This window comes from Paraburkholderia sp. HC6.4b (genome assembly GCF_014200875.1).
Classification (GTDB): Bacteria; Pseudomonadota; Gammaproteobacteria; order Burkholderiales; family Burkholderiaceae; genus Paraburkholderia; species Paraburkholderia tuberum.
The window spans coordinates 114,912-171,236 of record NZ_JACHDC010000008.1; the positions used below are offsets into that span (position 1 = coordinate 114,912).

Consider the following 56,325-nt stretch of genomic DNA (forward strand, 5'->3'; position numbering starts at 1 on the left):
CGCAGTCACTTGAGGTGACTGCGCCTTTTTAATGCCGGCCCGCATCGCTGCGGGCTTCGACATTCAGAGATTTACAGCGGCGATAACGCCGTCGGGCGTGGACTGCGATTGGACGACTTCGTCATCGGCTTCGGCACGGCCGGCGACAGCTCGCTATCGAGAAGCCGCGACAGCGGCTCGGCGCCATCGAACGCTTCCGGTGCGCGCGACTCGGCAGTCTCGAACGCGGCCGAGGTCGCCGGACGCTCCAGGCCGTCCTTGATCCACTGCTCGCCGAGCACGCTGTTCGGCGTCTGGTTGAAGTGCTCGACCAGATGGTCGATGAACGTGCGCACCTTGGCCGGCAGGTGACGGCGGCTTGGGTACGCAATATTGATCTCGACCTGCGGCAAACGGTAATCGCCGAGCAAACGCACGAGCCGGCCGCGCGTCATGTCGCGACCGATCAGATAGCTCGGCAGAATCGCGGTGCCCATGCCGAGCAGCGCAAACTGTCTCAGCATCTCCGTGTTGTTCGCGACGATCACGTTCGACGGCCGCACGCGCACTTCGCCTTCCGGCCCCGTAAACACGCGTTCATCGCCCCAGTATTCGGATGGCAGGCTCAGGCACGGGTGCTCGAGCAGATGTTCGGGACGCGTCGGCATGCCATGCTTTTCCAGATAAGCCGGCGTCGCGCAGACGGTCATGCAGCCCGTGGTCAGACGCCGCGTAACGATACTCGCGCTGCGCATTTGCCGCGCGATCACGACGCCGACGTCGAAGCCCTCCTCGACGAGGTCCACCTGACGATCGACCAGCGTGACGTCGGGAATGACTTTTGGATAGCGCTCCGCGTACGTTTGCAGCACGGGCGCGAGGTTATGCAGCCCGAACACGACGGGCGCGACGATGCGTAGCGTGCCGACGGGTTCGTGATTGCGAGCGACCACCATCTGTTCGACGTCTTCCAGTTCGTCGAGAATCTGACGGGCGCGCTCGAGGTAGACCTGACCGGATTCGGTCAGCGACAAGCTGCGGGTCGTGCGATTGAGCAGCCGCGTACCAAGACGGCCCTCGAGGTCGGCAACGTGACGGGTGGCGACCGCGTTGGAAATATCCATGGCGCTCGCGGCGCGGGCAAAACTGCCGAGATCCGCCACCTTGACGAAAACTCGCATCGACTGCAAATGATCCATATGACAACTCCCTGCCTTGTTACTGCTTCCTGACAATTGGTGAAAACCAGTGAAGCGAACTTGGAATTCTCCTACGACTCGCAAAATCGTGCAGAAGTTGCCCGCAAAATAGGAAATATTGTCAATTTTGGTACGACTGTGTCGATAAAACCGGGGTCTGACCAGCGATTATTCCCAAATCAAAAACAATCTGCTGCGCTGCATCTTGCTCTGTCTTTTTTGTTCGAACAGACGCAACGGTCGTTCGGCCGTTGCGGAACTCGAAAAAACGGAAGTAAACCGGGCGCCCAACGAAAAAACCGCCCGAGGGCGGCTTTTTATGCTGAGTGAGCACTCACATAATCACGCTGTAAGTTTTTCCTCGAGCGCGCGCTTCGCCTCAGTCAGTGCCGGCGGCAGACCGTGTTGCAGCGTGTCAAACAGCTTCGCGTGCAACACGAGCTCGTCGCGCCATGCAGCGTCATCGACGGAAATCACCTGCTCGAACTGCTCGCGGCTGAAGTTCAGCCCGCTCCAGTCGATGTCCTCATAGTGCGGCGAAATGCCGAACGCATGCTCTTCGCCCTGCGCGGTGCCTTCGATGCGGCCGACCATCCAGCTCAGCACGCGCATGTTCTCGCCGAAGCCAGGCCACACGAACTTGCCGTCCGCGCCCTTGCGGAACCAGTTCACGCAGAAGATTTTCGGCAGCTTCGCGCTCAACTGCTGCAGACGCTCGCCGGTCTTCAGCCAATGAGTGAAATAGTCGCTCATGTTGTAGCCGCAGAACGGCAGCATCGCGAACGGATCGCGGCGCACCACGCCCTGTTGTCCAGCCGCCGCGGCGGTGGTTTCAGAGCCCATCGTCGCCGCCATGTAGACGCCCTCGACCCAGTTGCGCGCTTCAGTGACGAGCGGCACGGTGGTCGAGCGGCGGCCACCGAAGATGAATGCGTCGATTGCGACACCGGCCGGGTTTTCCCAGTCCGCGTCGATCGACGGGCACTGCGAAGCCGGCGCCGTGAAGCGCGCGTTCGGATGCGCCGCCTTGCGGCCGGTTTCCTTTGCCTCGGCCGGCGTCCAGTCCTTGCCCTGCCAGTCGATCAGATGCGCCGGCGGCTCGTCGGTCATGCCCTCCCACCAGACGTCGCCGTCGTCGGTCAGCGCGACGTTCGTGAAGATCACGTTTTCCTTCAACGTGGCGAGCGCATTGTAGTTGGTCTTTTCGCTCGTGCCCGGCGCAACGCCGAAGTAGCCGGCTTCCGGATTGATCGCGTACAGGCGGCCGTCCTTGCCCGGCTTGATCCACGCGATGTCGTCGCCGATCGTCGAGATTTTCCAGCCGTTCAGGCCCGCCGGCGGGATCAGCATCGCAAAGTTGGTCTTGCCGCACGCCGACGGAAACGCCGCCGCCACGTGATGCTTGCGCCCGTCCGGCGAGGTGACGCCGAGAATCAGCATGTGTTCGGCGAGCCAGCCCTCGTCGCGGCCCATCGTCGATGCGATGCGCAGCGCGAAGCACTTCTTGCCGAGCAGCGCATTGCCGCCATAGCCCGAGCCAAAGCTCCAGATTTCGCGCGATTCGGGGAAATGCACGATGTACTTGGTCTTGTTGCAAGGCCACGACACGTCCTGCTCGCCCGCCGCGAGCGGCGCGCCGACCGAATGCACGCATGGCACGAACTCGCCGTCCTCGCCGAGCACGTCATACACCTTGCGGCCCATGCGCGTCATGATGCGCATATTGGTCGCGACGTACGGGCTGTCGCTCAACTCGACGCCGATATGCGCGATCGGCGAGCCGAGCGGGCCCATCGAGAACGGCACCACGTACATCGTGCGGCCGCGCATCGCGCCATCGAACAGGCCGTCGAGCGTCGAGCGCATTTCGGCCGGGGCGATCCAGTTGTTGGTGGGGCCGGCGTCCTCGGCGCGCTGCGAGCAGATGAAGGTGCGATCCTCGACGCGCGCGACGTCGGACGGATCGGACCAGGCGAGATAGGAATTGGGACGCTTGGCGGGGTTGAGTTTCTTCAGCGTTCCGGCTTCGACCATCTGCGCGCACAGGCGGTCATATTCTTCCTGCGAGCCGTCGCACCAGACCACTTTTTCAGGCTTGGTCAGCGCGGCGATGCGCTGGACCCAGTCGATCAGCTTGCGGTGTTTGATCCATGTGGGCGCCTCGATAGTGGGCTGGCCTTCGAACGAGGGATGATTCATCGACTTGTCTCCGTTTGAAGCAATAGAAAAACGGTACAAGCCCGGGGACGCTGCATGCGAGAGGCATTGAATTCATCGCGCCGACGTGTCAATTTTCCACTGGCGGCGCATGATCGCGCAGATCGTCCTGGGCCACACAGCTTGCCAGGCGGAGGCGCGCTTCCTACAAGGCTTCTGCAACCTTGTGTAAAGCGGCTTGCCTCAACACGCAACAAACTGCTAAAAACGTTCTCAATTCGCCCTCACGTAGCGTTGCCGTTCGTTTGTGTGCGACAGCTTCTACGGTAGGACATCTAGCCAGACCAACGTGTGAGCTAAGTCACATGATGGGACAGTCAGCATAACATTCGGTTCGCACCAACGAGGTGCGCCGCAAATTACATACCATGAAGATTGCCATCCTCGACGATTACCAGGACGCCGTTCGCAAGCTCGACTGCTTTCAATTGCTGGCCGACCAGGAAGTCAAAGTATTCAACAATACCGTGCGCGGTCTCGGACAACTTGCGAGCCGTCTTGCGGAAGTCGACGCCCTCGTTCTGATTCGCGAGCGTACCCGCATCACGTCGCAACTACTCGACAAGCTGCCGCGTTTGCGCATGATCAGTCAGACTGGCAAAGTGTCGAGCCACATCGATCTAGCGGCCTGTACCGAGCGCGGCATTGCCGTGCTCGAGGGCAGCGGTTCGCCGGTCGCGCCGGCCGAACTGACGTGGGCACTCATCATGGCCGCCCAACGGCGTATTCCGCAATACGTGGCAAACCTTAAACAGGGCGCCTGGCAGCAGTCGGGGCTGAAGACGTCGGCGCTGCCGCCGAACTTCGGTTTGGGGCAAGTGCTGCGCGGACAGACGCTAGGGATCTGGGGCTACGGCAAGATCGGCCGACTGCTCGCTGGCTACGGCAAGGCGTTCGGCATGAACGTGCTGATCTGGGGCCGCGAGCACTCGCGCGAAGCCGCTCGCGCCGATGGCTACAGCGTCGCGGCGAGTCGTGAGGAACTGTTCGAGACCAGCGATGTGCTGTCCCTGCATCTGCGTCTGCACGACGACACGCGTGGCATCGTCAAGCAGGACGATTTGATGCGCATGAAACCGACCGCGCTGCTCGTGAACACGAGCCGCGCCGAGCTGCTCGAAGAGAGTGCGCTCGTGAACGCGCTGTCGCACAACCGTCCGGGGATGGTCGCGATCGACGTCTACGAAAGCGAGCCGATCCTGCAAGGCTATAGCCTGCTGCGCATGGAGAACGTGATCTGCACGCCGCACATCGGCTACGTGGAGCGCGAGAGCTACGAGCTGTATTTTTCGGCGGCGTTCAACAACATCCTCGCGTTCGATGCCGGCGATACCGCCAGTGTCGCGAATCCGGAGGCGTTGCAGGGCGGGCGTCGGCGGTGATTGGTGGGCGAGGCGGCCGGCGGATCAGCTGTGTGCCCGCCCCGCCCTGTCGCGTCGCTCATCGCGCTTCGTGCGCTCCCGCCTCCATCAATGCAGGGATGCGTTCAAGGAAGACCTCACCGTCGGCACGGCCAAGGTTATAGGCGTGCACCATCTGCGACGGACTCGTGTAATCCCAACTCGAAATCGGCACCTTGCGCGACGGTTGCACGTAAAGCCGCTGCTGCACGCCGTGTGGCACGACGAACATCTGCGGCCGCGGATAAAGACGCGTGACCATCACGAGCACGTTGCCGGGCGCGTCGGCATCTAACGCGCCGACCGGCACGTTGTCGACCATGCCGCCGTCCAGCACCGGCCGGCCGTTGCGCCGCAGAACCGGCGTGAACGGCGGTGTACTCGACGATTGCAGGATCAGGTCGGCCAACTCGTCGACGCTCGCGCAATCCTGCGCGCGCACGAATTCCGGATGAAAGCCAAGCGTCCGACCGAGCGTCGGATGCAGCGTCTTGCGCACGTATTTTTCGATGTTGTACGCGACCAGCCCTGCCGCGACCGCACTTCTCGCGCCGAGCCAGCGCGGCAGATGCGACACGCCGATGCGGATTTCCGGCGCCTGCGCGAGCCTGGAAAACTTGTCGCCATAGATATCGAGCAGCGCCTGACGGTAGATCCGGTAATGCGGGAACACCGACTCGCCGCGCAGCAGATTGCCCCAGTAGGCGTTGCGCGTGTTATGGCGCAGTGCGTCTTCGTAATAGCGCATAACCCAGTCGGCGTCGCCGCGCGTGTAAATCATGCACGCGGTTGCGGCGCCGGCCGAAATGCCGGTGATCACGCGCGGACGGATGTCGAGCTGCGGCTGCACGACGTCCCAGAAACCCGCCTGCCACCAGCAGCGGTTGCCGCCGCCGGCGAATACGACCTGATCGAACATGCTGCTTTTCCTTGCTTTCCTTTGCTCTTGCTGCGCGCAGATTGTGTTGGCGGCCCCCTCGGGTCCGACGCGCATTCACTAGAGCAGCGCGTAAGTCGTAGTGGCTTGAACCGCCATGTTGCCGCCTTCGTCGAACAGTTCGACTTCGCCAAACACGAGATTGCGGCCCATGCGCAGCACGCGCGCCTTGATCAGCACATCGCCCTTGCGGACCGCGCGCATGAAGTTGATGTTCAGCGACACCGTGCTCATCGGCTTGAAGCCGCCGAGCGCGGCGGTGATGGCGACGACCATCGCCGTATCCGCGGCCGCCATGAATACCTGGCCGCTGATCATGCCGCCCGAGTGTCGCCACTCGCCAGAGAACGGCAGACGCAGCGTGGCACTTTCCTCGTCGACCTTGATCGGCGTCAACGTGAGCGCCCGGACCCATGGGGCGAGAACTCGGTCGAGCAGCTCGGTAATCTCTTTGTCATCCATGGGAATCCCCGGGCGAAAGCCGCGATGCTGCGTGCGGGAGGTGTCCGCGACATGATACCGGCAGCGCCGGACGCGTCGATGTTTTCGGGATGGCGGCTTTGTCGAGGGAACGCCCAAGTTCGGGCGATGCGATCTTTTTAATAACACTGCGAAAAGGGCTTGGCAATCTCAAAAAGATCCTGCATAATTTCGTTCTTGTTGGGGCGTTAGCTCAGTTGGTAGAGCAGCGGACTCTTAATCCGTAGGTCGAGTGTTCGAGTCACTCACGCCCCACCACCAGATTCAAGCAAAAAGCCCGGTCACTGCGACCGGGCTTTTTGCGTTCTGGCGCCTGTGCAGGCAAATGGGACAACGCGGCTGCGGCACACCCATTCGCAAACTACTGCGAGATTGCGCAAGCTGCGCAGCCCTATCACCATACGCCCAACATCCGCTCCCCCGTAATGGCCATGCCATTACCCAATTAGCATAATTTCGCTTCTAACCCTAAAGATTCCCAAGCTAGCAGCCGACATTCCACATGCCCTTCCTTTCCTCATAAGCATGCAAGGACGGGTATCAGCGAAGAAATTAATTCAAATGATTGGCCAGCGTGCAGCAGGGGGACCGTAGTGATCTGCTGCAGAAACACAGGGGAAATTATGAAATTGAACAAACTTGCACTTACAGCAGTTCTTCTGGCTACGGCCGGCACCACCAGCTTGCTGACCGGGTGTGCGGCGACCCAGGTTGCGATCAGCAAGCACGACCTCGATGTCCAGACAAAGATGTCGGACACGATCTTCCTGGACCCGGTCGCCGATTCGAAAAAGACTGTTTTCGTGCAGATCCGCAATACCTCCGACAAGCCTGATTTCGACATCGCGGCTGACGTGAAAGCGGCCGTCTCGGGCAAGGGATACCGCATCGTCGGAGACCCCGACCATGCGCAATATATTCTTCAGGCAAACATCCTGCAGGTAGGCAAGGTCGCTCCGTCGGCGGCCCAGGAAGCATTCGGCGGATATGGCGCCCCTCTTGGCGGTGCCTTTCTTGGCGCGGCCGCCGCGGCATCGTTTGGTAGCACGCATGCCGCGCCGATCGCTGGCGCGGCCCTCGCGGGCGGTCTGATCGAACTGGTCGCCAACGCTACAGTTAAAGACGTGTACTGCACCGCCATTACCGACGTGCAAATCAAGGAGCGCCAGCACAGTGGCGTAGCGAGCCACGAAAACTCCACACACAACCTGCACCAAGGCAACAGTGGCGGCACAACCGTGACCTACAGCGAAGATACGAACTATCGTACGTATCAGACCCGCATCTTGAGCGTCGCCAACAAGGTGAATCTCGAGTTCGCTGAAGCAGCGCCGCCGCTGCGCAGTGGGCTGGTGCGCGTTATCGCTGGCTCGTTCTAATCCAGGCATCGACAACCGGCGCGAGGTAGCACGTCGCGGAAATCAGAAAGGGTTGCACGCGAAAGCGTCGCAACCCTTCTTCATTTCCGGCGCAGAAAAATCAGGAGCGACCGGTCACCCAACTCCCATCTGCGCGACCCTATTCCTGCCACGGGCCTTTGCCGTATACAACGCCTCATCGGCAGCCCGAACGACGACGCTGACATCCGTCACCCGATCCGAGCGCGACGTGGTCGCGCCGATGCTGACCGTCACGCGACCGAACTCGCCGCCCTGGTGCGCGATGCCCAACTCGCCGATCGCCACGCGGATGTTCTCGCCGACCACCCCGGCGCCGGCGGCGTCGGTATCCGGCAGCACCACGACGAACTCCTCGCCGCCGTATCGACCGACGCAATCGCCCGGCCGCTGGATCACCCTGCGGATGCAGCGCGCGACCGCGGTCAGCGCGACGTCGCCGGCCTGATGACCATACGTATCGTTATAGGCTTTGAAGTGATCGATATCGACGAACAGCAGCGATAACACGCTGCCCGTGCGGCGCGCGCGCAGCCATTCGCGCTCGAGCGTTTCGCACAGCGCGCGGCGATTGGGCAGGCCGGTGAGTCCGTCCGTGCCGGCAAGCCGTTCGAGCTCGTGCTCCACCCGCTGTCGACGCTGCAACTCGGCGCCGAGCCACGCCGCCAACACGATCACGCCGATCCCGAAGATCAGCATCAGCGAACCGATCGTCAGCGCGCGCCCCCACCAGCCCGCGTAGATATCGTCGGTCGCCTCGGCGACCAGCACGATCAGCGGCAATTGCGGAATCCGTCTGAACGAGTAAAGCCGCTCGGCGCCATCGAGCGGCGAAGACGCGATTAAGCTGCCCTCGTCTTTCGCGAGCAGGTGCTGGAAGAACGCCGTCTTGCTGATGTCGCTGCCCGTCACGTGTCGATCGTCGGGCCGTCGCACGATGATCGTGCCGTCCGTTCTGACGATCGACACCGAGCCATGCTGCCCGATCCGCAGATCCGCGAACAGGCTCGTGAAATACTCCTGATCGATACCGAGCGCGACGATTCCCGCAAACGATCCGTCAGGCCGGGACAGTCGCCGGCTCAGCGCGATGCTGCGCGAACCGGGTCTGAGTCTCGAGTTGTACGGCGCGCTGACATCGAGCCCGAGATCCGGATCTTCACGATGAATCCTGAAGTACGGACGGTCCGAGAGGTTTCCCCCGCGCGGCACGTCGCTATCCGAATCGATCACGACGTTGCCCAGCGCGTCGATCACCACCATCGCGCCGACGTATTGCCCGGTCGCCGCGCGATCGAACAGGATCTCGCGCCGCAAACGCGGCGAATCGAGCACGCCCGGACGCCCGAGGCCATCGGCGACGGCCTGCAGCGACAGCGCGTACAGCTCGAAATTGCGCGCGATATCGCGCTCGGTGATCGTCGCGACATCGCGCGTCGAATCGAGTGCGCGCGCAATCGCATCCTCGCGGCTCTGATACAGCGCGTAGCCACACAGCGCGAGCATTGCGAGCACCACGCCGCATCCCGCGTAGATGACACCATCGCGTGGCATCCGCCATCTGCGCGCCCGTGCGATCAGGACGCGAAACCGGGCCTTTCTTTTGTGGATCATGTGCTCTGCGTTTCCAACGGCGGGACTCAGTTTGTCGAAGTGCTCACTACGCTTCCGGTTTGTTGAAACAGAGCACCAGCAGATAGCGAATCCATACGCAAGTGGAATCACGCATTTTCGAGGCTTCGGACTGTTTATCGGGCCGAATAATCGCCCGCTACATAGGGGCATATCATAAGTTTCGATAAATAGAATTTACCTGATAATTCAAAAATTGTTTTTCCTCGGTAACGTTTGCGCGTATTTCTTTTTTAAATTCAAACGCGTGTTTGTTATCGAATCATCGCGTCATCGCCTAATGTTTTTGTGAACCGTTGAAGCCGCAGCGGTTTTAGCTTCTTATCGATTGGGCAATTTCCTTCAATACATGCCCTCGCCGCCTCGTTACCGTTGAGCGTCGCAATCCATTCGCACACTCACGTTTCGAGGCATCCGATGACCGCATTACTCTCGATGGCCGCGTTCGCGCTCGCCAGTTCCATTTCTCCCGGCCCGGTCAACGTCGTCGCGCTGAGCGCCGGCGCGCAGCACGGGCTCGCCGCGAGTCTGCGGCACGTCACTGGCGCGACGGTCGGTTTCACGTTGCTGCTTCTGTTGATCGGCCTCGGCCTGCACGAATTGCTCGCGCGCTTTCCCAATCTGATCGAGATCGTCAAATGGGCGGGCGTGGGCTTTCTGCTCTACATGGCCTACAAGCTCACCATCGATGACGGCCAGCTCGGCGCGGACAAGCCGGCGCGCGGGCCGTCGTTCGCGCACGGCGCGGCCATGCAATGGCTCAATCCAAAGGCGTGGCTCGCGTCGCTGGCCGGCATGAGCGCGTATGCGGCAGGCGGCGACGGCGGGCTCGTCTGGCAATTCACGGCGCTGTACTTCGTGATCTGCTATCTATCGATCGCGAGCTGGGCGTATGCCGGCACGTTTTTGCGCAGGCATCTGCGTGAAGCGAAGCGGGTCCGGGTGTTCAATCGCGTGATGGCGGCGCTGCTCGCGCTCAGTGCGATGTATCTGCTCGTCGAGTGACGCGAGCCGCGCCTGCTTCCCGAGGCGGCTTGATGCCGCGTCACGCTCCACTGCGATATTGGCCCGGCGTCGCCGCCACCAGCCGCTTGAAGGTGCGCTGCAAATGCGCCTGATCGGCGAAGCCGGCATCGAGCGCGACATCGGCGATCAGTGCCCCGCGCCGCAGTTGCCCGCGACTGTACTGGATGCGTCGGTTGATCAGATACGCGTGGGGCGTCATGCCGTAGCGCAGCTTGAACGCGCGTATCAGGTGCGACGCGGACAGCCCGGTGGCTTCGCACACATCGTCGAGTTTCAGCGCGCGCGTGCAGTTTTCGGCGATGTACTCCGCCGCACGCGCGAGTTGGCCGCTCACGGCACGCTCGGGCAGGCTCGCCGGATTGAGCGTTTGCTGCACGCTGGAGAAGAAGGTGATGGTCGCGCTTTCCTTGCGCAGGGTGTCGTTGTCGTCGTCGTTACCGGCGAGAATCGCGCACAGCCGGTTCAGGCCGTCGAACAGCGCGGCATCGAGCGTCATGATCTGCGAAAACGCGCGGAACGCATGGTTCTCGTTGAAGCCCAGCTCGTGCTGCAGTTTCGTGAACCACGCAACGTCGACGTGCAGCATCCGATACGACCACCGCTCGCCGGCAACCGGGTTGCACGCGTGCACATCGTCGGGGTTCATCATCACGACGGCGCCCGCGCCGACCCATTCCCGCGCGTGGCGGTTCAGGTACACGCTGCGGCCTCCCGTCACCGCGCCGATCGAAAACGTTTCGTGCGAATGTTTGGCGTAGCAGACCTTGCGGCCATCGTCGATGGAACGCGCCTCGATGAACGGCAGCGCCGCGCTGCGCCAGAAGCGCGGCGCGTCTGCGCCTTTTGCGCGTGCGGTGTTCGCAGCGCTTGCCGCTTCGATCGTCTCGCTCATGCGCGCTCTCCGGTTGATCCGCCGACTTCGCCGTTGTCTCCGACTTCGCGAAGCCTACGTATCGTAGCCGTCAAACGCATGGCCAACAAGCGAACGCGCGGCGCCGCTCGCAAACGGCGCCGCCGGCCGAACGCGACGCGATTACTTCGCGCTGACGTCGATATTGCCGAGATATTTCGCGGCCAGCGTCTTCACCGTGCCGTCGGCTTGCACCTTCGCGATCGCGGCGTTCAACTGATCGCGCAGCGCGGTATCACCCTTGCGAATGCCGTATGCGATGCCGCTGCCGAGAATCTTGTCGTCACGCACAGGCTGACCGACGAACGCGTAGCCCTTACCTTCGGGCTTCGACAGAAAGCCCGTTTGTCCGGCCGGCGCGAGCACCAGCGTGCCGTCGAGACGGCCAGCCGTCAGATCGGCATAGACCTGGTTCTGGTCCTGATACGGCAGCACGATCACGCCGGCCGGTTCCCAATGCACCTTAGCGAAGGTCTCCTGAATCGAGCCTTGCAGTACGCCGATGCGCTTGCCCTTCAGCGACTCAGGCGTCGGCTGCAAACCGCTGTCGCTGCGCGCGATCAGCTGCGACGGCACGCGATAGACGACGGTCGTGAAATCGATCGCCTGGCGGCGCTGCTCGGTCGCGTTCATCGCTGAATTGATCGCGTCGAACTTGCGGCCTTGCAGCGCCGGAATCAGGCCGTCGAACGAGGTTTCGACCCACTTGCACGTCATGTGCGCGGCCGCGCAGACCGCGTTGCCCACGTCGATATCGAGCCCTTGCAGTTCGCCGTTCGGTCCTTTCGACTCGAACGGCGGGTACTGCGCTTCGAGGCCGAAACGCAGCGTCGCGGTATCGGCGGCGCTTGCGGCCGACGATGCTGCGAGCGACGCGCCGGCACAGGCCAGCGCCAACAAGCACTTGAGCAACTTCATGACATCTCCCTTCATTCTTCGAATACTTTGACGACTTCGATACTTCGAGTGTGCTCTCGCGCGCTCAGATTTCACACAAACGCCGCGCGCCTTCGAGCAGCGTCGCGTCGTCCTTCGAGAAACTCAGGCGAATCAGCCCCGAATCCGTGCCGTCGGTGTAGAACGCCGACAACGGAATCGTCGCGACACGCGCATCGCGGATCAGGCGCAGCACGAAATCGCTGTCGCTTTCATCGGAGAAGCCGCGGAACCGGGCGAGCATAAAGAAACTGCCTTCGCTCGGCAACAGCTCGAAGCGCGATTCGCGCAGCGCATGCGCGAGCAGATCGCGTTTCTTCTGATAGAAGTCGGACAGGCCGAGGTAGCTGTCGCGATTGGCGAGCGCGTCGACGAACGCGTGTTGCATCGGCGTATCGGCGGAGAACACCATGAACTGATGGACCTTGCGGATCTCGTCCATCAGCGCGGCGGGCGCGAGGCAGTAGCCGACGCGCCAGCCGGTCACGTGGTACGACTTGCCGAACGACGACACGATCACGCTGCGCTCGGCGAGTTCCTGATGGCGCGCCATGCTCTGATGCTTCGCGCCGTCGAACACGACGTGTTCGTAGACCTCGTCGGACAGAATCACGATGTCGGTGTTGCGCGTGAGCGCCTTCAGCCGCTCGATATCGGCGTCGCTAAAAATCGTCGCGGTCGGATTGTGCGGTGTGTTGACGATGATCATGCGCGTCTTCGGCGTGATCGCGGCGGCGACTTCATCCCAGTTCACGCGGAAGTGATCGAGCGACAGCTTGATCGCGACCGGCTTCGCGCCCTGCAGGCGCACGATCGGGCCGTAGCTGTCGAACGACGGCTCGAAGTAGATCACTTCGTCGCCCGGATGCACGAGCGCACTGATCGTCGAATAAAGACCTTCGCTCGCGCTCGCGAGCACGGTCACCTCGCTGGCGGGGTCGTAGCGCACGCCGTACAGCGTTTCGACCTTGTCGGCGAGCGCTTCGCGCAGCGCGCCGATGCCGGCCATCGGCGCGTACTGGTTGTGGCCGGCGCGCATCGCCCGCGCGACGCCGTCGACGAGCTTCGGGTCCGGCGCGAAATTCGGCGCGCCCTGCGACAGGTTCAACGCATCGTGTTGCGCGGCCAGTTGGCCGATCACGGTAAAAATGGTGGTGCCGACGTCCGGCAGTTTCGAGCGGGCTTGCATGGCGCTCTGCATAAGACTTTCTCCCTATCTACACCCGCCGGCGGCCGCGCGAATGGCGGCGGCGGGGCATTCCTTCCGGTGGGGTGATTAGGCATCAGCCAAAGAACGCTCACAATCGAAACTTTGTCATGCGCGGCATGCGTTTTATTCATGGCTCGCGCGAAGCCGCTCGACGCAGGCCTAAGCCGGCAGGTTCATGGTTTGCGGGGACGCGGTGTGGATTTCGGGGAATGCGGGTAACTGCGTAGGTATGAAGGAATGTGATGCTGAGCGGCCCGGTTGCGAAAACGGCCGCTGACGCGGCCGTTTTTCGAGTTATTGGACTTTCAATGAAAGCCGGAGCTTCGGGTGAATCAGGCTTCGTCCATCAAACGAACCTTGACCTTGCGCCCCTTCAGCTTGCCCGCGCTGAGCCGGCGCACCGCCTCGCGCGCGATGCTGCGCTCCACCGCGACATAGGTCGACATGTCGGTCACGTTGATCTTGCCGATCTGCGAGCCCGCGAAGCCGGCGTCGCCGGTCAGCGCGCCGAGCACGTCGCCGGGACGGATCTTGTCCTTGCGGCCGCCGAGGATCTGCAGCGTTTCCATCGGCGGCAGCAGCGGTTCGTTGTTGCCCGCCTTCAGCTCGGCCAGCTTGTGCCATTCGACGTCGCGCTTGTGCGCCTGCTCGATCCCACCGACGCGCCCCATCTCGTCCATGCTCGCGAGACTCAGCGCCCAGCCTTCCTGATCGGCGCGGCCCGTGCGGCCGATGCGATGCGTGTGCACTTCCGGGTCCGGCGTCACGTCGACGTTGATCACCGCTTCGAGTTGCGCGATGTCGAGGCCGCGCGCGGCGACGTCGGTCGCGACGAGCACCGAGCAGCTGCGGTTCGCGAACTGGATCAGCACCTGATCGCGCTCGCGCTGATCGAGTTCGCCGTGCAGCGCAAGCGCATGGAAGCCCTGCGCGCGCAGCACGTCGAGCAGATCGCGGCACTGCTGCTTCGTGTTGCAGAACGCGATCGTGCTGACCGGACGATAGTGATTCAACAGCAGACCGACCGCGTGCAGACGTTCGTCTTCGGTCACTTCGTAGAAGCGCTGACGGATCTTGCTGTCGTCGTGCCGCTCGGCGAGTTTGACTTCCTTCGGGTTTCGCAGGAATTGCTGGCTCAGCTTCGCGATGCCCTCAGGGTACGTCGCCGAAAACAGCAGCGTTTGGCGCTCTTTCGGGCATTGCCTGGCGACCTTCGCGATGTCGTCGAAGAAACCCATGTCGAGCATGCGGTCGGCTTCGTCGAGCACGAGCGTGTTCAGCGATTGCAGATCGAGGCTGCCGCGTTCGAGGTGATCCATGATGCGGCCCGGCGTGCCGACCACGACGTGCGCGCCGTGCTCGAGGCTCGCCGTCTGCGGGCGCATCGGCGTGCCGCCGCACAAGGTCAGCACCTTGATGTTTTCTTCCGCGCGCGCGAGACGGCGGATTTCCTGCGTGACCTGATCGGCGAGTTCGCGCGTCGGGCACAGCACCATTGCCTGCGTGCCGAATTTGCGTACATCGAGGCGCGCGAGCAGCGCCAGCGAAAACGCCGCGGTCTTGCCGCTGCCGGTTTTCGCCTGCGCGATCAGATCTTGACCGGCGAGCGCGATCGGCAGGCTCGCGGCCTGGATCGGCGTCATCTCGACGTAGCCGAGCTGCGTCAGGTTCGCGAGCGTGGCGGGCGGTAGCGGCAACTCGCTGAATGCGGCGCCGGCGGGGGTGGGACTGTTCATAGGATCGTCTGTAGGAATCGCGATTACTCGGCCATCGGGCCCTGATCGGGGCGGCCCGGCAACTGCTCGTACAGCACCGCGCCGTTGTCGCCGTCGAAACGCTCGACGTAATTGCGCGCGCCGCACAGCGGGCAGCGGAACAGCAGCCCCTGGCCTTCGTTCTTGATGACGACGTCGGATTGCTCCCACTGCGCGCCGCAGGACTGATTTCTACAGGTGAACACGTTGATTCTCCAACTGGATTCGATGATCGATTGGCAAGGTCGCACATGCGGCCTTGCCGTGTATGGGGTTGCCGCGCCGGCGCTGCGTCGTGACGCGATTGCGCTCGACGGCAAGCATGGCGTCAGCTGAGATGCGTATGCCGCGGACGCGGCACGGCCACATCCATGTCGGTCAGGCCGTGCACGATGCCGCAGTCTTCGACCGGATGCTCGCCGTGGCATAGGTCGCGCAGCGTCGTCAGTTGCGCCTTCAGCTGCTGCAGTTCTTCGATACGCGTGTCGATGTGCGCGATGTGCTCGTCGACCAGCGTATGCATGCCGCCACAGCCGTTCGCCGGCGCGTCGGTCAGACGCAGCAATGCGCGGATTTCGTCGTGAGTCATGTCGAGCGCGCGGCAATTGCGGATGAAGCGCAGGCGCTCGACATGCTTTGCCGTGTAACTGCGGTAATTGGCTTCGGTGCGCTCCGCCTCGGGCAGCAGGCGCTCTTTCTCGTAGAAACGGATGGTTTCCGTCGTGCAATGGGCGATTTTCGCCAGTTCGCCGATTTTCATGGACCCTTCCTCCACGCGGCCTTGACCTTGTAGTGGCTTCAGGGTGTTTACTAGACCACAAATCGCACGAGGAAGCCACCAATGCCTGACACCTGCCGTATTGCCACCGATCGTCCGGAACTGGACGAAGCCTGTATGCACGGGGGTTGCGGCGACGTTGATGCGCGGCGCGACCATGATCACGGCAGGGGCACGGGTGAGGGATGTGGGCATTCGCATGGCGGTGAACATGCTTGTGGCGCCGACGTGGGCGGCGGTGATCGGCATGAAGGGCACGATCATCAGGACGGTCATGATCACGGCCACGCCCATGATCATGCTGCTGTCGCTTGCTGCGCCGCTAGCGCTTTTGCGCCTGCGTCGCTGCGCCTGCCTCCGTCCGAAGCCCTCGGCGACGACCTTCGCACCGCAATCCGCATCCTGCAGATGGACTGCCCGACCGAGGAAGCGCTGATCCGCAAGAAACTCGGCCGTATGCCGGTCGTGCGTAGCATGGACTTCAACCTGATGCAGCGCGTGCTGACTGTCGTCCACGCGCCGGAGGCGCTCGAGTCGGTCCTCGCCGCCCTGCGCTCGCTCGACTTCACGCCCGAACTGGCAAGCGACGCCGGAAAGGGTGGGAACGCCGACGCGGTGCCCCAAGCAGCCACTGACGCAATGCGCAAGCCGTGGTGGCCCCTGATCCTCGCCGGCATCGTCGCGGGAGCCTCAGAAGCCGCTGGCTGGCTCGGCGCGCCGGCCTGGTTGGTGGCGGGTATGGCGGTCGTCGCGATTGCCTCCTGTGGCCTCACGACATATCGCAAGGGCTGGGTCGCGCTGCGCAACGGCAACTTGAACATCAACGCGCTGATGAGCATCGCCGTGACCGGCGCGGCGCTGCTCGGCCAGTGGCCCGAAGCCGCAATGGTGATGGTGCTCTTCACGATCGCCGAGCTGATCGAGGTACGCTCGCTCGACCGCGCGCGCAACGCGATCGAAGGGCTCATGCTGCTCACGCCCGAACAGGCCAGCGTGCAGCAGCCCGATGGAGCGTGGCAGCCCGTCCGCGTCGACGCGATCGTGCCCGGGACGCTCGTGCGCGTGAAGCCGGGCGAGCGGATCGCGCTCGATGGCGAAATCGTCGCGGGCCGCTCGAGCGTCGATCAGGCGCCGATCACCGGCGAGAGCCTGCCCGTCGACAAGGCGATGGGCGACGCCGTATTCGCCGGCACGATCAACCAGGCGGGCTCGTTCGATTATCAAGTGACGGCGGCCGCCGGCAACACGATGCTCGCGCGGATCGTCCACGCGGTCGAGGAGGCGCAGGGCACGAAGGCGCCGACACAGCGCTTCGTCGATGAATTCGCGCGCGTTTATACGCCGATCGTGTTCGCGATTGCGCTCGCCGTCGCTCTGGTCCCACCACTCGTGTTCGGTGGAGCGTGGCACGCGTGGGTGTACAAGGCGCTGGTGCTGCTCGTGATCGCGTGTCCATGCGCGCTCGTGATTTCAACGCCGGTGACGATCGTCAGCGGGCTCGCGGCCGCGGCGCGCAAGGGGATTCTGATCAAGGGTGGCGTTTATCTCGAACAGGGTCGCAAGCTGACCCGGTTGGCACTCGATAAGACCGGGACGATTACGCACGGGAAGCCAGTGCAGACGGAGTTTGAGGTGGTTGGTGACGCGCGTGAAACGTTCCGATACCGCACGCTTGCGGCAAGCCTCGGGGGCCGCTCCGACCACCCTGTTTCGATGGCGATCGCTGCTGCCGCCAATGACGACGGCGTCGAACACCTGCACGTCGATGCGTTCCAGGCGATCGCTGGACGCGGCGTGCGCGGCGATATCGACGGTATCGCGTACTGGCTCGGCAATCATCGCCTGGTCGAAGAGTTGGGCCGCTGCTCGCCGCAACTCGAAGCGCGTCTCGATGCGCTCGAACAGCACGGCAAAACCGTCGTGATGCTCGCCGATGCGCAGCGCGTGCTCGCGCTGTTCGCGGTCGCTGACACGGTGAAGGAAACGAGCCGCGCCGCCGTCGCCGAATTACGGCGGCTCGGCGTCGGCACCACGATGCTGACCGGCGACAACCGTCATACCGCCGCGGCGATCGCGCAGCAGGTCGGCGTCGATGAAGCGCGCGGCGATCAGTTGCCCGAGGACAAGCTCGACGTGGTCACGCAATGGTCGAGCGATGGCGCGACGGTCGGCATGGTCGGCGACGGCATCAACGATGCGCCCGCGCTCGCGCGCGCTGACATCGGCTTCGCGATGGGTGCGATGGGTACCGACACCGCGATCGAAACCGCCGACGTCGCGTTGATGGACGACGATCTGCGGAAGATTCCGACGTTTATCCTGTTGTCAAAGGCGACGTACGGGGTGCTGGTGCAGAACATCGCGCTCGCGCTTGGCATCAAGAGCGTGTTCCTCGTGCTGACGTTGATGGGCTTCGGCACGATGTGGATGGCGGTGTGCGCAGATGTCGGTGCGAGTTTGCTGGTAGTGGGCAATGGGTTGAGGTTGTTGCGCAAGTGAGTGGGCGTGCGAGGTTTACGCTCGTTGCTTCCTACGCTGAACCGTCGTTCACGGCAGGATGCGTCGGAGCGCTGGCTAGCAGCTCATCGCTGTCGTCTTTCAAGCCCACCCCTGTCAGTCTCAGCTTCCTCGCCTGCGTGAGCAGATAGTGCAGCTTGTGCGCGGCCTGCGGATAGTCGAGGCCTTGCGGGCGCACGTTGGAAATGCAGTTGCGCTGGGCGTCGCTGCACCCCGTTTTCGGCGCGTACGTGACGTAGATGCCGAGGCTATCCGGTGAACTCAAACCCGGCCGCTCGCCGATCAGCATCACAACGATTTTCGCGTCGAGCAATTCGCCGATCTCGTCGCCGAGTGCGACGCGCGCCTGACGCGCGACCACTACGGGACCGATGGTCCAACCCGCGAGCTTTGGATGTATAGCTTGCAGCAACGGTACAGCCTGCTTCGATGCGGCGAACGCCGATAGACCATCGCCGATCACAAACAGTACATCGCTTGATTGCGATGGCAGTCGGGCAAGCGTCGCGCGACTCTCCTCCGACAGACGCCGCCCAAGATCGGGGCGCCTCAAATAATGCTCGCGATCCGGCGCGGCGCTATGCACGTCGAGCGTGTTGAAACCTTGCGCGCGCAGCTGTGCGTGCAGCGGGTCCACGTCGAGCGGATGGTGCACGGCGTCGCGCGCCTGCGCATGCGCGAGATTGAACGCGAGCAATGGTGCCGTCGGCAGGCTGTTGCCCGCTCGGCCCAACGCGATGCGTGCCTGCGTAAACCGACGCAGTGCGCTCCACGGGTCCTTGTCGAGTGCGTCGTTCTCGCTCATGCAATCCCCATCCAGTCGCGCGCACCTTCGAGCAGCGGTTGCCGCGCCGATGCGCCGATCAACGCGCCGCGTGCGTCGATGATCTGCATCGACTCCAGCCATTCCTCGAATTCCGGCGCCCGGCGCAAACCGAGCACGTCGCGCACGTACAGCGCGTCGTGAAAGGACGTGCTCTGATAGTTGAGCATGACGTCGTCCGCGCCAGGTACGCCCATGATGAAATTGATGCCCGCTACGCCGAGCAGCGTCAGCAGATTGTCCATGTCGTCCTGGTCCGCTTCGGCGTGGTTCGTGTAGCAGATGTCGCAACCCATCGGCACGCCGAGCAGCTTGCCGCAGAAGTGATCCTCGAGACCCGCGCGCGTGATCTGCTTGCCATCGTACAAATACTCGGGGCCGATGAAACCGACTACCGTGTTCACCAGAAACGGCTTGAACTTGCGCGCGACCGCATAGGCGCGCGCCTCGCAGGTCTGCTGGTCAACGCCGAAATGCGCATCCGCCGACAACGCGCTGCCCTGCCCCGTTTCGAAGTACATCAGATTGCTGCCGACGGTGCCGCGTTGTAGCGACAGCCCCACCTCGTACGCTTCCTGCAGCAGCGCGAGCGAAATGCCAAAGCTCGCGTTCGCTTTTTCGGTACCGGCGATCGACTGGAATACGAGATCGACCGGCGCGCCTTTTTCCATCGCGGCGATCGTGCTCGTCACGTGCGTGAGTACGCACGACTGCGTCGGTACCTGAAAGCGCTGGCGGAAGTCGTCGATCATCTGCAGCAGCTTCGTGATCGCGGCGAGGTTGTCGCTCGCGGGGTTGATGCCGATCAGCGCGTCGCCGCAGCCGTACATCAGGCCGTCGAGCATCGAGGCGGCGATGCCTTTGACGTCGTCGGTTGGGTGGTTCGGTTGCAGGCGTACGGACATGCGGCCCGGTAAACCGACCGTGTTGCGAAAGCGGGTGATGACCGGGCGTTTACGGGCGGCAGTGATCAGGTCCTGGTTGCGCATCAGCTTTGAGACGGCGGCGACCATTTCTGGTGTTAGGCCCTCGGTGATGCGGGTGAGTGCGTCGGTGTCGGTTGTGGTGCTGAGTAGCCAATTGCGGAAGTCGCCTACTGTCAGATGGGAGATTTCGGCGAAGGCTGCTGGCGAGTGATCGTCGATGATCAGGCGGGTGACTTCGTCGGTTTCGTAGGGGATCAGCGGTTCGTTCAGGAACGTGCGTAGCGGCACCTCGGCGAGCGCCATTTTGGCGGCGACGCGCTCTTCTTCGCTCGCTGCCGCGATGCTTGCGAGCTGGTCGCCCGAGCGTTGCGGGCTCGCTTTCGCGAGCAGGGTCTTCAGGTCGGCGAAGCGGTACGTGCGACTGCCGATCGACTCGGTGTAGCTCATGTTTGCGGCTCCATCGCCTCGCGCGAACGCGGGTAGGAATGGGAACGGCGGTTACATGCTGCAGGTTGCTTGCTGCTGGTGCTGCGCACTACACGATAACGCCAAACGGCGGCAGCGTCACGTTGCGGAGATTGGGGCTGTTTGCCGATGCTGTGTTTGGCGCTCCTGCTCGCGTCCACGGGGCGCGGTCAACAGGCGCTCAATCCCCTTTGTGCGCACCGCTTGAAATCCGCAGGATTTGGTAAACGGCCGACACTCGCTGACGTGATACTTTGTTCGCATCCTCTCGCGCCAATTTTCTGCGGTCCAGTCATGAACGAATCAGACCATCGGGCTCGTTACGAGACGCGACTCGCACGCGTGCTCGACCATATCTACGATCACCTCGACGAACCGATCGATATAGGACGGCTTGCGGAGATTGCGTGTCTGTCGCCGTATCACTGGCACCGGATTTATCAGGCGATGTATGGCGAGACGGTCGCGACGACCGTGCGGCGTTTACGGTTGCATCGCGCAGCGGGTTTTCTTGCGAGTAGTTCGATGCCGATTGCTCAGATTGCCGAGCGTTCGGGGTATAGAAGTTTGCAGTCTTTTTCGCGGACGTTTCGCGCGGTGTTTGGTGTGCCGCCGGCGCAGTATCGCAGGCAAGGCACGCATAGCCGGTTTCGGCCGGCGCTTTCAGGAGACGATCAGATGACGATGATTCGTGAGGTCGTGATTCGTTATGTGGAGCCGATGGAGATTTTGTCGGTCGATCATGTCGGACCTTATATGCAGATCGGAAAGGCTTTTGATGCTTTGTTGGGGTGGCTTGCGAAACATACTTTGCTCGAGGCGCAGATGCGGATGATCGGGGTTTACTTCGATGATCCGGGAGTGGTCGAGGAGAAGGCGTTGCGATCGAAGGCGGGTGTGTTGTTGCCGGGGCCTGTGATGGCTGAAGTGGCTTCGGCTGTTGGGATGGGTGGGGCGGTTTCTGCCACGCGTATACGCGGTGGGGAATATGCGGTGTTGCGGCATGTGGGGCCGTATAGCGATATGCGAGCGGCTTATGAGTGGTTGTACGGGACCTGGCTCGTGCAGTCTGGGAGGGAGGCAGCGGATGCGCCGGTGTTTGAGGAGTATTTGAACAGTCCCAAGGAGACTGCGCCTGCGGAGTTGGTTACGGAGATTTGTTTGCCGTTGGGGTGAGGTGTGGGTGGCTGGGTTGGTGCTCGCTGGTTCTGCGTCCTGCGATGTTGCTGTCGTTATGTGCGTATACGTTGCGCGTGTTTCGGCGTGCTTCTCCGGTTTTTATAGTCTTTATATATGTATACGTAGTAATAGTTAACAAGTGGGGCGTTCGGCTGTGGATAACGTGGAAGTTCGTTTACGGATCAATGCGCTGCAGAATCGATAACCCTTGGGAGCGCGAGCGGACAGGTTAACGGAGCCAGGGAGAATTTTTAGCCGACCGGTTACCGCGGCGCATTTATCAAGGTTTCGCCCACAATGTGTTCGGCTGTTTTTACAAAAGTTTTCCAAAGGGGGATGTGGATAAGTGGCCTCGAGTGGAAGGCCATTTTTTGAAGAAGATCTCGCAGAAAGCAAATCTCCGCGCGTTTTACGTAACAGCCCAAAGCAATGCTGTTCCCGCCAGTCTCAACGGAATCACGGGGCACGTGTCGGTGTCGGCTTAAGCGTAGTGGTAACCAGGTTGGCTATTGCCTTCTTCGTTTGCTCCGTCGCGCTCTCGTCGTACCCGATTGTCACGCCCCGTTCGACACAGGGGTCCGCATATGAGAACGGCAGGTTGCTTTTGACGTTAAGCAAATGTCCCGCACTGCGTTCTTCCCATGCACAATTGCGCACTGTTTGCGCTTTCGGCAGGGAGGTTGGATGTGCGAAGGCGCGCGCATCGAAAATATGATTAACCCCGGCAAACTCGGTCAGCTCTACGTCCGCCCCCTTGGCTTTCAGCCGTTCCACATAGGCCTTGCAAGGCGCGACCGGGTCATAGTTGTCTGCGCTTCCATGGAATATGCGAATGGGAGCCTGTGATACGTTGTCGTCATCGAGGTAGTGGGCACTGCAGTCTGGGTAAAGCGGAACATAGGCTGCAAATCCTGGAGTCGACGCATCGGCATGCGCTTTCTGGAAGCGCACCATGCTCGCGTAGAGCGTGTCTTGCCCTCCACGGGAAAAGCCCATTAGCATCACGCGGCTCGCGTCGACATGAGGGTTTTTGGAAATAAGGCTGAGCGCGCGATACGCGTCTTCTGTCTGGGCGAGTCTGCCAAGCTGACTCTGGTCATTGATTGTGTTTTCTATGCCTCGGCTCGTGAAACTGTCGACAACGAAAGTGGCAACGCCCAACGACAGGAACCACTGCTCCCAGTCCGCTATCTGGCCGCCGATACCCCCAGACGGGTGCAGCAGTATGACGGCGGGCAGCCTGTCGGTCCCGGATCGAGGCAGCCGCAATTCACCGGCTATCGTCACGCGCTTGCCGTCTTCGCTTCCGGCCAGAAATTGCTCGTCTGTGAGCGTCATCGACTCGAATGGAATGACTTCCATTCGCGCCACCTGCGCGTAGGGGACGCGTGGAATGCAAAGGAGCACAAGGACTAGCAAAAGGAACGGCAAGCCTCTCACACTTGCGAACATGGCCGTCTCCCATGAGTACGGACAGAGTTATTTATGCAGCGTTATAGGCGGTCCGGGCAGGAATGCAATGCAAATGACAGAATTGTCGTGATACGACAGACGGTGACGGCAGACGGCAGACGGCAGACGGCAGGCACTTTATCGATTCGCCGGGTCGCGCATGTCCAGAAAGTCGAGGATTCGAGTCGCTTTTAGCCGTCCGGAGTCGCCGAGCGCGGTCGGCGCGCGAGCGTAGCGCCGATTTCACTTCGCCGCCCCCAGGTTGATTCCTGAGCGGGAGATGTTTGGCCTGAATGTCGACTCCGCGAGCAGGAAGAAAAGCTCAAGCAGTATCAGCACGTCGACGTATTGTTCATCAGCCTGACTATTAATAAAAAGTTTAAAACTCTTATTGAACGGGTCGACCGGTATCGAAGTGATGCCCTATCGTTCAGCAACAGGACAATCGCAAATGCTGGTGTTGAACGGATAGTTCAACACGCGATGGCCGCCGCCGAAAATCAGATTTGTGCACAAACTGTCCTGACGCCACTGGATGAATTTGCGGCGCGGCGCGCGGAGCAAGCCAGCAGGATGTTGAAAGAAGCGCGTTAGGCGCGTGGTCTCGAATCGGGACGCTGACTACGCAGCGCTTCACGATGTACGTATCGCGGGGAAGAGGCTGCGATATTCACTCGAATTCTTCGCGCCGGTACTTGACGACCACTACCTGGCGGCGATTGAACAACTCGCACAGGTCCAGGAGCACCTTGGCCATTTGAACGACTTGGTGACCAGCGAAACCTTACTCCGCGAATATGCTTTTCAGCTCGGCGAACCGCATGCGTTGAAGAAGGCAGTCAAATATCTGGGGGAGCAGCAGCAACTCCACGGACGGGTCGCGCTCGAAATGCTGCGTACAGGCTGTCAGGTGGGGCCGTGAGTACAGCCATTCCTGAATCATTCTAGCTACCAGACGCTTTCCGCTTCCTCGACTCGACCCGTCGCGACAGGTCGGTCAGCAGCCATCTAGCAACTACGTCAGGCCCGTTCATGTCATGGCTGGCGAACTTGATTTCGTCCTCGAAGTAGACGATAACCGTGCCGCTCATGACGCGGTAGCGGCCCCGATAGCGGGTGCCATCCAACTCGACTTCGATTTCCCTGGTTGTTTCGTAATCTTCGACCATCAACACCGCCCTGTAGTAACTATGACCAGTCGAACTTACCCAATCACATGAGGTACGTCAACGACACAGGAGCAGGAGCCTTTCGGTGCACTTCTTCAATGCGGCAGAATGCGGCGTTGCACGGCGTCGCGATGGTTATTGATGTCAATTCGGCCCTAGTGCCGATGTCGCAAATTCTCGCGAACACGCTTGGCCACGAGAACTGTCATGTAATCCATCACCCGCGCGCCGTCGCTGTATTCGGCCCGCGTGTCCTCATACAGCTTCGACACGGTCTCGGTGGGGGTATTGGTGTCAGAGGCAATAGCCTTGATGACATCCTCAGCGTTGGGCTGGGCCATGGCGCTCTCCTAGCGTTGAGTAGGAACGGCAACTTCGGGAGGTCGATTAGACGACGCTGCCCAACCGCATGCAAATTGAATAGACCTATCGCTTCGTTTTGTCTTTAGGGACGCTTTTGTGTTCTGTCGACCACTGGTGCGCTTACTCCACTGCTTGGTGCCCGACACAGATGAGCTGCGAAAGGCACATGTTCGGCGCGCACTGCACAAAATCAATCTTTTCAGCTACTTGTCCCGCTTGCCCGGGAATTGTCCACGGCCTTGCAAACAGATTGTATGGACAACTTGATGGTCCTGGCATGAGGGCGGCATCTCCAATGCGGTCTGGCAATCGCAAATTAACGGTATATACTGTTTATACCGTTAATCAGTCTGGAGATGGTCATGAGTGAACCCAGCGTGAGGAAGCCGACGAAGAAGGCCTTTCACTTCCCGAAGAATGTCAACGGCCATGCGAAAGCCGATGAGAAGCCAGCGGATGAGAAGAGCGTGGCCGCAGCGCCAGATGCCCAGCCGGCTCCGACGAAGGCCGGCAAACAGAAGCGCGCGAAACCCGTTGAGGCAGCGCAAGTCAGTCCGGCAGCCGAGGTGAAAGCGAAACGCGCGAAGAAAGAGAAGGTGGTTCGCGACAGCTTCACGATGCCGAGGTCCGACTACGAGAAAATCGCGGCGCTGAAACAGAAGTGTCTCGACGCAGGCGTCTCGGTAAAAAAAAGCGAGCTTCTTCGCGCTGGTCTGCTCTTGCTGGACTCGGCCCCCACCGCCGAGGGTCTGCTGGCAGCTGTTTCTGCGGTCGAAACCGTCAAGACTGGTCGACCAGCAAAATCGTAGCTGTACCGCGGTCCGAGCGGATTGCCCGTGCGGGCCGGGGTTCGCCGCTGTGCTTCGCTGAATGCTCCTGCACGGTTCCTGGAACATCGGCCACTGTTCCATACGACGCGCGCCATGACGTGATGGAGCGGTCACGAAACCGCGCGGCGATTACAAAAACAGCTGGGTTGGCTGGCACGGATTCCTATGCCCGATAACCACCTTTCCAGTCGATTCGACGCTGACATCAACCACGTATTGTCCAAGGTTTTCGAGATGGGCGGTTTCGTTGAATCGCAAGTCATGAATGCGATGCAGGCGCTTAACCACCTCGATTTGGACCTGGTCGACAGAATCATCGCCGACGAGCGTCGAGTCAATGCCATCGAAGCGGAGGCCGATGAAGAGTGCATCAACATCATCGCGCGGTACCAGCCGGCTGCACGCGACCTGCGTCTGCTGATGGCCATTTCGAAGATCGTCACGAACCTCGAGCGTGCTGGGGATGAAGCGCGGAAGGTCGCTAAGCGGACTCGACGAATTGCAGAAGACCACAATGCACCGACCATCAATGTCGCGGAAATCGCGTTATCCGGTGAGATGGCCATGACTATCCTCCGCGGTGCGCTTGATGCATTCGCGCGCCTCGACACAGTTGCCGCAGCACAAATCGTCCGCGACGACGACGCTATCGATGACCAGTTTCGTTTGTTCGTCCATGAGCTGGTGAAGTACATGATGGAGGCTCCCCGAATCATCCCCATCGCGCTGGACTACCTCTTCATCGCAAAGGCCATCGAACGCATTGGCGACCATGCGACGAACATAGCGGAATTCATTATCTACGTAGTCAAAGGCAAGGACGTGCGCCACGTTTCCCGTGAACAACTCGAACGCGAAGCATTCGGTCAATGATAGAGCGTGAAAGCAGGACGAAGCAGGGAGCGCATCGGTCGCGAAGACGGACTGACAGCGATGCGCTTCTCCTCGCCTTCGCAGTTAGTACGGGATGCACAACGCCATGGCGTCAAGGTGCTGCCAGTCGATGTGGCCATCAGCGTTTGGGACTCGTCGCTTGAGCACAGTGCTGGCATCGTCGCTGACTATCTCGGTCTGTCGGTCTTACGCTTGGTCGACATCCGCTCGAACTGCTGCGGCCGGAGTTGCTCGCAAACCGGCTGATGCCAGCGTCGACTCTGCGCACCTATCGCGACGAGCGGCTCGCACGAGGCTGCGGTCTTTTTACCGCACGGCAACGGCCGGGCACTGCGAAGGGGGTCATGTTTGTGACGCTTGAAGACGAGACCGGCGACGTGAATGTAATCGTGTAGCCGAGCCTGCTCGAGAAGCAGAGAAAGGAAGCGCTCGGCGCATCGCTACTTGCCGTGTACGGAACATGGCAATGCGAAGGTGAGGTTCGACATCTGGTCGCGCAGCGCCTTGTCGATATGTCTCACCTGCTTGGCGGCCTGATTACTGCGAGCAGAAATTTTTGCTGACTTACCAACGTGCCTTTGGAATCGGCATTTCCTTTCAACAGCCATCTTTCGATTTCCCTCGTCAGCACAAGAGGCGGCTTTTCGACTACGTTGTCTTGCGGCGCTGTTGCTCGCGATGGGTTATGTGGTCCGCCAGCAGCCGTCGCATTGTGGCCAGCAACACCGGTCCGTCCACGGGTTTGGGAAGGAAGCCGTCGTAATTGATGAAGGCCGGTGGACTGGGTTCGCCGGAAACCAGTATGAAAGCAACGTCAGCTAGTCCAGGCAGCGTGCGCAAACGATGACAGAGTTCGCTGCCCGACATCACCGGCATGCGCCAGTCGGCGACCACTATGTCGACTGGGGATTCGATGAACATTGCCAATGCTGACTGGCCGTCGCTCGCGCTTCTTACATCAAATCCGTCAGTGGCACAGATCGCGCCCCACGCGGCCAAAGCCTCCGCATCATCGTCTACCAGCAGTACGCTTGTCATGACCAATTGCAAGAGTCGCCACATGTCGTTTGGCAGCTTGATGCAGGTCAAAGTTCACGGGCCATGCATCGACGCCGCATACCCGCAGGGTGCGGGAACAGGTGGTGGAGGGGGCGCCGGTGCAGGCCAGGGTGGCACCGGAATGGGAACGCCGAAAGCAAGCGGCGCTACAAAGTCACCATCTGGCGCGTCCGGCGCAAACACCATGGGTAAGTCGGGCGATATGTCGCAGAAACAGACGAAGCCGAAAATGCAGAAGAAGAGGGAATGAATGCGCCCGCCTCTGACAGCAGTGGAATGAAGAAGACTTACAAGGGTGTCGCTGCGGAGGCACGCCATTTAACCTGCCAGGTCAGCCTCGCGGTCAGGAGCGCGGTGCGGCAGGACACCAGCGACGCTGGATAGCGTCCGGAACGTCGAGTGGTCGGCGCAAAGCGACAACGAAGAGGCTCGTTGCGAGCATTGCGCCGCTGTCGCTCCGCCTTCAATAATTGCAACTCGACCAAGCGGTCAATGGCGGCTCTTCGTCAGCGCCATTCCAGTTTTCGTCACAGCGGCAGCCGCCCCTTTAGGTCGGCTCCGCTCCCGTCGGCATCGGATTCTTCCTCTTCTATCTGTGCGCGGGGTTGCTCCCAATACTCGTCGGCGCGACCGTCGGGGCTGCCGTCTTTTTCCCGGAGCTCGTAGGCCCGTACACGAATCTTCTCTTCCCGCGAAACGTTGTCCATTGCTCAATCCTCCAGAGATTTTTCGCGAGCAGCTACTCGTGAAGTTGCTCCGCGTGCCAGTTTCACAGCGGAAGGCGAAAGCGTCGATGCGGGAGCAGAAAGGCCCACGCCGACGAACGTGTCGAAGCAATTGGCGTCCGAGTCATGCGTGATGACGCCGCCGCGCCGCGCTTCGCGTTGACTTCCAATCTCGGCGCTTGGTGGCGGATTCTGCTTTTTCGACAGGCGCTCCTGGCCGACTCCGCCTTGAAAGTACGACGCCTGACGAACCGGCGCCGTAAGCGGCAAAGAGACAGACTATCTCCTGGACTGGCTTGATATCCGCGGCTTGCTTGCCCTTCGGCCCTATCTTCACGTCGAAGCTGACCTCCTGATTCTCTTGCGGCGACTTGAACCCGTCTGCGCTGATTCCCGAGAAGAGGGCAAACAGGTCTTCACCGCTGCCATCCGACGTGATGAAACCAAAACCCATCGCATCATTGAACCACTTTACGGTACCGCTTGCCATCATTGTGTCCAGAATCGAAAAGGCTGGCCGCTTCAGGTATCGCCGGTACAATCCAAGGACCTATCGCCTTGACCTTGAACATGACCGGACGCCCAGGCGTACAAGACGATTTTTTGCAGATGCCCGTGAACGACAAGACCACCGTAAACGTGTTCCTCGTGAACGGCATCAGACTGAGCGGTCAACTGGCCGCCTTTGACCAGTTTGCAGTTCTGCTGGAGTCTGGCCCGGGTGCGCAACTTGTCTTCAAACATGCCACTTCGACCGTGTTGCCGGTCAATGGCAGGAGCCAGGCACGTGACCCGACCGAGGTGCCGGTGAGTGGCGACAAGCCGAACCGCGTGCGAGGCCGTGTCCGATGAGAACTGCCATGACATGCTGTCGCTTACGCTTGACCTGCGCATAGCCAGACGACGTCCACGTCGAGAAGTTCAGAAAGGCGCGCACAATCCGTGCTCTTCGGAACGGTAACTCCGGCGCGCCAAAGGGTCACCTCGTGTTCCGGTACGCCGAGTGACCTGGCCACCCGACCGGAGGTCACCTTGGCGCGCTTGATGGTCATGTCCAGTCGTGCAGCGAAGGCCCGCCTGGAGCCGTTGTGTTTGAGAGTGCCTTGCAGATGTACATCAAGATTCGGACGACGATTCATGACGTGCAATGCTCCTGTAACTCATCGTGACCAAACCTACGTGCTTCAGGCTACGAAGGTGTGACACGACTTCGATGTTGATGCTTGCGGTCGAACGCCATCACTCGGGCTGGCATGTCGTTCGCGTGAACTTCACTGCACCTGAACGCCCGTTGCGGCGCGCCTTCCCCGCTCTGAGTTAACGCTTTAAATGCCCGGTGTAATCGACACGGATACCGTTTTCCCTATCCCGTACGTGGCCAGAAGTCACTCCGCCGCTTTCTTCGAGTGAAGTAGCAGCGCAATGACAACGCTCGCAGACGTAGGTCTGTCGGAAAACCTACCCGGAGGTCGGCACCTGTTCGTGCGTCACCGGCTTTGGTCACCAGCGGGTCCGGGAAGTTCCAGTGGCGAATATCTGCTTGCGTGGAAAAGAGCGGCGTTGTTCCACGACCTCGTCACACATCGCGATGATGGTCTCCGGCGAAAGCGCCATCGCAATAAGGACGCAGACGCATCCAGCAGGTGGCGGCGAGAGAAAAAACACCCTTTTTCAAGTGTGCCCCAGATAGGCAGATTCAATTGGCGCCCCGACCGCTGCCGTCCTGTAATTGTATTTTCGTCGTCTGCAGTTCCTGCATCTGTCGACGTCCGCAGAGCACCCTTACGCAGCCCAGTGCTGAGGACGTTGTACGGGTTCGTGGCCAAGACCAATACGCCTGCGGAGCCGGTGTCGAAAATACAGCTGCTCGGGAGCTTCCATACGACGCGCTTCATCAGTTGGTCACCGTTGCCGAACATGCTGGGCGTTGGGCATACATCTTCCGGAGGCGAACATGGCTGATTTTCAGGGACAGGCTGCTACAGCGCAGCAAGCTAATCTTGACTTCTTTTTCGGCCTGGCCAGCAGAATGCTGGAGGGCGAGGAAAAGCTCGTCAGACTGAATCTGGATACGGCGAAAACGACGCTTGCCGATTGGCACCAACGCGAGCAAGACGGGCTGGCGAAGAAGGACCGACAGGAAGTTACCGGTCTGCAAGATGCGCTGGCGCTGCACTCGGCGGAGAAGGTCCTGACGTACGAACGTCAGGTTGCGGAAATTGCGTCGACCACGCAAACGCAACTGGCAGAGGTCGTCAATGCGCGGTACCAGGAGGTCAGCCGCCAGGTTCAATCGTTCGTCGAGAATCTCGCGCAAAACGCCCCGGTCGGCTCCGAAGCCGCAATCGCATTTCTGAAACAAGCTATCACGCTGGCCAACACCACTCAGGAAAGCGTGCAAAAGGCCACGAAGCAGGCAGTCGAAGTCGCGCAAAGTAACCTGGACGCCGCAACAAAAGCCGCATCGGAGGTGACCGAAGCGGCTGACCAGGCAGTCGAGAAAGCAGCAAAAGCGGCGAAGCAATAATTTGAAGGAACGTTGAACCCGTGGTCGCACGGCGCGGCGACCTAACGCGCCTGGCCGCACACTGCGACCTGGCCGCTATCGGACAAGCCCAGCTCTCGTGGGCGCTGGTCGGCCGTTCGGGCGCACGTCATGTCCGCCCACGTCTGTTACCAGGCTCGCGCCGAGACGGGTGCTCTTCAAATTTTGTCGGGAACGGACGTCCCACGTAAAAAAACAGCCTCGTACAGAGGCGGCAAGTCACTACTTGGGAATACTGGGCGATGAAATCTCCCCTTAACGCTAAAGGGGCCTCAGACGTTCGAGTGAGCTGTGCGCCTATTGGACTTCCACTCAGAGAACATTGCGCAACGGGTATTGTTTCGTCAAAGCCATCCAATCCAAAACCGTGGGAGGATCTGTTGCGCACTTCCCGAGGTTCAGGCAAAAGGCTTCAAATCGCTGCAGGAAAACCAGAAGGTAAGCTTTGGCCGGAAGCAAGGCCCGAAGGGTAAGCAGGCAGCGAAAATCTATCCAAGCTAACACCTCAGCGCAACTCGCTGACACGCAAAAGAATGGCCTTAGCTCAATCGCAGTTACGTTATCCGAGACTCCGACAGTGAAGTTGTAGTCTGCTGTGGTACATGGGTCAATCCGGGTAAAACGCCGATTCTGAGCGCTCGACATTTCGCTCGTTCCCGGCGCGGCCGCGTCGAGATGCTTAGCAGCAAAACTCAGAACTCGTTCAGTTCCCGTCGCTCGGGCGGTCTGCACCTGCATAGCTCACGCTTGCTCGATTTGTGCCGGGACGGCCGAGGCGCCGTGCAGTGGCGCCCCACGTGTCCGTGGACTTCGCTCATCTTACGAAAATGCGGCTCGATAGCCGTGCACCGGCCCGAAACCAGATTGAATCCCGAGCGCCGCGATTGAGCGCGGCGAACTCGTGACCGTCATCAAAAGGTGGCGGCGGCCCCCTGCACGAGAGGGTGCTCTGCAGTTGACTTCCGCCTGTTGGCAGTGGGCGGGAACACGCTCCACCTGCCGTCATCGTGCCTGAAGAAAAACAACGCGCGCGCTCCGGCTGGTGACGACGTTTCGACGCACACGTAGCGTCTCCCATTCCCTGCGGTGCGACTGAATCTGGTTACATGAACGTGCATCGTGGGAGCCGGTGCGAGCCACTTTTCGACCTGACAACGCAGGGACTGCCCGTTCGTGTTTTTCATGTTCCGCTCCAGCAGGTTTTCCGTTCAGGTAACGGGACGGTTTTCACCGTTCATCTCCTTAACGCCGCAGACGCCCGCAATGTTGACCAGGGATTTGTGATTTCTGAAACCGGATATTTCGAGGTGAGTGGGCCTCAGAGAATTGCCAGGAGCTGGACGGCCGACGGCACAGGCCGGCCCGAACCCTGACCATCGACATCCGCGGCGCCCGCGTTGCCTGAGGGCGACTCCTGTCGCCTCGCCATGCATCGGCAGTTCCGGGTTGCTGATAAATCGACAGGATGGACGCCTTGTCAGACAGGTCCGCGAAGAAGTCCGAGTTTTTGCCGCTCAAGGAAAACGCGAACACCGTGCCTCTCACAGCGCTGCGCGACGGGCAAGCTAGAATTGTGCTTCGACTCACGTAGAGAGAAATGAGCAGATGAATGATGCATTCGAGCGCCGTGCCTTGTTGCTTCACCTTGGAGACGTACTGGAGGTCGTGAACCGTCTCCTGAAATGTGGTGACGGCCACAAGACCGTACGCGAACTGGCCGCAGCGCACGACCCGCTTGGAGGCTTCCCGCTCCTCGAACAGGTATCGCCGGGGATGACAGCAGAGCAGTTTGTTCAGCGAGTGTCAGACGCCTTCTTCGCATGGCCACGGGAACTGCTTGAGCCTGAGCTGAATCGCAAGCGTCTTGCTTCCACTGTTCGACGGAGCCTGTTTGCCGACAACGCAAACGGATGGCGTGCGTACGTCGCAGCGTTGCGTAGCGACGTTCGGTGGTTCGGTGTGGGCCTGCCGTCGGTGAAAGCTGGCGAGGACGTGTGCGCTGATTCGACCGATGGCAGTTCCGAAAGCTTGCAGGCGGACGAGGCTCCGAGGGCTGGCGATGTCGAGCGTAATGGCGGACAAGCCGAGGACCAACGGGAGAGCGTTGAAAGCAGTGGGCGAGTCTACCCCTCATGGCCGTGGAAGTCCGACGCGTAAGTTGTGGAGACGACGTGAGGATGGGTGAACGGTTCGCTTGACCTGACTCCACGTCGCCGGTGATTCCGCTGCGTTCGTCGACGCCGACAGGGTCCGAATTGTGCGCGCCGCTGCGCTACGGAGCGCTACGCTTGGGGCGCTGACAAACCGTGCTGGTAGTACTCCTCGACTGCCTATATCTGTCGTATCGCTCAAGGAAAGACGTCGTACCGACGGACGCGCCTGGTCCCTCCCGAAATTGGAATTCCTCCTGCAGAGTCAGGGAATTTCGCATGCGACGGGCGCCTTTGGGTGGCCGTTGATTTTGCGGATTCGTGCCACAGCCGATTGGCTCGTGCATCCTTCTTTCTCGCATATCTCCAACGTACGCCATGTCCAGCCAGTCACCACTTCACGACATCATTACCCTCGCCGAAATCCAGTCGCTCGCGGACACGAAAACGTTCGGGCGCGGCAAGGCGTATTTTCATGAAGGCGCCGTATCACGCCTCGAAGAGCGCGATGGTGTCCTTCGCGCGAACGTACGTGGCACGCACAGGTACCGCGTCGAACTTGGCGCGGGCGACGACGGCGAGCTGACCTACGAATGCGACTGTCCGGTCGGCGAGGACGGTATCTTCTGCAAGCACGCGGTCGCGGTCGCCCTGTCGTGGCTCGAGAATACCGGCGCGGAAGTGTTTCATGCCGATGAGTCAGAGCCGGCAAAGCCTCGTAAAAAGCGCAAGACATACGAGGAGCAGATTCGTGAATATGTTGCGACGCTGAATGCGGAAGCCGTGCGCGAACTGTTGCTGGAAGCGGTCGAGCGCGACATGGCGCTGCGCGACAGGCTGTTGCTCGCGGCGCGTGCGGCGAACGCCAGTGACCTTCCGAGCATGAAGACCGCGGTACGACAGGCGACGCGCATTTCGCGGCCGCTCGACTGGCGCGAAGCCGGCGCGTACGGCGACGGCCTGATGTCGCTCGCGGACATGCTGCGGCAGCGGCTTGCCAGTCCTCAGGCCGCCCAGGTGGTCGAGCTTGCGGAGCTTGCGATTGCCGGCGCCGAAGCAAGTCTCGAGCAGATTGATGACTCCGGGGGTGATGTGATGCCGGCCATCATGGAGCTTGCTGCCGCACATCTCGAAGCATGTCGTCAGACGCGACCGGACCCAACGAAGCTCGCGGAGCGACTGTTCCGGTTTCAGACCGACGGCGTGTGGGATACCTTCTACGATGTGTTGCCGGCTTACGCCGAACCGCTCGGCGACCTTGGGATTCGTCGGTACCGCATGCTTGTAGAAAACGGATGGGACGGCCTGCCGGCACTGACGCCGAGCAATGAGTTTCGCCGGTCGTTCGACCCGCTACGCATGCGACTGGAACGCGCGATGGAGGCGCTGGCCGACCTCGACGGCGATGTGGACGCACTGGTTCGCATCCGGTCAAAGGACCTGTCGAGTCCCTACCGTTTTTTGCTGGTCGCAGAGCTTTGCGCGAAGCACGGGCGCTACGACGAAGGACTCGCGTGGGCCGAACGCGGCCTCATGGAGTCAGGCAAGAACGTGGACCAGCGTCTGCTCGACTTCTGCATCCAGGAGCACCTGCGGCGCGGCGAATTCGAGAAGGCTGATGTGCTCGCGTGGCAGCGTTTCGGGATGCACCCGGGTGCAGAAGCATTCGCCGCCCTGATGGATGTCGCCAGCGCGACTGGCCAGCATGATATGACACGCGAGCGCGCGCTCAATCATCTGTGGAGTCTTGTTCGTGCTGAAGAGGCGCCGACCAAAGCGAAGCGCAATTCCTGGCAGATGCCGACGCGAACCGAACTGGTCAAAATCTTTCTCACCGGGCGCGAGTACGACACGGGGTGGAAGACGTTCTGCGGCGGTCCCGTGGCGACAACTATGTGGGCAACGATGGCATCCATTCGCTCAAAGACCCATCCGCACGACGCCATTGTCCTGTATCACCGCCTGCTACCCATCGCCGCCGAGAGTGGAACGCGTAACGCCCGTTATGAGGAGGCGTTCGGCATCGTGCGGACTATCGGGAAATTGCGAGCAGAACTGAAGGAGCATGCGCAGTTCGCCGATGAACTGCAGACCATCCGCGAGACCTATCGTGCCAAGCGCAACTTCATGAAGCTGCTGGCGACACTGGGTTAGTCGTGGCTGTCTACTCAAGCGCGCGCCCAATCAGTTCCTGGGGCATGCGCTTCGCCCCCGGTTTCGAAGCTGGCGACGATGCGGGAATCCTTGATGAGTTTTGTTCCCTGCACAACTCCCGCCGACGGCATATTGGCCGTTCGGGGCGATGGCATGTCCCGTGAGGGGTAGCCTCCTTTATATGTTCCGGATGCCGTCCTCGATGTGTCACGAGCGGTGCCAGTCTTTACGATGTCGGGTCGCGTCCCAACGTCTGTGCCAGATTTTCGTAACCAGTGAGTCGGCGGAATTAGCGCTGCCCGGGAATGATGCCGTCCCCATCGACACTTTCCGCCGACCGCGACGCCATGAGCGCATGACATCCGCGAGGTCATCGAGCGACAGCGGTTTGATGAGATGGCAGTCAAATATCCGCTCATCAATCTGAGGTCTGCCTGGGGCATCGGTACTGCCGCTCAATGCGACCAGTTTCGTCAGGGAGCATTGGGCGCGAAGGCGAAGTAGTTGTGCGAGCTCGATGCCATCCATCCCTGGCATCGTGATATCAATCAGCGCAACGTCCGGCGTGAATGATTCCACTATCGAGAGCGCGTCGGGTCCGCTCTGTGCCCGCTTCACCTCGTGCCCCTCCAGCTCCAGCAATGTGCCGAGCGCCGCCGTGGCGTCTGCGTTGTCGTCCACGAGAAGGATGCGAGCCGGTGCCATGGTGCGTGTCGCGGACGCGACGGGGGCACTCGTGCTTTTGCAGACAATGGGGAGCTGCACGGTGACTTCCGTCCCTTGGCCTTCACCGTCGCTCGCAACGATAACCGTGCCGTTGTGTGCGGCAACCAGATGCTTCACGACCGCCAGTCCGATTCCGAGTCCGCCTTCTGCCTTTCCGCGTGCTGACGCCGACTGGGCAAACATCTCGAAGACGTGTGGCAGCAGTGACGGCGAAATGCCCGCGCCGTTGTCCCTCACCGTGATGACCGCAGTGCGGGGCGATGAATCGTGTATCGGCTCGATGCTCAGGTCCGGTGCCTCGACTGACAAAGTGATGTCGCCGCCGGGAGGGGTGTATTTCACTGCATTCGTCAGCAGATTCGATATGACCTGGGTGAGTCGGGCAGCGTCGGCGTGAACGGTCACCGGAAACGGCGGAATGGTCACATGGATGCGGTGCTCACCGTTTTTGACGTCGGCTTTCATCGCCGTCACTGCATCGGCCACGATATCCTGGAGCAGCCCGTATGAAGGGCGAGTGGAGAGCTTTCCATGCCTTATCCGGGACGCGTCGAGCAGGTCGCCGACGAGTCGTTTGAGTATCCGCATCTGCCTGTCGGCGATGCCGAGCGCAGACAACACGGCGGGATTATCTGTAGCGAGCTTTCGTGCGGCCGTCAGGGCACTGTCAATGGGTGCGAGAGGATTGCGTAGTTCATGGCTCAGCAACGCAATGAAGTCGTCCTTGCGTGCTTCGGCGAGAGTCAGAGCATTCCTTGATGCCTCCGCCTCTGACGCGCGCGCTTCGGCGTCGGCCTTTGCCCGGGTCATCGTGAGCGCTGCACAGGTGAAGTTCGCGAGACTGGTGAGGATTCTACGGTCCTCGGTATCGAAAACGCGTTCCCTGTCGTGAGACATCACCCACAGGGTGCCCCACGGGTCAGGTTCGCCCGGAATCGGTACGACCAGTTCTTCGATAATCTCGGGGGCAATGTGTTTCAGAAAGGCGAAGTGGCGCTAGGGAAAGGAAAAGAGTTGCCCCGTTGCCAGTTCAAGCGTCACGCCGCCTGGACTCTCCGCTATCGGGATGGTGCTGCCCACGGCGGCAAGGCATGCACCCGAAACCGCGACCCAGCGGAAGATGGGCGTGCCGTCGGTGTCCGTTTCCACTAGGCCGATGCCCGCGCTGCCCGCATCACACACCCTCAGTGCCATATCCGAGAGCGTCTGCAGCATGGTGCCGTCCCACAACGTCAGTGCCTGTGCCAGACGGTGCATCGCGCTGCTTTGCCGCCTCCGCTTCTACCGCCCGGCTTTTGCGTCGGCCTTCGCCCGGAAGGCCAGGGCAATCGCCTAGTTGACAAGTCGAATTTTGACTTCCTATTATGCATACACAGGTGCACACATCTAAGCACACATAATTGTGTGACGTACGCATGTTCGTCGCCGGGATTCCCCTTGTTTGAGAGGTCATCATGGTTCGGCTGTCTCGTTTTACCCGTCAAGCTTTGTTGTGTCTGGTTGCCGCTGGTTGCGTCATTGCCAGTGTGCCGGCTCGCGCTGACGACTCCTCCGCATGGCAGAGCGTGAAAAAGGCAGGTGTCCTGCGATGCGGCGCGGCGGTCGCGCCTCCGTATGTGATGCGCGACCCGAAGACCGGGGAATACAGCGGCTTCTTCTCCGAGCTTTGCCGAAACTTCGGACAGAACGTCCTGAAGGTGAAGGTCGAGTTCGTCGACACCACGTGGGACAACATCGTTGCAGGTCTGCAGTCGGAAAAGTGGGACCTTTCGATGGCGCTGAACGACACACCGGACCGCGAAAAGGCGATTTCCTTCTCGGTGCCTGCAACGGATTACAACGTTTCGTTCGTCTATAACAAGAACAACCCGAAAATTCCGAAGGGTGCTCACACTGTTGCGGAAATTGACAAGCAGGGCGTGACTATCGCGGTCATGTCAGGAACTGCGCAAGACAAGGCTATTTCGGCAGTTATCAAACAGGCTCAAATCATGCGCTTGCCAGGCAACGATGAGACGCGTCTTGCTCTCATGTCGAAACGCGCTGACCTTCTTGCTGACGCCAACATCACTAACATGCTGTTGACCGAGGCGCATCCCGAATGGGCGGCCACCGTCCAGCCGACCCCGCCTCTTGCTCAGCAGGAAGTCGCATTCGGCGTTCGGAAAGAGACGCCTGCGGCTGACATCGCCGTCCTGAACAAGTACGTCAATGAGCAGGTCAAATCGGGCGCCGTCAATCGCCTCATCAAGACATCGGTCCAGGCCATGCTCACCTCGAACAAGTAACACATAGAGAAGTAATACACCGAGCGCTGCGATGGCCCTGCCGGCATCGCGGCGCCGTTCCATTTGCGATGCGTACAAGTTGCGCAAGTCCTCTCTCCCTGTTCCATTTGCATGGCGCTGCAGCCCAGCCCATTTCAATGACTGTTCGGCTACCTGCGGCTTCAGAGTGGCCTCGAGTTATGCGCTCTCGTCGGGGCGCTGTTCAATCAGTCTCCAATCAGACCGCCAACGGGGTTTTTTAGAGGTCGTTGGCGGCTTGAATACGGAAGTTGTTACTTTGCGGCGTCGAGCATTTGTTGAACCGAAGCCTTCACAAGCTTGTCGACCGACCCAGACTTCACCTGAGACGCAATGAAGTCGTTGAGAACTGCAACGTCCGCAGGCGGAGTACCCTTGCGAAGACCAAACGCAACGTTCTGGTGCGCGAGTGGGGGCGTTGGGCTGAACGCTGCTGCCCAGTCCGGGTGCGCCTGCGTAAGAAGCATGTTCGTGATGCTCGGGTCTGCAACCAAATCTGCTCGGCGGGAAAGAAGGGAAAGCCGTACCTCATCGTCCCCCGGCAAGCGAACAATCTCTGCCTGCTTCAGGGCAGCAGTAATGGCTTTGTCCGCGGCGGTGCCAGACATGACGGCAATTCTGATGTCCTTCTTGTCGATGTCGGCAAGGGAGTGGATACCTCCCGCGAACTTGGGATTCTTCTTGTTGTACGCGAACGACAGGCTGTAGTCGATGGCCGGAGCGGAAAAATCGATGGCTTCCCGTCGGGCAGGCGTGTCGTTGAGCGCCATGGAGAGGTCCCACTTTTCCGACTGCAAGCCGGCGACGATGTTGTCCCACGTAGTGTCAACGAACTCCACTTTGACCTTCAGAATCTTCTCACCGAAGTCACGGCACAGGCTGCTGAAGAATCCGCTGTGCGTCCCGGTACTGGGGTCGCGCATAACATAGGGAGGTGCGACAGCGGCGCCACAGCGAAGTACGCCCGCCTTTTTGACGGCTTGCCACGTGTTTGCATCATCGGCCTTGGCCGGCATGCTTGCGAGGGCAGCGGAGAGAAATGCCGCACATGCTGCGGCACCAAGAGTCAAGCGAGAGTTACCTAACATGTCGACCCCAAAAAAGAAAGTGATGGTGTGGTCAATCAATCCGTTCGAATGGTGCACATCAGTGCATTGAGCTTCTTCACCTGGCAATATTTGACTGGAAATCCGACAAATTAAAATGTCGTCCTAACAAAACTGTCTGAAGCCCGTACCTCCAGTTGACGTAACCCGCTTGTTAAAGGCGACAACCGCCGGATGTCGCGTTCAATACGTCAACCAGCCGACCCAGAACAGGCACCTCATGACCCCTCGACGGTTTTGCTCAGGTCAACCTCAGAGACCTGGTCGCTTCGCATGAATTCGAAAAAGCTCTCCCGAAAGTGCCTTGTCTGTTCCAGCGCCAGGTTGTCTGCCAGGTCGGGTTCGCAGGCGCGGATGGCTTTCAACATCATCTCGTGCTGTTGATACAACTGATTCGCATCGTGTGTCTGTCCCAGGTGCTCGATGTGCAGATTGAACATCCGACGGCGTTCGTCGAGCAGGCGCTCATAGAACGCAGCCAGGTAGGGATTCCGGCCTGCACGCGCTGTCGCCATATTGCAGTTCTTGTGGGCCGCAGAAACGCTGAGATAGTCACCTGTTGCGATTGTCTCGAGCAATTCCTTGTTAGCAGCCGCAATCATGACCAGATCCTCGTCCGTACGATTTGTCGCGGCGAGTCTGCAGTTCAGGCGATGAGCGATACCGAGCGCCTCGACGTACTTCGGGAACGCCTCCAGTTCGATTGGCGACACAATCGTGCTTCGGTTGGGAAGCACGACTGCGAGACCGTCGCCGACCAGCCGAATCAACGCTTCGCGTATCGGGGAACGGGACATCTGAAACCGGTCGGCCAGCGTTGCCTCGTCAAGAAGCCTTCCTGGTCGTTGCGCAAGGTTCAGAATCTCGGTGCGAAGCGTCTGATACACCGTTTTGGTGCTGGTTACCTTTCCTCGGCGCTCGTCGTCAGTTAGGAGAGTGTTCATAGCATGCTTCGTTTTGATTGGATACCGCAGTCAATCTGGTTTGTTCGGGAAGATTGCGGAGAGCCTTCCAGGACTTCCCGACTATCTGGGTCGCCGGGCCGTGTTCAATCGCTGTCGGGCAATCTCAGGTACGACCGCTGTTCTACCTCGGGGAAATACTCTCCGCGACGAACAAACTTCGTGTGGTCGCGAACCGCATTCGGATAAGTTTCCCAGTCGATAACCCGACCAGTCTGCAGCGAGCGCATCAGGAACTGCCTAGTTCGCTGATTGGCCGCGACTTCTTCCCGAAGGTCTTCAAGGTTCCACGTTTCCGCCAGAATCGTCTTGAGTTCTTCGAGGATGGGGCGAGCCTCCGGGTCGTCGGCGAGGTTATTGACCTCACCCGGGTCTGCATCAAGATTATAAAGCTGGGAAGGATACGCCCTGGAATAGACCAGCTTGTACTTTCCCTTTCGCACCATGACGCGTGGAGCTTTCGTCCCGCCGTCAAGGTGCTCAGCAAGAACCACCCGGTCAGGCTCATCTTTCTTCATCAAAGACAGAAGGCTGCTGCCTTCGTAGGCCGTCACGATGGCTTTCTCGTCTCCATTAGCAATGTCAACCAGAGTGGGGAGCACATCGACGAGTGATACGGGGGCCTTTACGCGTCCGGGACCCTTTGCGCGCGGGTCGTAGAAGAAGAGCGGTATGGATAGCGCGGGTTCGAACAGGTTTTTCTTGAACCATAGACCGCGCTCGCCAACCATGTCGCCGTGGTCCGACGTGAACATCAGAATCGTGTCTTTTGCCATCCCGGTGGCTTCGAGGGCCGCCCGTAGTTCTCCCACGCGCTGGTCGATATAGGAAATCATAGCGTAGTAGCCATGCCGCGCGCGCCGATAGACTTCGTCAGTCACGTTGTACTTGTCGAGACCGTAGTGAAAGTACAGGCCGCAGCTATGGGGGTCCATCTTGTCGAGTTCAATTTCGGCGACGCGAGGCTCGTCGATTTCCTCGTCCTTGTAGAGATTCCAGAACTCGGGAGTCGAGACGTACGGGTCGTGAGGCTGCGTGAACGAAACTGTCATGAATAGAGGGCGACCGTCACCATATCGACGCCAGTCGTAGATTTGCTGAACCGCACGCCTGGCGACTTCATCGTCGTAGTCGATTTGGAGTGACCGCGCGACGGCATTCGCGTCGGCGACCGTTTCAACGCTTGACACGCCCTGGGTCTTGACATGCGTTTCCGGGTGCTCCGGGTCGCCGACCTCGTCATAAGTCAGCGGCGTCCAGCTGAAATCCGCGGGGTAAATTTCGGTGGTCAGACGGTCCTCGAACCCATGGTGCTGGTCGGGGCCGACGAAATGCATCTTGCCGGACAGACACGTGTAATAGCCGGCGTCCCTAAGGTAGTGAGCGAATGTGGGAACGGACGCGGGAAACTCGGCCGCGTTGTCGTAAGCGCCAATCCGGGAAGGCAGGCGCCCACTCATTAAAGCAAAGCGCGATGGCGCGCAGAGCGGGTACGGACAGTATGCGTGCTCGAAGACGGTGCCCTCAGACGCTAGCTTGTCCAGATGCGGCGTTTTGCAGACTTTGTTGCCATACGCAGGGAGCGCGTAAGCCGTCAACTGGTCGGCCATGATGAACACAATGTTGGGCTTCTTCATCGAACGTTCCTTGTCACCTCGTCTCACGGCACAACCAGCATCGGTTTTTCGAGGGTTGAGCCATCCCTGTGCTATCCGTTGCATCCCGTTTGGGCCTTCCGGATTTCCTTCAATCATTTTGTCGACTAAAATTCGACAAGTAAACTGTTTTTTTGGGTCGCCACCGGTTTTTCACCTCCGCGTTAACCCGATATATCGCGACACTTCGGTTCGAGCGGTACCTATCCGGTTTTTGTTCGCTTGACCTTGTCGAAAATTGGGCGACATAATCGGCGCAAGTTGCACACTTTGATGTATACACTGCAGCGTTTGAATATCTGAGAGCGCTGTTAGCCGGGCGGTTCGTGGAAGCGAGGCCGGCGGTTCCTCAGGGTGGTGCTGCTGTCGGAGGCGGCAACAGATGTCGACTCCGTGCATGGTGCGGCAGGTCTCCTGCAGGTTGGGTCTTCGTAACGCAAGCTGATTTAAACAATATATTGAGGAGTCCGATATGAAAGCTTCACGGCTGTTTGGCGCTGCTATTGCAATGATGCTCGCAAATGTCGCCAACGCTCAGAGCGGCGCCACCTTGTACGGAATTATCGACGCGGGATTCAACTACGTGAGCAATCTCAAAACCGGCAACGGTGCGCACGCGTTTATGTTGTCCGATGGCCCTCCGCAGGCAAGTCGATTCGGCCTGAAGGGGGCAGAGGATATCGGGGCTGGGAACAAGGTTATCTTTCAGCTCGAGAATGGTTTTAGCGTGGCGAACGGCAATCTCGGCCAAGGTGGCCGGATATTCGGGCGCCTCGCCTGGGTGGGGATGTCGGGGCAGTCTTGGGGTAAGGTTACCCTCGGTCGTCAGTACGACCCGGTTGTTGACTACCTTTATCCGCTGACTTCGTGCGGCACCTACGGCGGCGGATACATGTGCCATCCGTTCGACAGTGACAACATCGGCAACGACTTCCGCGTCAACAATTCCGTCAAGTACACGAGTCCGAACCTGGGTGGTTTCACGTTCGGAACGATGTACGGGATGAGTAATCAGGCCGGAGGGTTCAAGCAAAACCGTGCGTATAGCGTTGGGGGTTCCTATGCGAACGGGCCTATCTATCTCGGCGCGGCATTCGAGCAACTGGATAATCCAGGCACAAACGCCGATGGCGCTGTTTCATCCAATGCAGACGCTCCGTTCGTCGCAGCCCGTCAGCGCATCTACGGTGCGGGTGGAACGTACACGATTGGCCCCGTGAAGCTGGCAGCGTCATGGGCCCGGACGGTGCTTGATGGCATCAAGTCAGGCCCCATCGTTTCCAGCTACCTGCGACTCGACAATTACGAAGTAAACGCGACCTACACGTTCACACCGAGCGTCCTTTTGTCCGGCGGCTACTATTTCACGAGCGGCAATCAAGCTTCCGCAACCGGGGACCTGCATCCGAAATGGCACGAATTTAACGTGATGCTGGATTACATCCTTTCAAAGCGCACGGACGTATTCGCAATGGCCATTTACCAGAAGGCAGCCGGGGATGCGACCTTTGCGAGCATCTACGCAATCGGGCCCACCGCGACGGAGGCACCGGGAAGCGCCCGCCAGACCGTAGTGCGGCTGGGTATCCGTCACAAGTTCTAAATCAAATTAAAGGCTTTCGCATCAGCGGAGGCCTCTTTGCGCACCTTAGCACGCACCGTCTCCCAGGCATCGCAGCGATGCAGTGAGCATGGAGCGGCCGCAGCTGACGTGTTTTTCAACCTTTCACTTTTGCCTGAATTGCTGTCGATATAAGCCTCTCAGCAGCAAGAAATCACTGGCAATTCTGTGCTGCGGGTTAACCCCCTGAGCGGTTTCCCTGAAAACCTCGAATAGAGGTTGACAGTGCAAATTTCAGCCGCCTAAACTGTGTGCAACGCTGCATACATCAGAGAATGCAATGCAGCACGCGGCGAGATGTATGGTGAAGGGCGGTCCGCCCGAAACCCTCCCTGCCGGGTACCAGCCGCCGGACATGAGCGCCTCGGCCGGAGTTGCTTGAAGACCGTCAGTTTTGGCTCGCTTACTTATTCAGGCGCATCGCACGCGCTTCGCTGGAGAGACTTCAATGTTGTCACCCCAAACCATGGCCATTCAACCCAACGGACAATCCGCCGTCCATGACGTTCCCGTCTCCACAACCGGAGACTTCGTCCAGTTTCGCCAGGTGTACAAGTCTTACGGCGAGAACCTTGTCGTCATGGACAAGATGGACCTCGACATGCGTGCTGACGACCGCCTTGTCATCATCGGCCCTAGCGGAAGCGGAAAAAGCTCCCTGCTGCGCGTCATGATGGGCCTCGAGGGAATTCAAAGTGGCGAGATTGGCTTCCGGGGCCAGCCCTACATTCGAGGCGCTGATGCAGGACGTGCAAAACGCATTGACGCCAAGCTCCAGAAGCAAATCGGCATGGTGTTTCAGCACTACACGCTCTTTCCTCATCTGTCGGTGCTCGGCAACCTCATTCTCGCCCCCGTCAAGGCTGGCGGCCTGTCGAAAGCAGAGGCCACCGAGCGTGCGCGGATATATCTCGCCCGGCTGGGGCTGGAAAGCAAGCTGCATGCATATCCGAGCCAGCTCTCCGGCGGTCAGAAGCAGCGCGTTGCAATCGCCCGCGCATTGATGCTCGAGCCAAAGCTGATGCTGTTCGACGAAGTCACGTCGGCACTCGACCCGGAAATGGTCGTTGAAGTGCAGAACGTAATGCTGCAGTTGGCTGAACAGACGATGGCCATGATTATCGTCACGCACGATATGCATTTTGCGCGTGATATCGGCACTCGTGTGGTGTTCTGCGCAAGCGGAAAAATCGTGGAACAGGGCGCACCTGCCGAAATGTTCAAGTGTCCGAAAGAGGCTCGCACTCGCGAGTTCCTCGAGAAAGTTCTGCATCTCGACTGAGGTTAAAGCCATGAACTACCACTTTGACTTTAGTTTTCTTGAAGGCAGTGTTGGGGCATTGCTTTCTGGCCTCAGGGTGACGTTGGAGCTGGCTATTGCCTCCAACGCCATGGGCCTTGTTCTGGGCTTCCTTCTTTGTCTCTTGGCGATGAGCCGCTGGGCAGTCGTTCGATGGCCGGCTCAGCTCTTCATCGAGTTTTTCCGCTGCACACCCGCACTGCTGCAGATTGTGTGGTTCTTCTACTGCATTCCGATGCTCGCAGATGTGTTCATCGACCCCATCGTTATGGGCGTGCTTGCGCTCGGCCTGAATCTCACTGCCTTCAACGCGGAAGCGTATCGAGCCGGTGTCCAGGCAGTTCCCAAGGAGCATCTCGACGCGTGCGTTGCGTTGGGACTGCGTCCCTGGCAGCGTACGTTCTACGTCGTGCTGCCACAAGCCCTGCGAAATGCGATGCCTGTTCTGATGACCAACGGCATCGGCAGTCTTCAGCAAAGTGCTCTGGTTGCCATCGTTGCTGTTGCTGACCTGATGTACGTCGCCAAGAGTCTCGCGACTGAAGCTTATCGTCCTCTCGAGACTTACTCCGTCGTGGCGCTGATTTACTTTGCACTAACCTTGCCCATCTCGAAGCTAGTGCATCTTGTCGAGCGCCGGCAGGACGCGGCTATGCAGCGATAAGGAACTGAACATGAGCCTCAACTTTTTTGCCGTCTTTCCCTATTGGCACGTCCTGCTTAAGGGGCTGGGCGTTACGCTGGCTTTTACAAGCAGCTGTGCAGTGATAGGGAGCCTCGCAGGATTCATGTTGAGCCTGCTGCGGATGTCGCCGACACCATGGGTTAAAGGGCTAACCACTTTTTATGTCCAGTTCTTCCGCGGCACGCCACTGCTGATTCAGCTTTTCTGGGTCTTCTTTTGCTTCCCGGTTATTTTCCGGATACCGATTCCTCCGTACCTGTCAGTCGTCATCTCACTGACCATGTACATGGCGGCGGTTACGAGCGAGACCTTCCGTGGAGCCCTGAAATCAATTTCGGCCGAACAGCATGACGCATGCACCGCCCTCAGCCTCACGCCGCAAGCGAAGGTTCTCTATGTGATTTTTCCACAGGCACTGCTCAGGGCGGTTCCGCCGCTCCTTTCGAACATTGTCAGCCTGTTCAAGGAGAGCGCGCTCATCTCGTCGGTGGGTGTCGCAGACCTGATGTTTGTTGGAGAGAGCATTTCCAACAGCACGGCTCGGCCGGTGGAGTTCCTGACCGCAGTTGCAATTATTTACTTCCTTGTCGCGTTCCCGCTGACACGTCTGGTCGGGCTGGTTGAATCGCGCTTCCTCAGACGTTTTGCCTATTAACCCAAACAGTATTTTTGATTGTCGGAGTAACTCAAATGCAGATGAAAGGTATCCTGCCCGCACTCGTCACCCCGTTCAATGTGTCCGGTGCGGTCGACCACGACACGCTTGCGTCCATCCTCGAGTTCCAGCTCAAGGCTGGCGTCAGTGGATTCGTTCCGCTGGGCTCGACGGGCGAATACTACGCGCTTACGCACGACGAGCGACGCGCCATCCTGAAGACGGTCCTTGAAGTCGTGGGTGATCGCGGCATGCTCATCGGCGGCGCAAACGGCTCGTGCACGCGCGAAGTCATCGAACAGGTCCAACTGGTCCGCGACGCGGGCTACAAGAACGTTCTCATTGCTCCGCCGTACTACGCGCTGCCGTCGCAGGAAGAGCTTATCGGCCACTACGAAGCCATCCTGAAAGCAGTTCCGGACGTCGACATCGTCCTGTACAACTACCCTGTTCGCACGAATGTCGAAGTGGGCTTCGGCGTGCTGGACGCGTTCAAGGACAACCCGCGCGTCATCGGCATCAAGGAAAGTAGCGGCAACCTGTTGCGCGCCATCGAAATCGGCGAGAAGTACAAGGACAATTACCAACTGTCGTGCGGCTCGGACGACCAGGCGCTCGACTTCTTCCTCTGGGGCGCGAGCAGCTGGATTTGCGGTCCGGCAAACTGCTTCGTGAAGCCGGTGGTTGATTTCTACAACAAGTTCACCGCTGGCGATATCCGCGGCGCGCAGGACGTGATGCGTTCTCTGTTTCCGGTTATGGCGACCATGGAAGCAGGCAAGTTTGTGCAGAAGGTGAAGTACGGTTGCGAACTCGCCGGCTTCAAGGTCGGTCCTGCACGTATGCCGCTCAAGCCGCTCACGGACGAAGAAAAGACAGCGTTCCGCGCTGTTTTTGAGGCCGCCCAGGTCTGACGCACGCGCGCCGACGGACACATTCCGTAGGCGCATTTCTTTCACGAGACATCGGAATGACGAGACATAGTTTCAGGTGCATCGAAGGGCACGCAGAGGGCATGCCAGTCCGCATGGTGATTGACGGCGCGCCTCAGCTTACGGGGAAGTCGATGAACGAGCGCCGTGAAGAGTTCGTCGCGACGTACGACTGGATTCGTCGTTCTCTTATGCTCGAGCCCCGCGGGCACTCTCACATGTCGGGCACCATCCTCTATCCGGCATTGTCTGCTGGGTCGGATATGAGCCTGCTCTTCATAGAGACGTCTGGTTGCCTCCCCATGTGTGGGCATGCGTCAATCGGATCCATTTCGTTCGCACTTGAAGCAGGTCTTGTTCATCCGAAGTCGCCCGGCAAGGTCGTTGTCGATGTGCCTGCCGGGCAGCTTACTGCTCACTATGAGACGGAAGGCAGGCGTTTGACCTCCGTCCGCTTTACAAATGTACCGAGCTTCCTGCTGTATCGCGATGTGGAAGTGGTCCATCCGCGGTTCGGCAAACTGACCATCGATATTGCCTACGGTGGCAACTTCTATCCGATAGTCGAGGTGCAGCCGAACTTCCCTGGCTGCGAGCATTTCTCCCCCGAGGAACTGCTTGATTGCGGCCGCCAGATGCAGGTCTTGGTCAACCACACGGTCGATGTTGTTCACCCCGACAACCCGAACATTCGCGGCGTCAAGCACTGTATGTGGACGGGTGCTCCGATTTCGAAGGACGCCGATGCTCGCGCCGTCGTCATCGCAGGTGACAGCCTGATTGACCGTTCGCCTTGTGGAACGGGCACGTCGGCGCGCGTGGCTCAGCGCCATGCAATGGGGCTGCTGCAGCAAGGAGAGACTTTCACCCATCAAAGCCTCATCGGTAGCCATTTTATCGGCCGTGTTGAATCTACGCTGAAGTTAAAAAGTGGTATCGATGCCGTGCTGCCGAGTGTTGAGGGACGCGCCTGGATGACTGGGCGTTCGGAGCACTACGTCGATGACTCGCAACCCTACGCGCATGGCTTTGACCTGCAGGAGTTCTCCAAGTGAACGCCGTTCCTCGTGATTCTTTCACGGCCAGCCAGGCTCCTGTAGTGCAGGAATCCGCCGCTGTCGTCGGTGGCGGCATCATCGGAGTCTGCTGCGCACTCTATCTTCAGCGCGGTGGCTACGCCGTTACGCTGGTTGACCCCGAAGCGCCAGGCAACAGTACGGCGAAATGGAGTTGTGGCCAGATGGCGGTGAGCGAAATCATCCCGTTGTCGAAACCCGGCATTTTGATGAAGGTACCTGGCTGGTTGATGGACCAGAAAGGTCCTCTTGCATTGCGCCCAAGTGCACTGCCGGGCATCGTGCCGTGGTTTTTCCGTTTTCTCATGTGCGCGCGCCATTCGAAGATTGCCGACATTGCGCAGTCAATGGCGACGCTCACGCACGACGTGTATGCCGACTATGCACCGTTGCTTGATGCCTGTGAGGACAAGACCCTGATGGGCGAGCGTCCGATTCTTGAAGTCTTCGACAATCCAGCGGGCATCACCCACGAGCAACCACACCTCGACCTGCGCACATCCCTCGGCTTCAAATCGCAGCGGCTGAACGCAAAAGAAATCGGTGACCTTGAGCCTGCATTGGCAGGACGCTTCGCTCACGGTTTGCTCTTTCCTGACTGGCGAGCGGTCAGCGACACAGAGGGCTTCGTCGCCGCGCTCACGGAAAGTTTCGTTGCCCAGGGTGGTCGGCGCATTCGCGCGGAGGTCACCCGCATCGACGAGTCGAATGGGCGAGCAACGGGTGTCACGCTAGCAAACGGCCAACGCGTGCAGGCCAGTGCGGTTGTTGTGGCCTCTGGCATCGGTTCGCGACGGTTTTTCGACGCACTAGGTGTCGGCATCCCGCTCGAGGGTATTGCAGGCTACCAGGCCGTACTTGCGAATCCGGGCGTCGAAATCCGTCATTCCACAATCTATGCGGACGGAGGCTTCTGCTTCAGCCCGATGACGCGTGGCCTTCAGATTGGCGGCACGATTGAATTCGCTGGACGCGACGCGAAGCCGAACTTCAGGCGCGCCGACATCATCCTTGAAAAAGCAAAGCGGGTGTTACCGGAACTCCAGACGGACGATGTCGAGTATGGCGTTGGCTATCGTCCCTTCCTGCCAGACACTAAACCCATCATCGACCGTTCACGTCGTCTGCAGAACGTGTTTATGGCATTCGGCCACGGCCAGCTCGGTCTCACATTAGGCGCAACAACTGGACGTCTGATTGCAGACATGGTTGCCGGGCACCCGACGAAACAGAACCTCACACCATTCAGCGCCTACCGCTTCTCCTGACGGGACGAATTCGATGAAATCGTACGAGCATCTCTATATCAACGGCCAATGGGTTTCGCCCCTGCAGGGTGGGACTTTCGATACGGTTGACCCGAGCAATGAGAAGGTGATTGCAAAGGTCGCTGCCGCAACCTCGGAAGACGTCGACCTTGCAGTCAACGCTGCCCGCAAAGCATTCGACGAAGGCCCATGGCCCCGTATGAGCGGCGCCGAGCGCGCCGCTGTCCTTCGCAGAATCGGCAAGGGCATTCGTGACCGTTTGCAGGAGCTTGCGGAAATCGAAGTTCGCGACAATGGCAAACCGCTTCCGGAGGCCCTATGGGACCTGGGCGATGCAGCCGGTTGCTTCGAATTCTATGCGAGTCTCGCCGAGAGGCTGGATGCCGATGCCGAGAAGCCTGTTCCGCTTTCCGATGACCGCTTCAGCTCGGTTGCGCGCAAGGAACCGGTCGGTGTCGCGGGGGCCATCATCCCCTGGAACTTTCCGATGTTGATGGCCGCATGGAAGGTCGCGCCTGCTCTCGCAGCTGGCTGTACCATGGTCCTGAAACCGTCGGAGCTCACGCCTCTGACTGCGCTTGAGCTCGCCGACATTGCGGCCGGTGCTGAACTTCCTCCCGGCGTGCTCAACGTGGTCACCGGTCTTGGCAAGGACGCAGGCGCCCCGCTGAGCGAGCATCCGGGTATCGACAAGCTGGCGTTCACCGGTAGCGTTCCGACCGGTAGCCGAATCATGCAGGCCGCTGCGCGCGACATCAAGAATGTGAGCCTCGAACTGGGCGGCAAGTCGCCGTTCATTGTCTTCGAAGATAGCGATATCGATGCGGCCGTCGAATGGATTATGTTCGGCATCTTCTGGAACCAGGGAGAGGTTTGCTCTGCGACGTCGCGCGTTCTCGTGCAGCGCGAAATTTACGGGCGCCTGCTCGAGCGGCTGGAAGAGGAAACGCGCAAAATCACTATCGGGAACGGTCTTGAGGACGGCGTGCTGCTTGGACCACTCGTTAGCGAGGGGCAGTATGAGAAAGTGCTCGAAGCCGTCGCGCGTGGCAAGGAAGAAGGCGCGCGACTGGTAACTGGCGGAGAACGACCCGCACACCTCGATAAGGGTTACTTTATGGAGCCCGTCGTTTTTGCCGATGTACCGGAAGAAAGCTGGGTCTGGCGTGAGGAAATCTTCGGGCCGGTCGTATGCATTCGACCGTTCGACACTGAGGCGGACGCGGTGCGGTCCGCAAACGATTCGCGCTTCGGCCTTGCTGCGGCGGTGATGTCGCGCGATAACGAGCGCTGCGAACGTGTCGCGCGAGCGCTGCGCGCCGGCATTGTCTGGATTAACTGCTCGCAACCGACTTTTACGGAAGCTCCATGGGGTGGCTATAAGCAAAGCGGTATCGGCCGCGAACTTGGCGAATGGGGCCTTAACAACTATCTGGAAACAAAACAGATTACGCGGTACGACAGTGACAAGCCATGGGGCTGGTACATCAAGTAAGGTGGGTCAATCATGCGCTGGAAAAAGACACTCCAACTCGTAGACGTGCACTGCGAAGGCGAGATTGGCAAGGTTATCACGGCAGGAGTCGTCGGCATCCCCGGTGAGACCATGCTCGACAAGATGAACTACATCAACGAGGTGGACGACAGTCTGCGCAGACTGGTCGTGCTTGAGCCGCGAGGCTGCCTGCAGATGTCGGTCAATCTCCTGCTGCCGCCGACTCGTCCTGAAGCACACGCCGGATTCATCGTGCTGCAGGCGGACAAGGCGCATCCGATGTCGGGCAGCAATGCCATTTGCGTGGTCACAGCGTTGCTTGAACTCGGTATGGTCGAGATGCAGGAGCCGGAAACGACTGTGGTGCTCGACACGCCAGCGGGATTGGTTACCGCCCGCGCGAGCTGTAAGGACGGGCGTTGCACCGAGGTCTCACTCGACATGATGCCGTCGTTTGTCGAACAGCTGGACTTTAGCTTCCAGACGTCGCACTTCGGAACAATCAAGGCGGACATTGCGTTCGGCGGCGTCTATTACGCGCTCATCGACGTCGAACAGGTTGGGCTGGAGATTGCGCCAGAGAAGGCCCGCGAGCTTGCCGAGCTTGGCGTGTCGCTGAAGGATGTCATCAACGGGCAGATTCGGATACAGCATCCGCTCTACCCACAGATTAACGAGGTCGCCTACGTGATGTTCCGCAATCGCGTGACTGACGAACTGTATCAGACGTGCACGACACTGCCTCCTGGTCGGGTCGACAGGTCACCGTGCGGAACGGGAAGCTCGGCCAATCTGGCGACGCTGGCCGCCCGAGGCCTGGCGGACCTTGGCAGTCGGCTGAAATCGCGCTCGACAATCGGAGGCGAATTTACCATCGAGCTCCTCGGCAAAACCGAGGTAGGAGGCAGGCCGGCGGTGCTCCCGCGTGTTCAAGGGCGGGCGTGGGTCTACGGAATCCAGCAGATTGGGGTCGACCCTGACGACCCGCTCGCCGCCGGCTTCATGCTGAGCGACACCTGGGGCTCGGGTTTCCTGAAGGCCTGAGGCGGAGTGCGCGCGATGATAAACTTGAATGCGCGCCCGTCTTTCCGGGCCCACGATGATGGCGGTGAAACGATGAGCAAAGGCACGACAGAGACTGAGACCAACGTGCGCCGGCATGGCGGACGGTACATCTACGAGGAGTTGCGAAAGCAGATTCTGACGCTGCAACTCAAGCCAGGCGCCCCGCTGGACGAGGTATCGCTTGCGGAGCAGTTTGGCCTTTCGCGTTCGCCGGTGCGCGATGCGCTTGCGCGACTGACTAGCGAAGGCCTGGTGACCATTCTTCCGAACCGCACGACTCTTGTCACGCCGTTCGAAATTGAAGAATTCCCCAAATACATTTCGGCACTTGACCTCATCCAGCGAGCGGTCACGCGGTTGGCAGCACTGCACCGAACCGATACCGACCTCGCCCGCATCCGTAAGGCAGATGACGTGTACATGCAGGCGGTGGAAAGTGGCGATTTCCAGGCGATGTCCGAAACGAACAAGGCTCTGCACATGGCCATCGCGCATGCGGCGAACAACCCTTACTTCGTCGGATATTACGAGCGGCTATTGGGTGAAGGCCAGCGACTGTTGCATCTGCATTTTGACTTCACGGTCACTTCGCCGACAGCGGCGAAGCTCGGACGCGACCACGACGAACTGATAGACGCGATAGCGAGGAAAGACGCCGAGGCGGCGGAAAAGGCCGCGCACGAGCACACCATGCTGTTCCAGAAACGGTTTCTTGATTACATGCGACAGAACATGACTGAATCGATGGCCGTTCTGTGACCCGTTGCAGGCAGCTTCGGTCTCTCCAAGTCTGCCTTTTTCGCAAAGCTAGGCGGCGCCGCTGGTCAGCCCCTTCATAAACGTCCACAGTTCCGGAACGTCGGACGCCGCTGCATTGAATCTGAACCACTCAGATGCGGGCTCCCCTGGTCGGAAATATGAGCCAGGAGCAAGCCAGATGCCCTTGCTCAACGCATCATTTGCAACTGCGATGCTGTCTTCCGGCCGAATAGGCAACTTCGCCCACAAAAACAGCCCTGCATTGGGCGCGTGGAATATTTCGAGGCCGGCTCTGGCCATGGACTCAGTCACGCGCGCGTGCGCATTGAACAGCCGTTCCCGGATGTGAGCGGTATGACGGTCGTAGTGCCCTTCTATAAGGACGGTCGCGACAGCACGCTCGGTAACTTCGGATGAGGTAAGGCCGACCGCCATCTTTGTCAGGGCGAACCGCGAAACGAGGTCTCGGCTGGCGGCGATATATCCGACTCGCATTGCGGGTGTGATGGTTTTTGAAAAGCCTGATACGTAGATGACCCGTTGCAGACCTTCCATCGCCGCGAGGCATGGCGCGCCAGGCGGAGCGAGCTCTCTGGAGATATCGTCTTCAACAATCCACAGACCTTCGCGGTCGGCAATCTGAAGCAGGCGGAACGCTGACGAAGCGCTAAGCGATGTTCCCGAAGGATTCTGCAACACGGTATTGATGAACAGGCCCTTCGGGCGATGTCGCTTCACCACCTCTTCAAGTTGCGCGCTATCGATGCCGTCAGGTGTACGCGGAACACTCACCACGTTGACGAATGCCACCTTGAGAATCTGCAGCAGATTGCAATAGCACGGGTCTTCAACAATCACCGTGTCACCGGGCCGAAGAAGAGTCCGAACGACGAGGTCCAGCGCCTGAGTGACGCCTTGCGTCAACAGAACGTCAGTGGTACCTACGGACAGCGAATATCTACGCAACGAATTAGCGATATGCTCGCGCAGTGTCGCGAGTCCGTACGGATGGCCGTAGCCTCCGATGCGGGGTCCTGGCACGCGGCTTACTACGCGCAACGCGTGTTGAACGCCACTCTCGTTTATCCAGTCGTTTGGAATCCACCCGCATCCCGCCTTGATGGGCACAGACTGGTCCGCAAAAACGTCGGACAGTAGCCACGCGGCGTTTAAACTTGGAGCGCTCCAGACAGGCGCAGCAGGCGCTTTGGCTGCTGGAGTTGCGACACGGTAACCTGCTCCGGCACGGGCGTTCACAAGCCCTAGCGAAACAAGCCGTTGGTATGCTTCAGAGACTGTGTACGTGCTCAGGTTATGAGCTTTCGCAAGCGTTCGTACAGAAGGCAGCATGGTGCCGGCGGGGTACGTACCCTGTCTCAGTTCCTGCCCGATTGACGAGACAATCTGGTCGACCAACGTACCTTCGTTCTTCCTGACGCGGGACAGGTTCAGTTCGAACATTTCAATACAGTCCGGGAGAAGTAGTTAGTACAGTCTGACCGTTTGTTTTCGGCTGTCCAGTGATTGTAGCGTGCGAAGTCGATAGAGTTGACTCCATATTCACGGAGTCAACTCATGAGCACAACGCAAACCGGGCCGGACCTCTCGAACTTCTGGATGCCGTTCACGGCGAACCGGCAATTCAAGGCAGCACCCCGACTGTTCAAATCTGCGAAGGGCATGTACTACACGACCGTGGACGACCGTCCCGTGCTCGACGCGACGGCAGGTCTTTGGTGCGTGAACGCGGGCCATGGCCGCTCGGAAATCACGGAGGCTGTCGCTGAGCAACTCGCAACGATGGACTATGCGCCGACGTTTCAGATGGGCCACCCGCTCGCATTCGAAGCAGCGACCGCGGTCGCCGAATTGATGCCGGTGGGCCTCGACCGTATCTTCTTTACAAACTCGGGTTCGGAGTCGGTCGACACAGCGTTGAAGATAGCACTCGCCTATCATCGTGCGCGCGGTGAAGGGCAACGTACCCGCTTCATCGGCCGGGAGCGTGGTTATCACGGTGTTGGGTTCGGCGGCATTTCAGTCGGTGGCATCCTGGCAAACCGCAAGACGTTCTCCGGTAACCTGATGCCACATGTGGACCACCTTCCGCATACGCTGAACATCGCGGAGGCAGCGTTCACGCGTGGCCAACCGACCTGGGGTGGACATCTGGCAGATGAGCTTGAGCGGCTCGTCGCGCTCCACGACGCCTCGACCATCGCCGCCGTTATAGTCGAACCGCTTGCAGGGTCGACTGGCGTAATCGTTCCTCCGAAGGGCTACCTTGAGCGACTCCGCGAGCTGTGCACCAGGCACGGCATCCTGCTGATTTTCGACGAGGTGATTACCGGATTCGGGCGCTTGGGCGCGCCGACGGCGAGCGAATATTTCGGCGTAGTTCCGGACGTCCTCACGATGGCGAAGGCAATCAATAACGCGGCCATTCCAATGGGTGCCGTTGCGGCCAGCCGCGCGGTCCATGACACGGTGGTCAATGCAGGAGCGGAGAATGCTATCGAGTTTTTTCATGGCTACACCTACACTGCGCATCCCGCCGCGGCAGCAGCTGCTATTGCAACGCTCGATATCTACAAGCGGGACCGACTCTTCGAGCGTGCAAAAGAGTTGTCCGGCGTTTTCGAAGATGCTGTACACGAGCTGCATGGCTCGCCGTACGTGAAGGACATCCGGAACCTCGGTCTGGTCGCCGGTATCGAGCTCGAATCGCGTCCGGGTGCACCGGGTGCACGCGGATACGACGTATTCCTGAAATGCTTCGAGGCTGGCGTACTCGTGCGTTACACCGGTGACATTCTTGCCTTCTCGCCGCCACTGATTATCGACGAGCAGAAGATTGACCAGATTTTCTCAACGGTGCAAGACGTACTGCGCAACGCTGCCTGATTTTAACCACCAGGCCGCCATCGGCCAGACAAGCATCTGGAGTTCCGAAATGAATGTAGCAAATGAAACAGCGAACCTCTCTATCAAGCAGGTTAGCCACTTCATCAACGGTCAAATCGTTGTGCCGTCGAGCGACCGCTTCAAGGATATTTTCAACCCCGCAACCGGAGAGGTGACCGGCGGAGTGGCCCTTGCCTCCGTCGAAGAAGTCGACCAGGCGGTGCAGGCAGCCGCGGCAGCTTTCCCGAGCTGGAGCGAGACTGCTCCGCTCAAGCGTGCGCGCATCCTGTTCAAGTTCAAGGAACTGCTGAACAAGCACCACGACGAGCTGGCGATGCTCATCACGCGTGAGCACGGCAAGGTCTTCACCGATGCGCAGGGCGAAGTGGTACGTGGCATCGAAGTTGTCGAATTCGCTTGCGGCATTCCCAATCTCCTGAAGACGGACTTCACCGACCAGATTGGCGGCGGCATCGATAACTGGAACCTGCGTCAGCCGTTGGGCGTGGTGGCGGGCATTACGCCGTTCAATTTCCCCGTGATGGTGCCGATGTGGATGTTCCCGGTTGCGCTGGCCTGCGGCAACACGTTCTTGTTGAAGCCGTCCGAGCGCGACCCGTCCGCTTCGGTGCGCCTCGCCGAACTGCTCAAGGAAGCTGGCTTGCCGGATGGCGTCTTCAACGTGGTCAATGGCGACAAGGTGG

The 56,325-nt window shown here is 59.9% G+C and carries 54 protein-coding genes, 1 tRNA gene and 3 pseudogenes (1 of these 58 cut by a window edge); 31 read left to right on the forward strand and 27 right to left on the reverse strand.

Going from position 1 to position 56,325, the window contains the following annotated elements:
• Positions 1-71: 71 nt before the first annotated feature.
• Entirely contained in the window at positions 72-1,178 is a 1,107-nt protein-coding gene (locus HDG34_RS14190; protein WP_090802249.1) for a LysR family transcriptional regulator, read from the reverse strand.
• A gap of 60 nt (positions 1,179-1,238) precedes the next feature.
• On the opposite strand from HDG34_RS14190, the gene HDG34_RS14195 reads away from it, so the two are divergent.
• A complete protein-coding gene (locus tag HDG34_RS14195; RefSeq protein ID WP_184146061.1) occupies positions 1,239-1,508 on the forward strand; it encodes a hypothetical protein in 270 nt (89 codons plus the stop codon).
• Positions 1,509-1,520: 12 nt separating this feature from the next.
• On the opposite strand, the gene HDG34_RS14200 is transcribed toward HDG34_RS14195, so the two are convergent.
• Entirely contained in the window at positions 1,521-3,377 is a 1,857-nt protein-coding gene (locus tag HDG34_RS14200) for a phosphoenolpyruvate carboxykinase (GTP) (protein WP_184060914.1), read from the reverse strand.
• Between the two features lie 386 nt (positions 3,378-3,763).
• Between HDG34_RS14200 and HDG34_RS14205 the strand changes: the two genes are divergently transcribed.
• Entirely contained in the window at positions 3,764-4,777 is a 1,014-nt protein-coding gene (locus HDG34_RS14205) for a D-2-hydroxyacid dehydrogenase family protein (protein WP_184025762.1), read from the forward strand.
• Positions 4,778-4,835: 58 nt separating this feature from the next.
• Here HDG34_RS14205 and HDG34_RS14210 read toward each other — a convergent pair whose 3' ends face one another.
• Positions 4,836-5,714, reverse strand: a complete 879-nt coding sequence (locus HDG34_RS14210) for a patatin-like phospholipase family protein (RefSeq protein WP_090805505.1) — start codon at positions 5,712-5,714, stop codon at positions 4,836-4,838.
• Positions 5,715-5,792: 78 nt separating this feature from the next.
• On the reverse strand, positions 5,793-6,194 hold the full coding sequence (locus tag HDG34_RS14215; protein WP_184060915.1) for a PaaI family thioesterase: 402 nt from the start codon (positions 6,192-6,194) through the stop codon (positions 5,793-5,795).
• 200 nt (positions 6,195-6,394) lie between these two features.
• On the opposite strand from HDG34_RS14215, the gene HDG34_RS14220 reads away from it, so the two are divergent.
• Both HDG34_RS14220 and HDG34_RS14225 read left to right on the forward strand, forming a co-directional pair.
• Positions 6,395-6,470 (forward strand) — tRNA-Lys (locus HDG34_RS14220).
• 365 nt (positions 6,471-6,835) lie between these two features.
• A complete protein-coding gene (locus HDG34_RS14225; RefSeq protein ID WP_184060916.1) occupies positions 6,836-7,591 on the forward strand; it encodes a complement resistance protein TraT in 756 nt (251 codons plus the stop codon).
• Between the two features lie 114 nt (positions 7,592-7,705).
• Here HDG34_RS14225 and HDG34_RS14230 read toward each other — a convergent pair whose 3' ends face one another.
• Positions 7,706-9,163 carry a sensor domain-containing diguanylate cyclase gene (locus HDG34_RS14230; RefSeq protein ID WP_260321165.1) on the reverse strand — a complete coding sequence of 486 codons (1,458 nt, stop codon included), beginning with the start codon at positions 9,161-9,163 and terminating at the stop codon, positions 7,706-7,708.
• A 495-nt stretch (positions 9,164-9,658) separates the two neighbouring features.
• On the opposite strand from HDG34_RS14230, the gene HDG34_RS14235 reads away from it, so the two are divergent.
• Complete coding sequence (locus tag HDG34_RS14235) at positions 9,659-10,246, forward strand: LysE family translocator (protein ID WP_184060918.1); 588 nt, start codon at positions 9,659-9,661, stop codon at positions 10,244-10,246.
• A gap of 40 nt (positions 10,247-10,286) precedes the next feature.
• Here HDG34_RS14235 and HDG34_RS14240 read toward each other — a convergent pair whose 3' ends face one another.
• From HDG34_RS14240 to HDG34_RS39130, 5 genes are all read right to left on the reverse strand, one after another.
• A complete protein-coding gene (locus tag HDG34_RS14240) occupies positions 10,287-11,159 on the reverse strand; it encodes an AraC family transcriptional regulator (protein WP_184060919.1) in 873 nt (290 codons plus the stop codon).
• A 141-nt stretch (positions 11,160-11,300) separates the two neighbouring features.
• Positions 11,301-12,095 (reverse strand): ABC transporter substrate-binding protein, encoded by a 795-nt coding sequence (locus HDG34_RS14245; RefSeq protein WP_184060920.1) that lies wholly within the window; start codon positions 12,093-12,095, stop codon positions 11,301-11,303.
• A 64-nt stretch (positions 12,096-12,159) separates the two neighbouring features.
• Entirely contained in the window at positions 12,160-13,314 is a 1,155-nt protein-coding gene (locus HDG34_RS14250) for a pyridoxal phosphate-dependent aminotransferase (protein WP_184060921.1), read from the reverse strand.
• A 341-nt stretch (positions 13,315-13,655) separates the two neighbouring features.
• A complete protein-coding gene (gene dbpA, locus HDG34_RS14255) occupies positions 13,656-15,059 on the reverse strand; it encodes an ATP-dependent RNA helicase DbpA (protein ID WP_184056100.1) in 1,404 nt (467 codons plus the stop codon).
• A 23-nt stretch (positions 15,060-15,082) separates the two neighbouring features.
• The gene (locus HDG34_RS39130; protein ID WP_090802271.1) at positions 15,083-15,283 is read right to left on the reverse strand and encodes a hypothetical protein; all 201 of its coding nucleotides are present in this window, start codon (positions 15,281-15,283) and stop codon (positions 15,083-15,085) included.
• Here HDG34_RS39130 and HDG34_RS39135 point away from each other — a divergent pair.
• The gene (locus HDG34_RS39135; protein WP_184060922.1) at positions 15,276-15,413 is read left to right on the forward strand and encodes a hypothetical protein; all 138 of its coding nucleotides are present in this window, start codon (positions 15,276-15,278) and stop codon (positions 15,411-15,413) included. The genes HDG34_RS39130 and HDG34_RS39135 overlap by 8 nt on opposite strands.
• On the opposite strand, the gene cadR is transcribed toward HDG34_RS39135, so the two are convergent.
• Positions 15,406-15,837 (reverse strand): Cd(II)/Pb(II)-responsive transcriptional regulator, encoded by a 432-nt coding sequence (cadR, locus tag HDG34_RS14270; RefSeq protein ID WP_184060923.1) that lies wholly within the window; start codon positions 15,835-15,837, stop codon positions 15,406-15,408. The two genes, HDG34_RS39135 and cadR, sit on opposite strands and share 8 nt — an antisense overlap.
• A gap of 81 nt (positions 15,838-15,918) precedes the next feature.
• Between cadR and HDG34_RS14275 the strand changes: the two genes are divergently transcribed.
• Complete coding sequence (locus HDG34_RS14275; protein WP_184060924.1) at positions 15,919-18,354, forward strand: heavy metal translocating P-type ATPase; 2,436 nt, start codon at positions 15,919-15,921, stop codon at positions 18,352-18,354.
• Between the two features lie 31 nt (positions 18,355-18,385).
• On the opposite strand, the gene eutC is transcribed toward HDG34_RS14275, so the two are convergent.
• On the reverse strand, positions 18,386-19,177 hold the full coding sequence (gene eutC, locus HDG34_RS14280; RefSeq protein WP_184060925.1) for an ethanolamine ammonia-lyase subunit EutC: 792 nt from the start codon (positions 19,175-19,177) through the stop codon (positions 18,386-18,388).
• Entirely contained in the window at positions 19,174-20,568 is a 1,395-nt protein-coding gene (locus tag HDG34_RS14285) for an ethanolamine ammonia-lyase subunit EutB (RefSeq protein ID WP_184060926.1), read from the reverse strand. The genes eutC and HDG34_RS14285 overlap by 4 nt, the downstream gene beginning before the upstream one ends.
• 312 nt (positions 20,569-20,880) lie before the next feature.
• On the opposite strand from HDG34_RS14285, the gene HDG34_RS14290 reads away from it, so the two are divergent.
• The gene (locus HDG34_RS14290) at positions 20,881-21,762 is read left to right on the forward strand and encodes a GyrI-like domain-containing protein (protein ID WP_184060927.1); all 882 of its coding nucleotides are present in this window, start codon (positions 20,881-20,883) and stop codon (positions 21,760-21,762) included.
• A 459-nt stretch (positions 21,763-22,221) separates the two neighbouring features.
• Here HDG34_RS14290 and HDG34_RS14295 read toward each other — a convergent pair whose 3' ends face one another.
• The gene (locus tag HDG34_RS14295; protein ID WP_260321167.1) at positions 22,222-23,127 is read right to left on the reverse strand and encodes a dienelactone hydrolase family protein; all 906 of its coding nucleotides are present in this window, start codon (positions 23,125-23,127) and stop codon (positions 22,222-22,224) included.
• A gap of 438 nt (positions 23,128-23,565) precedes the next feature.
• Here HDG34_RS14295 and HDG34_RS14300 point away from each other — a divergent pair, with 438 nt between their 5' ends.
• Positions 23,566-23,811, forward strand: coding sequence for a hypothetical protein (locus HDG34_RS14300; protein WP_184060929.1), 246 nt, complete (start codon positions 23,566-23,568; stop codon positions 23,809-23,811).
• 4 nt (positions 23,812-23,815) lie between these two features.
• Positions 23,816-24,139, forward strand: a complete 324-nt coding sequence (locus HDG34_RS14305; RefSeq protein WP_184060930.1) for a CHAD domain-containing protein — start codon at positions 23,816-23,818, stop codon at positions 24,137-24,139.
• A gap of 22 nt (positions 24,140-24,161) precedes the next feature.
• Here the strand turns inward: HDG34_RS14305 and HDG34_RS14310 are convergent, their stop codons facing one another.
• Together HDG34_RS14310 and HDG34_RS14315 are read right to left on the reverse strand one after the other, a co-directional pair.
• Positions 24,162-24,386, reverse strand: a complete 225-nt coding sequence (locus HDG34_RS14310; RefSeq protein WP_184060931.1) for a hypothetical protein — start codon at positions 24,384-24,386, stop codon at positions 24,162-24,164.
• Between the two features lie 155 nt (positions 24,387-24,541).
• Positions 24,542-24,727, reverse strand: a complete 186-nt coding sequence (locus HDG34_RS14315; RefSeq protein WP_184060932.1) for a DUF3562 domain-containing protein — start codon at positions 24,725-24,727, stop codon at positions 24,542-24,544.
• Between the two features lie 384 nt (positions 24,728-25,111).
• On the opposite strand from HDG34_RS14315, the gene HDG34_RS14320 reads away from it, so the two are divergent.
• From HDG34_RS14320 to HDG34_RS39140, 3 genes and pseudogenes are all read left to right on the forward strand, one after another.
• Positions 25,112-25,558, forward strand: a complete 447-nt coding sequence (locus tag HDG34_RS14320) for a hypothetical protein (RefSeq protein ID WP_184060933.1) — start codon at positions 25,112-25,114, stop codon at positions 25,556-25,558.
• Between the two features lie 186 nt (positions 25,559-25,744).
• Positions 25,745-26,452 (forward strand): phosphate signaling complex protein PhoU, encoded by a 708-nt coding sequence (phoU, locus tag HDG34_RS14325; protein WP_184060934.1) that lies wholly within the window; start codon positions 25,745-25,747, stop codon positions 26,450-26,452.
• Between the two features lie 60 nt (positions 26,453-26,512).
• Positions 26,513-27,036: pseudogene (locus tag HDG34_RS39140) on the forward strand (error-prone DNA polymerase); the annotation flags it as partial.
• A gap of 85 nt (positions 27,037-27,121) precedes the next feature.
• On the opposite strand, the gene HDG34_RS14330 reads toward HDG34_RS39140, so the two are convergent.
• The 3 genes and pseudogenes from HDG34_RS14330 to HDG34_RS39145 all read right to left on the reverse strand — a co-directional run.
• Complete coding sequence (locus HDG34_RS14330) at positions 27,122-27,511, reverse strand: two-component system response regulator (RefSeq protein ID WP_184060935.1); 390 nt, start codon at positions 27,509-27,511, stop codon at positions 27,122-27,124.
• 548 nt (positions 27,512-28,059) lie between these two features.
• The gene (locus tag HDG34_RS14335; protein ID WP_184004408.1) at positions 28,060-28,239 is read right to left on the reverse strand and encodes a DUF2934 domain-containing protein; all 180 of its coding nucleotides are present in this window, start codon (positions 28,237-28,239) and stop codon (positions 28,060-28,062) included.
• Between the two features lie 307 nt (positions 28,240-28,546).
• Positions 28,547-28,747, reverse strand: a pseudogene (locus tag HDG34_RS39145) (cold-shock protein); the annotation flags it as partial.
• Positions 28,748-28,815: 68 nt separating this feature from the next.
• On the opposite strand from HDG34_RS39145, the gene hfq reads away from it, so the two are divergent.
• Positions 28,816-29,109 (forward strand): RNA chaperone Hfq, encoded by a 294-nt coding sequence (gene hfq, locus HDG34_RS40155; protein ID WP_260321168.1) that lies wholly within the window; start codon positions 28,816-28,818, stop codon positions 29,107-29,109.
• Positions 29,110-29,132: 23 nt separating this feature from the next.
• On the opposite strand, the gene HDG34_RS14350 is transcribed toward hfq, so the two are convergent.
• The gene (locus HDG34_RS14350) at positions 29,133-29,396 is read right to left on the reverse strand and encodes an XRE family transcriptional regulator (protein WP_184060937.1); all 264 of its coding nucleotides are present in this window, start codon (positions 29,394-29,396) and stop codon (positions 29,133-29,135) included.
• 815 nt (positions 29,397-30,211) lie between these two features.
• On the opposite strand from HDG34_RS14350, the gene phaP reads away from it, so the two are divergent.
• Positions 30,212-30,784 carry a TIGR01841 family phasin gene (gene phaP / locus HDG34_RS14355; protein ID WP_184060938.1) on the forward strand — a complete coding sequence of 191 codons (573 nt, stop codon included), beginning with the start codon at positions 30,212-30,214 and terminating at the stop codon, positions 30,782-30,784.
• A gap of 411 nt (positions 30,785-31,195) precedes the next feature.
• Positions 31,196-31,303: pseudogene (locus HDG34_RS39150) on the forward strand (cold-shock protein); the annotation flags it as partial.
• Positions 31,304-31,713: 410 nt separating this feature from the next.
• Here HDG34_RS39150 and HDG34_RS39155 read toward each other — a convergent pair.
• Positions 31,714-31,986: a hypothetical protein gene (locus HDG34_RS39155; protein WP_260321169.1), complete on the reverse strand. Its 273-nt coding sequence runs from the start codon at positions 31,984-31,986 to the stop codon at positions 31,714-31,716.
• A gap of 421 nt (positions 31,987-32,407) precedes the next feature.
• Between HDG34_RS39155 and HDG34_RS14365 the strand changes: the two genes are divergently transcribed.
• Positions 32,408-32,959 (forward strand): hypothetical protein, encoded by a 552-nt coding sequence (locus HDG34_RS14365; protein ID WP_184060939.1) that lies wholly within the window; start codon positions 32,408-32,410, stop codon positions 32,957-32,959.
• Positions 32,960-33,330: 371 nt separating this feature from the next.
• Complete coding sequence (locus HDG34_RS14370) at positions 33,331-35,106, forward strand: SWIM zinc finger domain-containing protein (RefSeq protein WP_184060940.1); 1,776 nt, start codon at positions 33,331-33,333, stop codon at positions 35,104-35,106.
• A gap of 207 nt (positions 35,107-35,313) precedes the next feature.
• Here HDG34_RS14370 and HDG34_RS14375 read toward each other — a convergent pair whose 3' ends face one another.
• Entirely contained in the window at positions 35,314-36,642 is a 1,329-nt protein-coding gene (locus HDG34_RS14375) for a hybrid sensor histidine kinase/response regulator (RefSeq protein WP_260321170.1), read from the reverse strand.
• Between the two features lie 186 nt (positions 36,643-36,828).
• Positions 36,829-37,089: a hypothetical protein gene (locus tag HDG34_RS39160; RefSeq protein WP_260321171.1), complete on the reverse strand. Its 261-nt coding sequence runs from the start codon at positions 37,087-37,089 to the stop codon at positions 36,829-36,831.
• Positions 37,090-37,286: 197 nt separating this feature from the next.
• On the opposite strand from HDG34_RS39160, the gene HDG34_RS14380 reads away from it, so the two are divergent.
• Entirely contained in the window at positions 37,287-38,120 is an 834-nt protein-coding gene (locus tag HDG34_RS14380) for a transporter substrate-binding domain-containing protein (protein WP_184060941.1), read from the forward strand.
• Between the two features lie 272 nt (positions 38,121-38,392).
• Here the strand turns inward: HDG34_RS14380 and HDG34_RS14385 are convergent, their stop codons facing one another.
• From HDG34_RS14385 to betC, 3 genes are all read right to left on the reverse strand, one after another.
• Entirely contained in the window at positions 38,393-39,265 is an 873-nt protein-coding gene (locus HDG34_RS14385; RefSeq protein WP_260321172.1) for an ABC transporter substrate-binding protein, read from the reverse strand.
• Between the two features lie 197 nt (positions 39,266-39,462).
• Entirely contained in the window at positions 39,463-40,188 is a 726-nt protein-coding gene (locus HDG34_RS14390; RefSeq protein WP_184060942.1) for a GntR family transcriptional regulator, read from the reverse strand.
• Between the two features lie 104 nt (positions 40,189-40,292).
• On the reverse strand, positions 40,293-41,843 hold the full coding sequence (gene betC, locus HDG34_RS14395; RefSeq protein ID WP_184060943.1) for a choline-sulfatase: 1,551 nt from the start codon (positions 41,841-41,843) through the stop codon (positions 40,293-40,295).
• Between the two features lie 490 nt (positions 41,844-42,333).
• Between betC and HDG34_RS14400 the strand changes: the two genes are divergently transcribed.
• The 10 genes from HDG34_RS14400 to HDG34_RS14445 all read left to right on the forward strand — a co-directional run bounded on the left by HDG34_RS14400 (position 42,334) and on the right by HDG34_RS14445 (position 52,717).
• Entirely contained in the window at positions 42,334-43,464 is a 1,131-nt protein-coding gene (locus HDG34_RS14400) for a porin (RefSeq protein WP_260321173.1), read from the forward strand.
• Between the two features lie 466 nt (positions 43,465-43,930).
• A complete protein-coding gene (locus HDG34_RS14405; RefSeq protein WP_184060944.1) occupies positions 43,931-44,764 on the forward strand; it encodes an amino acid ABC transporter ATP-binding protein in 834 nt (277 codons plus the stop codon).
• A 10-nt stretch (positions 44,765-44,774) separates the two neighbouring features.
• Entirely contained in the window at positions 44,775-45,446 is a 672-nt protein-coding gene (locus tag HDG34_RS14410) for an amino acid ABC transporter permease (RefSeq protein ID WP_184060945.1), read from the forward strand.
• 10 nt (positions 45,447-45,456) lie between these two features.
• Positions 45,457-46,122 (forward strand): amino acid ABC transporter permease, encoded by a 666-nt coding sequence (locus tag HDG34_RS14415; protein ID WP_184060946.1) that lies wholly within the window; start codon positions 45,457-45,459, stop codon positions 46,120-46,122.
• A gap of 41 nt (positions 46,123-46,163) precedes the next feature.
• A complete protein-coding gene (locus HDG34_RS14420) occupies positions 46,164-47,036 on the forward strand; it encodes a dihydrodipicolinate synthase family protein (RefSeq protein ID WP_260321174.1) in 873 nt (290 codons plus the stop codon).
• A 56-nt stretch (positions 47,037-47,092) separates the two neighbouring features.
• Positions 47,093-48,109: a 4-hydroxyproline epimerase gene (locus tag HDG34_RS14425; RefSeq protein WP_184060948.1), complete on the forward strand. Its 1,017-nt coding sequence runs from the start codon at positions 47,093-47,095 to the stop codon at positions 48,107-48,109.
• Positions 48,106-49,398 carry an FAD-binding oxidoreductase gene (locus tag HDG34_RS14430; protein ID WP_184060949.1) on the forward strand — a complete coding sequence of 431 codons (1,293 nt, stop codon included), beginning with the start codon at positions 48,106-48,108 and terminating at the stop codon, positions 49,396-49,398. The genes HDG34_RS14425 and HDG34_RS14430 overlap by 4 nt, the downstream gene beginning before the upstream one ends.
• A gap of 13 nt (positions 49,399-49,411) precedes the next feature.
• Entirely contained in the window at positions 49,412-50,893 is a 1,482-nt protein-coding gene (locus HDG34_RS14435; protein WP_184060950.1) for an aldehyde dehydrogenase family protein, read from the forward strand.
• Positions 50,894-50,905: 12 nt separating this feature from the next.
• Entirely contained in the window at positions 50,906-51,937 is a 1,032-nt protein-coding gene (locus HDG34_RS14440; protein ID WP_184060951.1) for a proline racemase family protein, read from the forward strand.
• Between the two features lie 72 nt (positions 51,938-52,009).
• Complete coding sequence (locus HDG34_RS14445) at positions 52,010-52,717, forward strand: GntR family transcriptional regulator (protein ID WP_184060952.1); 708 nt, start codon at positions 52,010-52,012, stop codon at positions 52,715-52,717.
• A gap of 48 nt (positions 52,718-52,765) precedes the next feature.
• On the opposite strand, the gene HDG34_RS14450 is transcribed toward HDG34_RS14445, so the two are convergent.
• A complete protein-coding gene (locus HDG34_RS14450; protein ID WP_184060953.1) occupies positions 52,766-54,178 on the reverse strand; it encodes a PLP-dependent aminotransferase family protein in 1,413 nt (470 codons plus the stop codon).
• A gap of 114 nt (positions 54,179-54,292) precedes the next feature.
• Between HDG34_RS14450 and HDG34_RS14455 the strand changes: the two genes are divergently transcribed.
• Positions 54,293-55,621: an aspartate aminotransferase family protein gene (locus HDG34_RS14455; protein WP_184060954.1), complete on the forward strand. Its 1,329-nt coding sequence runs from the start codon at positions 54,293-54,295 to the stop codon at positions 55,619-55,621.
• 49 nt (positions 55,622-55,670) lie between these two features.
• On the forward strand, positions 55,671-56,325 hold the start of the coding sequence (locus HDG34_RS14460) for a CoA-acylating methylmalonate-semialdehyde dehydrogenase (protein WP_184060955.1). It continues 869 nt past the right edge of the window; 655 of the gene's 1,524 nt are visible here — the first part of the coding sequence; its start codon is at positions 55,671-55,673; the stop codon falls past the right edge of the window.

Bases quoted from the DNA above. Each gene is read 5' to 3' on its own strand.
- HDG34_RS14190 (WP_090802249.1), bottom strand. From the start codon at position 1,178: ATGGATCATTTGCAGTCGATGCGAGTTTTCGTCAAGGTGGCGGATCTC.
- HDG34_RS14200 (WP_184060914.1), bottom strand. From the start codon at position 3,377: ATGAATCATCCCTCGTTCGAAGGCCAGCCCACTATCGAGGCGCCCACA.
- HDG34_RS14205 (WP_184025762.1), top strand. From the start codon at position 3,764: ATGAAGATTGCCATCCTCGACGATTACCAGGACGCCGTTCGCAAGCTC.
- HDG34_RS14210 (WP_090805505.1), bottom strand. From the start codon at position 5,714: ATGTTCGATCAGGTCGTATTCGCCGGCGGCGGCAACCGCTGCTGGTGG.
- HDG34_RS14215 (WP_184060915.1), bottom strand. From the start codon at position 6,194: ATGGATGACAAAGAGATTACCGAGCTGCTCGACCGAGTTCTCGCCCCA.
- HDG34_RS14225 (WP_184060916.1), top strand. From the start codon at position 6,836: ATGAAATTGAACAAACTTGCACTTACAGCAGTTCTTCTGGCTACGGCC.
- HDG34_RS14230 (WP_260321165.1), bottom strand. From the start codon at position 9,163: ATGCCACGCGATGGTGTCATCTACGCGGGATGCGGCGTGGTGCTCGCA.
- HDG34_RS14235 (WP_184060918.1), top strand. From the start codon at position 9,659: ATGACCGCATTACTCTCGATGGCCGCGTTCGCGCTCGCCAGTTCCATT.
- HDG34_RS14240 (WP_184060919.1), bottom strand. From the start codon at position 11,159: ATGAGCGAGACGATCGAAGCGGCAAGCGCTGCGAACACCGCACGCGCA.
- HDG34_RS14245 (WP_184060920.1), bottom strand. From the start codon at position 12,095: ATGAAGTTGCTCAAGTGCTTGTTGGCGCTGGCCTGTGCCGGCGCGTCG.
- HDG34_RS14250 (WP_184060921.1), bottom strand. From the start codon at position 13,314: ATGCAGAGCGCCATGCAAGCCCGCTCGAAACTGCCGGACGTCGGCACC.
- dbpA (WP_184056100.1), bottom strand. From the start codon at position 15,059: ATGAACAGTCCCACCCCCGCCGGCGCCGCATTCAGCGAGTTGCCGCTA.
- cadR (WP_184060923.1), bottom strand. From the start codon at position 15,837: ATGAAAATCGGCGAACTGGCGAAAATCGCCCATTGCACGACGGAAACC.
- HDG34_RS14275 (WP_184060924.1), top strand. From the start codon at position 15,919: ATGCCTGACACCTGCCGTATTGCCACCGATCGTCCGGAACTGGACGAA.
- eutC (WP_184060925.1), bottom strand. From the start codon at position 19,177: ATGAGCGAGAACGACGCACTCGACAAGGACCCGTGGAGCGCACTGCGT.
- HDG34_RS14285 (WP_184060926.1), bottom strand. From the start codon at position 20,568: ATGAGCTACACCGAGTCGATCGGCAGTCGCACGTACCGCTTCGCCGAC.
- HDG34_RS14290 (WP_184060927.1), top strand. From the start codon at position 20,881: ATGAACGAATCAGACCATCGGGCTCGTTACGAGACGCGACTCGCACGC.
- HDG34_RS14295 (WP_260321167.1), bottom strand. From the start codon at position 23,127: ATGGAAGTCATTCCATTCGAGTCGATGACGCTCACAGACGAGCAATTT.
- HDG34_RS14310 (WP_184060931.1), bottom strand. From the start codon at position 24,386: ATGGTCGAAGATTACGAAACAACCAGGGAAATCGAAGTCGAGTTGGAT.
- HDG34_RS14315 (WP_184060932.1), bottom strand. From the start codon at position 24,727: ATGGCCCAGCCCAACGCTGAGGATGTCATCAAGGCTATTGCCTCTGAC.
- HDG34_RS14320 (WP_184060933.1), top strand. From the start codon at position 25,112: ATGAGTGAACCCAGCGTGAGGAAGCCGACGAAGAAGGCCTTTCACTTC.
- phoU (WP_184060934.1), top strand. From the start codon at position 25,745: ATGCCCGATAACCACCTTTCCAGTCGATTCGACGCTGACATCAACCAC.
- HDG34_RS14330 (WP_184060935.1), bottom strand. From the start codon at position 27,511: ATGACAAGCGTACTGCTGGTAGACGATGATGCGGAGGCTTTGGCCGCG.
- HDG34_RS14335 (WP_184004408.1), bottom strand. From the start codon at position 28,239: ATGGACAACGTTTCGCGGGAAGAGAAGATTCGTGTACGGGCCTACGAG.
- HDG34_RS14350 (WP_184060937.1), bottom strand. From the start codon at position 29,396: ATGAATCGTCGTCCGAATCTTGATGTACATCTGCAAGGCACTCTCAAA.
- phaP (WP_184060938.1), top strand. From the start codon at position 30,212: ATGGCTGATTTTCAGGGACAGGCTGCTACAGCGCAGCAAGCTAATCTT.
- HDG34_RS39155 (WP_260321169.1), bottom strand. From the start codon at position 31,986: ATGAAAAACACGAACGGGCAGTCCCTGCGTTGTCAGGTCGAAAAGTGG.
- HDG34_RS14365 (WP_184060939.1), top strand. From the start codon at position 32,408: ATGAATGATGCATTCGAGCGCCGTGCCTTGTTGCTTCACCTTGGAGAC.
- HDG34_RS14370 (WP_184060940.1), top strand. From the start codon at position 33,331: ATGTCCAGCCAGTCACCACTTCACGACATCATTACCCTCGCCGAAATC.
- HDG34_RS14375 (WP_260321170.1), bottom strand. From the start codon at position 36,642: ATGACCCGGGCAAAGGCCGACGCCGAAGCGCGCGCGTCAGAGGCGGAG.
- HDG34_RS39160 (WP_260321171.1), bottom strand. From the start codon at position 37,089: ATGCACCGTCTGGCACAGGCACTGACGTTGTGGGACGGCACCATGCTG.
- HDG34_RS14380 (WP_184060941.1), top strand. From the start codon at position 37,287: ATGGTTCGGCTGTCTCGTTTTACCCGTCAAGCTTTGTTGTGTCTGGTT.
- HDG34_RS14390 (WP_184060942.1), bottom strand. From the start codon at position 40,188: ATGAACACTCTCCTAACTGACGACGAGCGCCGAGGAAAGGTAACCAGC.
- betC (WP_184060943.1), bottom strand. From the start codon at position 41,843: ATGAAGAAGCCCAACATTGTGTTCATCATGGCCGACCAGTTGACGGCT.
- HDG34_RS14400 (WP_260321173.1), top strand. From the start codon at position 42,334: ATGAAAGCTTCACGGCTGTTTGGCGCTGCTATTGCAATGATGCTCGCA.
- HDG34_RS14405 (WP_184060944.1), top strand. From the start codon at position 43,931: ATGTTGTCACCCCAAACCATGGCCATTCAACCCAACGGACAATCCGCC.
- HDG34_RS14410 (WP_184060945.1), top strand. From the start codon at position 44,775: ATGAACTACCACTTTGACTTTAGTTTTCTTGAAGGCAGTGTTGGGGCA.
- HDG34_RS14415 (WP_184060946.1), top strand. From the start codon at position 45,457: ATGAGCCTCAACTTTTTTGCCGTCTTTCCCTATTGGCACGTCCTGCTT.
- HDG34_RS14420 (WP_260321174.1), top strand. From the start codon at position 46,164: ATGAAAGGTATCCTGCCCGCACTCGTCACCCCGTTCAATGTGTCCGGT.
- HDG34_RS14425 (WP_184060948.1), top strand. From the start codon at position 47,093: ATGACGAGACATAGTTTCAGGTGCATCGAAGGGCACGCAGAGGGCATG.
- HDG34_RS14435 (WP_184060950.1), top strand. From the start codon at position 49,412: ATGAAATCGTACGAGCATCTCTATATCAACGGCCAATGGGTTTCGCCC.
- HDG34_RS14440 (WP_184060951.1), top strand. From the start codon at position 50,906: ATGCGCTGGAAAAAGACACTCCAACTCGTAGACGTGCACTGCGAAGGC.
- HDG34_RS14445 (WP_184060952.1), top strand. From the start codon at position 52,010: ATGAGCAAAGGCACGACAGAGACTGAGACCAACGTGCGCCGGCATGGC.
- HDG34_RS14450 (WP_184060953.1), bottom strand. From the start codon at position 54,178: ATGTTCGAACTGAACCTGTCCCGCGTCAGGAAGAACGAAGGTACGTTG.
- HDG34_RS14455 (WP_184060954.1), top strand. From the start codon at position 54,293: ATGAGCACAACGCAAACCGGGCCGGACCTCTCGAACTTCTGGATGCCG.